We start from the raw sequence: 43,013 nt of genomic DNA on the forward strand, positions 1-43,013 counted from the left end.
CGAAGTCCGTACGGTTCTGCCCGTAGTCCACGGATAGGGACGCCCTGTTGCCGAAACGGTACCTGGCACCGACGCCGATGACGTTGGCGAGCGTGTCGAAGGAGGCAACGTCATTTCCGCCGCCGTTAGCGGCCAAATAATCATGCCTGTCGTCGTTAATAGAGCGCAGGTACCAGGCGGCAAGGCCGAGATTCGGCGTAAGTTCATGGCGCGCCTGCACGTAGAAAGCCTGCCGCAGTGCCGGGATCTGATCCTGTTCGAGGACGGTTCCCGTCGTCCTGACGATCTTCCCGACTACATTGCCCAGTCCTTCACGCGGCAATTCGGTACCGTCTTCGACCCCTTCCTGCAACGTCCACTTAATCGCATCCCAATAATACTCTACGAGATTGCTGACGCTCGGATTGATTTTCCCCGCTTCATGCCGAAACTTAGGATTAACTCCCTGATAATCGTCAGGCAGGGAATTGATCCACGCGCCGATCATATCGTAGGCATTTTGCCGATATTCGGCAAGAGGAGTAATCATTTCATTATTAAAACTACTATAAAGATGATATTGGCTGCGTATGGACTTGTTCAATGCCCCTTGCAGGTCATCATAGGCAACGGAGTCCTCAGTCCCATAGGTTTCGATCTGCTTTTTGAACCAATCCTTAAGATAAGCGGCATAAGACGGATAGTCCAACGCGGAACGTTCAAATGAACCGGTATTTAGTTGTATGTTCGTAGTATGTGTACGGATGTGCTCGCCAGTTATATCTTTATATTTATAGGTAATGGAAGGGCCCGCTATATTATTTTGCAACACCCCATTTATATAATCATCTCGAATTGTCACATCGGGATACGCACGTTTTACAATATCATACATACGCCCGACAACGGCCTGCTGTTCCGCCTGCGTCTGCGCACGTTTGAGCTGGTCATAGAAGCTGTCCGGATTGGCCGGGTCCATTCCGGGCGTTGTAATGAACTCATTCACCGTCGGCGCCCGGTAGAAGGCCTTCGTCGTCGCGTGCGTATACGCCGAGTCGGCAATGCTCGTACTGCGGCGGAAGTCGCCGTAACCCAGGCGCACCTGCGTGCGCCTGCCCGTCCAGACGGCGCGCCCGCCGTCGTATTCCTTGCCGAACCAGTAGCCCGTCACGCCCATAGGCTCGGTCAGCCGGCCGAGGGAAAAGTCCCAGTTCTTTGCATGGCGCGTAATATCCGCCGTGTCGAGCCGCACATGATTCAGCCCCTTGGTCTCGGACGCGTCCGTACGCGTGTCCACACCTGCCGTACTTGCGGCGCTCCCGAGTACGCGGATATTCGTATTCTCGCCGATCCTCGCATCGACGCCGACGCGCAGGCGCTGCTCGAAGCCGTGCTCCGCCTTTTCCAGGTAGTTCTTGTAGGCGCTGCCGATGGTTGAAGACGGGGTGGTACGCGCCTTAGCGGGTTTTATCTTTCCCGTGAAGCTGTTCCAGCGCCCCCGGTAGTCGCCCGTGACACGCACGCCCGGCTCCTTCTCTACATTAAAGGGCGGGACGATGAAGCGCTGTGCCTTTGCAAGTCGGGCATCGTTCGCCTCCGTGCGCGCCGCGCGTTCCTCCGCCGTCAATTCCCGCGTCTCTCTGTCCGCGCCGAATTTCAGATTCACGCCGAGACGGTAGACGCGCTCCTGGAAGGCCCGATCATCGTCGCGATGGTTGAAAATATTGTCGATGCCGATGTAGGCGCTCGAACCCTTGTCGAAGTCCTTCTGTACGAGGAAGTTCCAGATGCCGAACGTCTTTTTCTTGTACGTCTGCGTACCGCCCTCATGGAAGTTCGTCCGCCACTTATCCTGCACGCCGTCCCAGTCGAGATAGTTGCCGTTGTTGGCGACGCTGTTGCTGTCGAGCATGTGGAGGTAGTAGTTGCCCCAGAGGGTGGCGCGCCAGCCTTTATTCTCATAGGTGACGCCGAGGTCGATTTTATGCTGCGGGCGGTCGAGGAGCTGCCGCGGCATGTCCGGATCGCTCTTATTGATCGCGTGGAGGTAGGTGTAGCCGAGCTTTGCCGACCAGTGCCGGTCAAAGCGGCGGTTGTACTCGGCTTCAAATCCCGTGATCTGTGCCTTGCCGATATTTTTAAAGCTGTAGATCATATCGGGTGGGAAGATCCAGCGACTGCCGTCTACATCCGCCTCGGGATGGAAATCCATCAGATAGCCCGTGAAGTACGTCGTCATATAGTCGGTGATGCGGTTGTGGAAGGCGCTCACGCGGTAGCTGTCCCTGCCGTCCCGGCTCTCTCCTTCAAGCCCGATGTCGAAGTTCACGGACTTCTCCGGCTTCAGGTCGGAGTTGCCGACCCAGTAGTAGCCGAGACGGGAGCGATCGTCTCCCACCGGTGCGCCCGCGTACATCTCCCAGTTGTAGTAGAGCTCACCCATGCCCGGTTCGGTGTAGCCCGTGCCGCATTAGCCTTGAAGCGGCGGTTCGGTTTGCCGCCGAGGTGATGCGTCAGGCCGAGATTGAAGGTGGCGTGCGTGCCGAAGAGGCTGCTGTGGTCGAGGCGCAGGATCGGCGCAAGCAGGGTACGGTCACTCACCTGCAAGGTGTCCTGCAGGAAAACATACTGCTTCTTGATCTCCGCCATGCCGACTGTCTGCCGGTTCTGACGTGCATAGTATTCGTCGTTAAAGGCTCTGCCGTGCCAATTCATTGTATGACCCGTAGCTTTACGAATCTCCTCCGACCTGTAATAAAAATTGACTGCCATTTCCGGGCTGAGTGTCATGCCTGCCAAATAACTGTTTGCCGGATCCGCCAGCAGCTCATTGCCGAATGCCGCACGCCGCGCCGCAACGTCGGCAGGAGTGTCCGGGGATTGGTAATTGTACTTTAAGAATTCCTCGTAAGTGAACTGCGGTATTAAATTCTTGCCGCCCCCATCCTTGTGTCCGTACCATTCATACTCATTGTCGTACTTCGGCACACCCGCCGCATTGCGCGTCATGGCATAGTCATGCACAAGCGACAGCGGCGACGTTTTTCCGTTCGGCGTCCAGAGATTTTTGTCGTAGTCCCACGGGTCGACGGCGCGCGTATACGTACGGGGCGCGTTCTTGAGGCGGCTGCCCTCGCCCTTTTCCTGTATGAAGCCGACGCCGTACGAGAGAAGGTGCGCGTCGCCGAGCTGCGTATTGGCCGACGCCTTCAGGCTCCACTGTCTGTGCTTGATGTTGTCGACGTAGTTGAGGATGTTCGTGCCCATATAGGCGCGGTTGGCCACATAGGAGGTAAGCGTAATATCGTCCTCGTGCATCTTCGCGTAGTCGAAATCGACCTTCCAGTCCGATGCGCCGCCGCGCCCCGTGTACGACAGGCGGTACGTATCGCGATCGAGCGTGCGCTTGAAATGCTGCTGCGGCTCGAAGAAGGAGTTGGAATGCTTCACGTAGCGGTTCATGTCTTCGTCGACATGGTCGAGCCCCAAGGAAACGCTGTGGTTCCTGTCGATGTCGTAGGAGGCAAGAAGCCCGATGTTCTTGATGTCGCCGTAGTAGCGCAGCGAGTTACGTATGGCCGTATCGTCGCTCAGCGTAAAGTCCGTCTCGCCGTAGACGGGCAGGACATTGCGCCTGCCGCCGTAGGCCGCCACGCGCAGCTTGCCTACCTGCCCCGAGTCCGCCCGCAGGAAGAAGTTCGTATAGGGAAAGAGGTCGCCGTCCCCCTTTATGCGACGCCCTTCGAGGTTCACCTGCAGCCCCGCTTTCTTTGCCGCCGCTTTCGTGATGACGTTAATGACGCCGCCGATGGCGTCGGCGCCGTACTTCGCGCTCGCCGCACCGCGGATGATCTCGATGCGCTCCACGTTCTCCGTGCCGAGCCGCTGCAGCTCGTCACCTGCACCCGTGTATTTCGCAAAGTCGCCCATAACGGGCTGCCCGTCCACGAGGATCAGGGTGTGTCGCGGTTCGGCGCCGCGGATGGACACGCCGACGCGCCCCATGGCGTCGACGGTCCGCGTCATGCCCGTCTCGTCGAAGATGATGTCCTCCACGGACTTGGCCTGTTTCTTCGCAATGTCCTCTTTGGTGATAACCGTCGTAGACTGCGATTCGGACTTGGCCGCTTCTTTAGTCGCGTTGACCTTAACGACAATGTCCCCCGTTTCGACCCGATTGTCCCCCCCCTGCGGACTGTCCGCCGCACAGACGGGCAGGCTCAGCCAGGTAAAGACGGCACAGGCCAGCAGCGCATGCCGCCCGCACCGCCGTACAGACTCGTTCATAATTTTTTCCTCCCTCGTTTATGTTTTATATGTATGCAGATATGTACTAAATTATGAGTACTGTTATCATTATATATAATAAAAAAAGTTATCCTCTATTTTCCACTCCATTCGGACCGAAAATAATCCGTTTAGACAAAAATCAACGATATGCTATACGAATTATGCATTATATATCCATAAATAAGCGCAAAATATTATCTTACCGGCAGCATTCCGTGCACAAAAAAACACTTCCCGCCGGGGGAAGTGTTTTTTACCGGGTTTTAACGCTCTATTTTCCGAGAATACCCGCATTTTTCATCATTTTTTCCAGAAAAGCCATGACTTCATAGCTTGCGTTTACCATGGGCAGGCGGAAAACATTGTCGGAAATGAGGCCGAGCATCTTGCAGCATTCTTTTATCGGTATCGGATTCACGGTCGTAAAAATGCCGGTCATGACATCAATATACTGCTGATGCAGGGCCGTCGCTTCTTTCATATTTCCGTCCTTGCAGTTCTGGACGATGGCATTCATTTCTTTGCCGATAAGGTGGGAAACCACACTGATGACGCCCGTGCCGCCGACAGCCGTCATAGGCAGGGTCAGGGAATCGTCACCGCTGTAGACATGGAAATTCTCACCCGTATCGCGGGCGATGACGGCGGCCGCTTCGAGGTCGCCGCCGGCTTCTTTGATACCGACGATACGGGGAAATTCTTTTGCCAGCCGAATTACCGTTTCGGGCAGGATCTTACCGCCCGTCCTGCCCGGCACATTATAGATGATGACAGGCAGCCTGCACGCCTTGGCAACGGCTGCAAAGTGGGCATAGCAACCGTCCTGATTCGGCTTATTATAATACGGCACAATGGCGAGCAGGCAGTCGACGCCCGTTTCTTCGGCCTGTCTGGCAAATTCGACAGTCGTCGCCGTGTTATTGGAGCCGACGTTGGCTATGATGAGGGCTTTGTCCCCGTATTCTTCGGCGGCAAACCGGAAGAGCCTCAATTTTTCTTTTTCCGTAAGCGTAGCCCCTTCGCCGGTCGTACCGCCGATAAGAAGGCCGTCCGAACCGTTGGCGAGAAGGTGCCCGGCCAACGAATCAAAATCTTCGAAGTTGATGTTGCCGTCTGCATAAAAGGGCGTCACCATAGCAGTAATGACATTTCCGAACGTTAACATGAAATCACTCCTTTTTAACCAGCATGTCCAATTATATACTCGGCAATCTGCAGCGCGTTGAGCGCCGCGCCCTTGCGGATCTGATCGCCCGATACCCAAAGGTTCACGGCCCTGGGGTTAAACAAATCCTTACGGATACGTCCTACATATACATCGTATTTCTCCGCTGTGTATAAGGGCATGGGATATTCCATCGCGGCAAGGTCATCCTGTACCTGCGCGCCCGGGAACGCGGCGATGGCCCTGCGGATCTCATCAACGGATAATTCCCGTTCCGTTTCCGCATAAACGGCTTCGGCATGGCTGCGGAAGACAGGCACGCGAACGGTCGTCGGCGATACGGCAACGGTATCATTATGAAGGATTTTATGTGTCTCCTTAACCAGCTTCATTTCCTCTTTTGAATAGTCGTTATCAAGGAAGACGTCGATATGCGGCAAGAGGTTGAAGGCAATGGGATAATGTTTGTCAAGGCTTTTCGTCGGCAAGACTTCGGCAACCGGCTCTTCGCCGTTCATATACGCCTCGACCTGCTTCTTCAGTTCGTCAATCCCTTCTTTGCCGGCGCCCGACACGGCCTGGTACGTGCTGACGACGATCTTCGTAATCGGCGACAGGTCGTAAATCGGTTTCAGCGCCATGAGCATGATAATGGTAGAACAGTTCGGGTTGGCAATAATCCCCTTATGTCCGGCAATATCTTCCGGATTTACTTCGGGAATGACCAGGGGCACGTCCGGGTCCATGCGGAACGCACTGGAATTATCGATGACGACACAGCCGCGCTTAACCGCTTCGGGAGCAAGTTCCCTGCTGATCGAGCCGCCTGCAAACAAGCCGATGTCGACGCCTGCGAACGATTCCGGCCGGGCTTCTTCCACGGTGTATGCCTTGCCGTTTACGGTGAGCGTTTTGCCGGCCGAACGCCGGGAGGCGAGAAGCTTCAGCTCACGGTACGGAAAATCCCGTTCTTCCATCAACCTGATAAATTCCTGTCCGACCGCGCCTGTGGCGCCTAAAACGGCTACAACCGGTTTCTTTGCATGCATAATAAAAATCCCCTTTGAACTGATTTATAAGTAATTTTCCAACCCGAAGGTTAGCCCTTTGCGGGAAGAGACCTTTTTTACCGCCAGGATAACGCCGGGCATGAACGATTTCCTGTCGAGTGAATCGTGGCGTACCGTCAGAATTTCACCGTACCCGCCGAAGAGGACTTCCTGGTGGGCCACATAACCGGGCAGGCGCACGCTGTGTACGGGAACGGCCTGCACGGAGGCGCCGCGGGCACCCTCCAGGCTTTCACGGGTCCTGTCGGGGGCCGGTACGGCGCCGGCTTTTCTGCGGGCCGCCGCGATTTTATCGGCGGTCATGACGGCCGTACCGGACGGCGCGTCGAGTTTATTGTTGTGATGCAGCTCGATGATCTCCGCGTCGGGAAAATACGCGGCAATGTCCGCGGACACTTTCATCAGCAGGACGGCGCCGATAGAGAAATTCGGCGCGATGAAAAGGCTTGTATCCCCGCGTTTTGCTTCTTCACCCAATTCTTCGCGCTGTTTTTCCGTAAGACCCGTCGTGCCGACGACAATATCGACGCCGTGGGCAATACAGGTTTTTACATTGCCGTAAACGGCCTGCGGCGTCGTAAAATCAACGACGACATCGGGCTTCAGCTCATCGACGGCCGTCCCCAGCCCTGCACGGACGGCAAGTCCCAGGGCGCCGATGCCGGCAATTTCACCCAGGTCTTCGCCTATATGGGAAATACTGACGCCGCCGACGAGTTCCAGCTCGTTATCCGCCACGACGGCTTTGACGACCTGACTGCCCATTCTGCCGTCAGCGCCGTTTACGAGTACACGAATCATAGTAACACTCCTCCGCTGAATTGACTCTATATTTGTTTTTATGATATATTTTTATTTTTATGACGTCAAGGAAGAGAATTGTATACATAAATGACGGCATTTCAATTATCGGACTTAACTTTTTTTATCAGCTCTGCCGCCGCCCGGAGCCCCGCTTCGGTCGTGTCATTGCCGGAAAACATGCGGGCGATTTCAGCGACGTGGGCCGTTTTGTCGAGTTCACGCACGGCGGTGACGGTACGGCCGTCCCTTTCTTCCTTGCGAAGTGAGAAATGGCTGTCCGCAATGGCCGCCGTCTGCGGCAGATGGGTAATACAAAAGACCTGCCCCGTCCTGCCGAGTTTGCCGATGTGCGCGGCGACCTGCAACCCCGTCTGCCCGCTGACGCCGACATCGATTTCATCAAAAATAACGGTCCGATCCGTACCGCCTTCACGGAAAATCGTCTTTAACGCCAAGGCGATACGCGACACTTCACCGCCTGACGCGACTTCGGCCAGGGGCCGTTCCGCTTCGCCGCGGTTGGCGGAAAAGTAGAGTTCCGCCGAGGCCGCCCCGACAGGCGTAATGTCCGTCATCGGTTCAATACGAAACGAAATGCGGCTTTTTTCCAGGCCCAGGCGATGTAAGGCGGCCTCCGTCTCTTCCCGGAACCGGGCCGCCCCTTCGCAGCGGGCCCGGAAAAGTTCAGCCGCGCTGTCGCGGAGTTCCGTTTCCTTGCGGGCGATCTGCTTTTTTAACGCGGCCGCCGTCTTCCCCGAATCGCTCAGTTTATCCCGTTCGGCCCTGGCCTCGGCAAGAAACCGCAGTATATCCGCTACGGTGAAGCCGTACTTGCGCTTCAGCTTCTCAATGGCGGCCAGACGGGACTGCATCCGATCGAGGGCGGCCGCGTCGAAGTCCATCCCGTCGGCATACGTCAGAAGCTCATCGCGGAGCTCTTCCAACTCATAGGAAAGGGTTTCCGCCTTTTCGGCAAGGGCCGAAAACGTGTCGTCATATGCGGCGTTTTTCAGGAGACTGCGCCGGATCTCGCCTATGCCGTCAACCATACCGGCCCGGCGCTCACCGCCTTCCAATATGAAGAGAGCGGTTTTCAGACCGTCCGTAATGTGTTCGGCATGGGAGGCGCGGCGGATATGTTCTTCCAGTGCTTCATCTTCGCCGTCTTTCAGCTTCGCCTCCTCAATTTCTTTGATCTGGAAATCAAGAACATCAAGAAGACGCGCCTTGTCGCCTTCGTCTTTTTCTAAAGCCGCCGCTTCCTCACGCAAGGTTTTCCATTCGTTATAGAGCGCAGTATACCGGAGACGGCAGGCACGTGAACGGGCCGTGAAGTTGTCGAGGAGCCGTACATGGTACGCCTTGTCGAAGATAAGACGGCTGTCATACTGGCCGTGAATATCGAGCAGAAAAAGGCCCAGCCTGCGGACGACAGCCTGCGGCACAACAGCCCCGTTGACGAGGCTCGTGCCCCTGCCGTTTCGCCAGAAACGCCGCGAAACGACGATTTCCCCGTCTTCCGCCTCAATATGATGCGCTTCCAGAAACGCCTTCAGTTTTTCGTCGTGAACAGGCAAAAAAAACGCGCCTTCAACGAGAAACGCTTCCGCCCCTGTTCGGACAAAAGACGCTGATGCGCGTTTTCCTGCGAGCATACCGATGGCGTCGAGCAGGATGGACTTGCCCGCGCCCGTTTCACCGGTGAAAACGGTAACGCCGTCGGTGAAGGTCAGGTACAGCTCTTCTATTAAAGCGAAATTCTCAATGTGCAGTGATTGCAGCATGCGTTATTCCTTCATCAGCGAGACGATGAGCTTTACCAGACGCGGTACGCTGTCCGGATTATTCGTAATAATCAGAATCGTATCGTCGCCTGCCACAGTACCGATAACGTTCTCCCATTTCGCATGGTCCACCGCGGACGCGACCATGTTTGCCGAACCGGGGATGGTGTGAATGACGATTTGATTGAGGCACGAGTCCACACGCACGATAGAGTCTTGGAATAAGCGCGCCATACGGCTTTTGGACATCAGCATGTTCTGCTCCGGAGACAGGGCATAGCGATAATGCCCGTCACTGGTCGGCACCTTGATCAGCATTAATTCCTTAATGTCCCGCGACACGGTGGCCTGCGTAACTTCAATCCCTTCTTCCTGCAGGGCCTTCGCCAGCTCTTCCTGCGTCTCAATGGGCCGGGACTGAACAATTTCTTTGATCTTGGTGTAACGGAATCTTTTCATGACTACCCTCTCTTTTGAATAACAAACAGTACCGCCGGTTCATGAACCTGGTTGACAGGCTGCCAGCACGACACGTCGAAACATTGCTGCGGCAGTGTATGCAAAAACCGGGCGAGCTCATCTTTTTCTCTCGCACCGTCCGGGGTGCCCGGATATGCCGTTAACATAATTATCCCATTTGCAGAAATTTTATGCAAGCCCAAATCGACGGCTTTCAGTGTAGTTGCACTATCCGTATGTATAGCGCGGTTTCCGCCGGGAAGATAGCCTAAATTGAATACTATCAAATCGGGCGTTTCCTCTATTTCTTTTAATAAAATTTCATGCGAGCCCCTCTTTATAATTATATTTTTACGGCAAAGCCCCTGTTCGGCAAGAAGGGCCCTTGTCGCCGTCAGGGCGCGCTCCTGAATATCGAAGGCGTAGAGCACGGCGTCATTTCCCATATGAGAAGCGAGAAAGGCCGTATCGCGGCCGTTGCCGCAGGTCATATCGACGAGGACACGCGCCCGTTCCGCATAGGGCTGCGCCAGGGCATGCCCGACGAAGACGGCATTTCTGAGCGGATAAAGTTTCATTTTACTCGGCGCCCCGCATCTTCTTGAAAAGGTTGGCATAAAAATAGCCTTTATCGAAACGGATGAACCGCAGCGTTGCGGCGGACTTGCGGATACGCAGGGTCATATCCCCGACAAATTCGAAGTCCGTCATGCCGTCGACGGAAATGCGTACGACATTCCGGCTGTCTTGTACGGAAAAGCTCAGTTCATCGTCATCGCTGAGAACGACGGGGACTTTCAGCAGTAAATGGGGGCACAGCGGTGTAACCATCATGCCCTTGACATGGGGCGGCACAATGGGCCCGCCTGCCGAGAAGGTATACCCCGTACTGCCCGTCGGCGTCGCCACAACGATGCCGTCGCCGGGATATTGCTGGACGAAGTATCCGTTAATGCTCATATCGACGCGAACAAGCTTGCCCACATTGCCATGGCCGATGACGACATCGTTCAGGGCATCCGGCAGGGGCTGAACCATGCCGTCGGCATAGATGAGTTCACCGGAGAGCATGATCCGTTCTTCCTCAAAATACCGGCCGGCCATAATGTCCGCAAAGCGGGCCTCCACATCGTTTCCTTCCACTTCGTAGAGGAAGCCGAGCGATCCCAGATTAATGCCGCAAACGGGTATGCGGCGGGAGGCAAAGGCACGTGCCCCCTTCAAAACCGTCCCGTCGCCGCCGAGGACGAAGGCCATATCTATATGATCGTAAACGGTTTCATCGGAACAAAGGCGCGCCCCGGCGCCGTCCGCACGGTCTTCGCAGCAGGCTACGCAATACTCGCAGCCATAGTCATGACAACATTTTATAATTCGCGCCGCCAGCCGGGCGCTGTCTTTTTTTGCCGCATTGGGAAAAATACCGATCCGCATCTTTTCACCTACATTTCATGAGACCTGTCGACGACATCACTGATGATTTCATCTGTCACCTCGTTGTGGACAGGCGTGTCTTTACGACTGTAAAGAAGGTACTCCACATTGCCGTCCGCTCCCTTTACGGGTGAGAACGTCAGGCCCGACGGGGACAACCCGGCAGAGGCAACGCCCGCGACGACACGGGCCGCCACTTCTTTATGAACGCGTATATCGCGGACGATACCGCCTTTGCCGACAGCTTCCCGTCCCGCTTCAAACTGCGGTTTGATAAGCGTCACTATAGAACCGCCCTCGCGCAGGAGCGGTACGACCGCCTCCATAATTTTCAAAAGCGAAATAAACGATACGTCAACGGAAATAAAATCGGCCGGGCCGCCCGTATCGGCGGGCGTAACGTGCCGGATATTGGTCCGTTCCATATTGACGACCCGCTTGTCCGTGCGCAGTTTCCAGGCAAGCTGACCGTACCCGACGTCAACGGCCACGACCTCGGCCGCGCCGTTCTGCAGGGCGCAGTCTGTAAAGCCGCCCGTCGAAGCGCCGATGTCGATCATGCGGCAGCCGCGCAAATCGAGGGAAAAAGCGCGGAGCGCTTTTTCCAGCTTCAAGCCGCCGCGGCTCACATAGGGTACAGGATTCCCCCTGACCGTTATGTCTTCATGTATGTCTATTTTCGTACCCGCTTTATCCACGCGCTTCCCTTTAACAAAGACCGCCCCCGCCATAACGGCGGCCCTGGCCTTTTCACGGCTTTCAAAGAAGCCCCGTTCCGTCAGGAGAAGGTCGAGCCGTTCTTTTTCTTTCATATCTTCCTCATTGCGCCCTTTTTTCCAAATAGCCGACGAGATCACGCAGGATCCGCGCGTTCTCACCGAAACCGGCCAGGGCCAGCCGCGCCTTTTCCGCCGCCGCCGCCGCCTCTTTCTTCGCCCCCGCCGGGGACAGCAGGGTCACATACGTTGTTTTATGATTTTTCTCATCACTGCCGACGGGTTTTCCCAACACACTTTCATCGCCGGTCACGTCAAGAATATCGTCGGTAATTTGAAAGGCAAGCCCCAAATTATCGGCGTACGCCGCAAGAGCCGCCCTCACGCCGGCGGCGGCGGCGGCAAGAATGGCCGCCATATCGACGACGGCTGCAAAGATGATACCGGTCTTGCTCCTGTGCATCAGTTTCAGCTCGTCCAGGCCGATACGGGGAGCATCTGTAGACGCCAGGTCGAAGAACTGGCCGCCGACCATTCCGGCAGGCCCGGCAGCCCGCGCAAAAACATGGATCGCTTCCAGAAGTTTTGCCGGCTCCGGCTGTCTTTGCGCGGCCATGAGCTCAAAGGCATACGTTAAAAGGCCGTCTCCCGCCAAAATCGCCGTACCTTCACCGTAAACCCGGTGATTCGTCGGTTTGCCGCGGCGATAATCATCATCGTCCATGGCCGGCAAATCATCGTGAATCAGGGAATACGAATGAACGCATTCCAACGCACAGGCCAGATCGAGATAGCCGGCCGGATCTTTTCCGAGCGCTTCCAGGACGCTGAGAAAGAGAATCGGCCGGATACGTTTGCCGCCGGCATTCAGGCTGTAGTTCATCGCCTCGTAAAGGCCGGAAAACTGCGGTATTTCCGTACGGATCAGCTGTGCAAGGCGCCGGTCGACACGTTCTTTTTGGGACTGCAGATACGCTTCAACTGTCATAAGCCGAGCGTCCCTTCTTCCGGAACGGGGCCCGCTTCGCCTTCTTCGCTTTCTTTTTCCGCCGCGCCCTGTATTTCCGCCAGAGCCTGCGCGCGTTGGCGCGCGTATTCAAGCGCGCTTTCACAGTCCCGTGCCAGTTTGACCGACTTCTCGAAGATGTCGAGGGATTCTTTCAGGGTCAGACCGGAGTCATCCAGCGAGTTGACCAATTTTTCCAGTTTTTCATAATTTTCTTCAAAACTTTTCAACTTATCCGTTGTCTTTACCACGACGGGTCACCTCTTTCACCTCTGTCACAACCGTTCCGTCAACCATTTGGATCGACAAGGGCGCATCTGCCGCAATATCCTCGACGGAGGAGACAATACGGCCGCCCTGTTCCAGCTGCCCGTAGCCCTTGCGCAGCAACGCGGCGGGATCCATGCCGTCCAGGCGCGCTTTCAGCTTATCCAGCCCGCCGCTCTTTTGGAGCAGCACGTAATGCAGCCGCTGCCGCGCCGCCTGCAAAAGATAACGCAGGCTTTCGGTCCTGACGGCCAGAAACTCATCGTACCGGCGCAGCCGGATGTGCGCCTTTGTCCGGTCCAACCGGTACTGCAGCCGCTCGATCCGGGCCGTTACGGTTTCATAGGCGGTCCCGGCGAGGGACGCCACCTGCAATTGCATATCGGCAAAGCCGGGAAAAGCAATTTCCGCCGCGTGTGTCGGCGTCGCCGCGCGCCTGTCGGATGCGTAGTCGACGAGAGTCGTGTCCGTTTCATGCCCGACGGCCGTAATAATGGGTACTTCCGTCCGATAGACCGCTTCGACGACGCGCGGGTCGTTAAAGCACCATAAATCTTCCATCGAACCGCCGCCGCGCGCCAAAATGAGGACATCGAGCTCCGTATTGCTCCCGGCCTCCTGCAGGCCCCGGACAAGCGCGGGCACCGCCGCTTCCCCCTGTACCGGCACGGGATAGAGGACGAGTTCTATATAGGGATTGCGTTCGGAACGGATCTTTTGAATATCATGGAGCACGGCCCCGGTCCGGGAGGTCAATACGCCTACACGCCACGGGAAACGCGGCAGGTCTTTTTTGTGTGCCGCCGCAAAATACCCCTTGTCCGCGAGTTCGGCTTTATTTTTTTCATACTGCGCCTGTAAATTGCCGATTCCCTGCGAAAAGAGGCGTTCAATGAGAAAGGAAAGGGTACCTCCTTTTTCATAGACATTGACCGAACCGACAACGACGACATGATCTCCTTCTTTGACGTCTTTCATCATCGTCCCGGCGCGGCCGCGGAATAAAACGGCCCGGATCGACGCGTTATCATCACGGATATTCATATACCAATGCCCGTTCGACGCCTGTTTGAGACCGATAATATTCCCTTCCATAGCGATATTTTGTAATCTATAGTCCCGCTGCAGGTCTTCTTTGATGCGATTGACAACGGACGAAACGCTTTCACAATTCATACGGCACCGCCTTGTTTACTGCGCCACGCCGCCCAGAAAGCGGCGCCGCTCGCATTATCCGCACTGTATCCTTTTTCCGCCGGTATAAAGACAAATCCTTTTTTCTTCGCGTAATCAGCCAGGGTGCGGCGCAAAAACGAGTTTTCCATCACCCCGCCCGCCGCTAAAAGCGGTATGTTCCCGTCACGCCCGGACCAATCGACGAGCCGGCGAATACCCTGCCAGACAGTCTGCAGCGTTTCGGCGCACAAGGCTCCCGCCGACGTTTTATTCCGCGGCAATACGCCGCTGCAACTCCGCTTCGCGCCCGGAGAAGCTGATTTCACCGCCGGACGACCAAACCGCTCCGCCCGCGGCATCGGCCAGACAGCCGCGGCTCAACTCTTCAACCGCTTTTCCTGCGGGAAAAGGCAAGCCCAGGGCCACGCCGACGCGATCGATAAATTGGCCCGCACTGATGTCGGACGTGCCTCCCGTACGGGTAATATCCAATCCGTCCGCGTCAGGCCGCGCCAGCAGTAATTCCGTCGTGCCGCCGGAAAGATGCAGGGCACGGAACGCCGTGCCGTCGATATGGCCGGCCGTACGCAGGACGGCGAGCAAATGGTTTTCCTGGTGGCTGATCCGATACAGGGGTACACCCAGGACGGCCGCCAGGGCACGGGCACAGCCGAGGCCGCTTAAAAAAGCGGGCATATACGAATCCGCCCGGCGCCGCGGCTTGTCCGTTACGGCTACGGCACGTATCGTATTGCCCGTCAGATACGGGGCGAGGTTTTCCGTCAAGGCCGGCAGGTTCCGCACGTGCTGATATACCATTTCCGACTGCGACAGGCCCCGTCCGCCTGCACGGACGCTGAGTGCCTGCCGTTCATCGGCGACGACCCCATACTGACTGTCGACCAGACAAAGTGAAGTCGTATAACAGCTTGTATCGATGCCGAGAAATACATCCATTACGGTAAAGACCTCGCATAGGCACCCAAAATACCGTTGACGAATCTGGACGATTGAGGGCCGCCGTATTCTTTAGCCAGCCGGACGGCTTCATTGATGATGATGGCCGGCGCCAGTTCTTCTTTCGGATAGACAAATTCACAGAGGGCCAGCCGCATCGTCGTTTTATCGGCCATATTCATCTGGCGCAGATCCCAGCCTTTGGCAAACGCCCGAATGAGCCCGTCCAATTCGTCCGCATGAGCCGAAACGGTACCGATAAGATAGGCACAGTACGCTTCCGTATCCGCATCTCCGTTATCTTCCGCCGCATCGGTCGGAACTTCTTCAATGTCGTTTACGTTCACGGCGTTGGCGTCAAGCTCCGCCGCGTCGATTTCCGAAAAAGTTTTCTTTGCCGCAGCCGGCGTGCCCTCGTTATTCTCCAAAATTTCCGTTTCACTGTACTGTATGTCGTTTACATCATGAAATTCACGGGAAAATAAAATTTCCAGTGCCCGCCGCCGCGCTGTATGTCTGCTCACGCTGTCCTCCTCGCATCATGCCTCACGGGGCATGACAATGTCATCAATAGTTACATCAACAGTTAAGGCGTCAGGGCCGATCATATCCCGGACGGCCTGCGCCGTGTGGTGCTGCACCGCCAGCGCCAGCTCGCGCAAACGGCTGCCGTAAAGAGCCGCGATCTGTATTTGGACGGTAACGGCGCCGTCCTTTTGTTTCACTGTCAGACGCACCTTCTTATCCGGTGCGACGCCTGTCGTTCCCGACGCCGCGGTGCGCACTATTTTTTCCAGCGCCGCCTGCGAAACGACATAGTCCTTCCCTTCACCGCCGCTACTCATCAGCCGCACCCGCCCTTTCCGCGGCGGCGCCGTCTTCGTAAAGGATATCCTGCACTGTAATGTGCACCGCCGTAACGGCGCATTCGGTCAGGCTTTCAACGGCCTCCTTCACCGACTGCTGCACCTTGATGGCCACATCGGGGATACGGTACCCGTGCCGGGCGACAAGCCGCACGGTCAGTTCCACATCGGTCTTATCTGTTTTTACATCAATACCGCGGCCGCCGGCCGCCTTGCCGAATTTTTCCGTAAAAGTCGTCGCCAGAAAAGCTACGCCCGGTACGGCTAGGGCCGCTCCGGCGGCGATAACGGCGATGACCTTCCCGGCAATATGAACGGCACCGAGTTCATTATATTCCGTAGTTACCATACACGACACTCCATGAACAAAAAGCGATGAGAACCTCATCGCTTTTTTGCTTATGCACGACCCGTATACTGACCGGTTCTCGTATCAATCGTCAACAGTTCGCCTTCATTGATGAACAGGGGGACCTTTACGACATACCCCGTTTCCAGCGTGGCCGGCTTGCTGCCGCCCGTCGCCGTATCGCCGCGGATTCCCGGATCCGTTTCCACGACGCGAAGTTCCACGGTAGCGGGCAAATCGATACCGATGACCTTGCCTTTAAACATCATCACGGAAGCGTTCATTTCTTCTTTGAGGAAATTGACCGCGCTGCCGAGAGCTTCTTTATCCAATTCAATCTGTTCATACGATTCATTATCCATAAATACATACATCCCGTCCGATTCGTAGAGATACTGCATCTGACGACGATCCACGCGCCCTTCCTGGACTTTTTCGCCCGCATTCCAGGTGCGTTCGACAACGGCGCCCGTTTCAAGGTTTTTAATTTTCGCGCGCACAAAGGCCGCGCCCTTACCCGGCTTTACATGCTGGAACTCCACTACCTGCCAAACCTGACCGTCAATTTCGATCGTCACGCCCGGTCTGAAATCATTACTTGTAATCATACCCAATCTCCTCCTATATCAACTCCGTCAATTCTTTCGATGCTTCGGTCAAGATCTCACAGCCTTCCGCCGTCACGACAAGGGAATCTTCAATGCGGACCCCGTACTTGCCTTCTATGTACAGCCCCGGTTCTACCGTGACTATCATATTTTTCTTCAATACGCTTTGCGACGCGGCGATAAGACAGGCTGTTCATGGATCTCCAATCCCGTGCCGTGTCCCAGGGCGTGCGTAAAATATTGCGCTTTTTCGTGCTTTTCAAAGAATCTGCGCACGACGCCGTCCACTTCGCTGCAAACCGCGCCGGCCCTGACCGCGTCGATGCCGAGCCGCTGCCCTTCAAGCACGAGGTTATAAAACCGCTTTTGTTCGTCATCGGCCCTGCCGACCACGACGGTACGCGTCATGTCCGAATGATAGCCGTCACAGACCGCGCCGAAATCAAAGGTGATAAACTCGCCCGCCGCGACGGCCTTGTCCGTCGCCGTGCCGTGCGGCATGGCCGAGCGTTTGCCCGAGGCCACAATCGTGTCGAACGCCTTTTCTTCCGACCCGGCAAGAAGCATGTTGCTTTCCAGCCGCGCCGCAAGTTCCCGCTCCGTCACGCCCGGCTTTATGTACGCCAGGAGATCCGCAAAGGCCGCGGCGGCAATACGTCCGGCTTTACGCGTCGCCTCCACTTCATACGGTTCCTTAACGGCACGTATTCCCTGGAGAGAAACGCCTTCAAAACAGCACTCTCCCGTTTCGGCCAGCCTTTCAAAAAAAGTGTGGGGCATATAATCGGCTTCATAGGCGGCAGCACCGACATCATCTTCCGCCAATGTCGCCGCCGCGGCGGCGGCCGGGTGTCCCGCGTGGTTCACAACCTGAACCGTATGGCCGCATTCCTGCGCCGCCTGTTCCGTATAGCGCAGGTCCGTCCACAGGACGACCCGGTTCGGCGTGACGACAAGCACCCCTTCACCGCCCGTAAAGCCGCTGAAATAACGGAGGTTCTCAGGCTGCAGCAAAACGGCGGAAGCCAAAGCACGATTTTTGAGAAAACCGCGCAGCGCCTCTATTCGTTCTTTTGTCATTGTATCACCTGTTTTTTATTCAACTAACGTCAATAATACCATATTAAAACCCCTTTGAACAGGTTTTCACTCGGATATGAGCGGCAGGTCCCTCTCTGTTACCGTCAGCTCGCGGAACTCCCCGGGAGCGAGGGCTTCATCAAGGACCAACGCGCCGATCGAATGACGGTGCAGGGCCGTTACCGTAAGGCCGACGGCTTTGCACATGCGCTTTATCTGATGAAATTTCCCTTCACGGACGACGATGCGCAGCGAACGGTCTCCCGTTTGCCGCATCGCCGCGGGCAGGCAGCGGCAGCCGTCCGGCAAGACGATGCCCGCTGCAAAGCGGGCTGCCGCATCAGGCGGGACGGTACCGTCCACTTCGGCGAAATACGCCTTCGGGACGTTCTTCTTCGGCGAAATGACATTGTGCGCCCACGTGCCGTCGTTGGTCATGAGCAGGAGTCCTGTCGTATCCTTATCGAGCCGCCCGACAGGAAAGACCCGCGCCGCGCCGTAACGTGGCGGCAGCAGCCCGAGCACCGTCTCAAAACGGCTGTCCGCCGCAGCCGAGACGACACCGGCCGGCTTATGGAGCATGAGATAGTAAAATTCTTCATACTCTACCGCTTCACAGCCGACGGCAACGCAGTCCTTCGCCGTATCCACCTTATAGGCGCCGTCCTTGACGACAATGCCGTTAACGGTCACATCGCCGCGCCTGCAAAGGCTTTTTATCTCTCTGCGCGTACCGTACCCGCTGTGTCCGAGCAGCTTATCAAGGCGTATCATCAGGCCGCTTCCCTCCTTAAAGGCTTGTCATGGAGGACCACTGCCCCTGATGGCCTTCCGTCCCTTCGAGATGGCGCGTCGAGTTCATGACGGTCATGACGTTCTTCTCGCCGTAATACTCGATAATATTAAACGCCGTATTGAACTGCTGAAAACACCAGACCCGCGTCAACTGCAAGCCTAAAAGGCCGAACAGGAGACAGCGGATCGTCGCCCCGTGGGAAGCGATAAAGACGGTGTCCCCGTCTTTGTGGTCCGCCAGAATTTCACGTACTTTCTTCGTCGCCCGCTCTTCCACTTCCGCAAAGGACTCGCCGCCGCGGGCGCGCATTTTCCCTTCGGAGGCGTAGAAAGCCTCGATTTCACCGGGCCAGTTGGCAACGATTTCATTGTACGTATGCCCTTCCCAGGCGCCGAAGTTGATTTCCTGCAATTCTTTATACGTCGTGACGGGGACCCGATGAGGCGCCGCCACGATTTCAGCCGTTTCTCTGGCGCGCACGAGATCGCTGCTGTAAAACCCGTCAAAATGCACGTTCTTCAAAAATTCGCTCAAATATCCGGCCTGCACACGGCCGCGCCCATTCAGGGGGACATCCGTCGAGCCCTGGTACCATTGCTGCGCATTCCCGTCCGTTTCGCCGTGACGGGCAAGATATAACTTGATCATTCTATCCTCCGTTTATGTATACCGTCATCAGTTTCACCGCAAAAACCGCTCCGACGAGGAGCAGCATTTCCGTAAATTCAATGACGGCTCCGTATGTATCGCCCGTGACACCGCCGAGGCGGGCCGTAATATATGAATCCGCCAGTACGGTGATCACAACGGCGCCGACGAGCACCGGCACGTAAAGGATGCCGACGAGCACCGACGGCACGAGGGCCGCAACGCATCCCTTCATCAATACGCGGGACGGGCCGTGCGCCGCATACGCCCTGCCCAATCCCTCACTGCGCGCGTAGGGGAATTTGAAAATACTGACCAGGGCGGCGAAGCGAGCCGCCGCGGGAACGGCGATGAGCAGCGGCCAGGGCTGCAAAAGTTCCGCCAGCGACACGATCTTTAAGGCCGCCAAAAAGAAAAAGGCAATCACACCGTTTGCACCGACGCGGCTGTCCTTCATGATTTCCAGCATCCGCTCGCGGCCGCGCCCGGAAAACAGGCCGTCCGCCGTATCCATATACCCATCCGCATGCAGGCCGCCGGTAATAAAGAACCAGACGGCAACCGTCAGCACCGCAGTGAAAAGGGGTGAAAAAAAGAGACCGAAGGCGCCGTTTATACACGCTAAAATGACGCCGATAAGCAATCCGACAAGGGGGAAATACACCACGGCCCGGCCGAAATCTTCATCTGTCCAAACGCGCTGTTCGGTTAAATGAATCCGCGTCAGGAACTGCAATGCTGTAAGAAAGGACTTCATGACCTACTCTCCTTTCATCACGGCGCGGCTCTTTATTTCCACGGCAAGGCCGGAAACGGAAAGATACACTTCATCGGCCTCGGCCGCCGCAAGCCGGTTGACCCGTCCGGCCACATCACGGAAAAGGCGGCTTACGGCGTCCGGCGGCACGATACCGCTGCCCACTTCGTTCGTCACTAGAATGACGCTCTTGCCGGACTGTCTCAGCAGGCGCAGGATTTCGCGCATCTCTTCTCCGGCCCTGTCTTCAATGACCCGGGGCAGGCATTCTCTGTAATCATACAGCAGTGTAGCCACATAGACGGTAAGACAATCAATAAGTATCACATCCGCCTTTATAAACAGCTGCGGCAGCGCGTCGGGCAGATGCCGCGGCACTTCGGCGGTTATCCAGTCCGCCGGGCGCCGTTTCTTATGATCGCTGACGCGGCGGGCCATTTCTTCATCCGTTACTTCGGCCGTCGCTATATAGGTTTTTTGTCCGTCCAGAGACGCCGCCAGCGATTCGGCAAAATCACTTTTACCGCTGCGCGCGCCGCCTGTAACGAGAATTATCCGTCCTGCCATGGGGCCCTCTCCTTTGTGTAACGCATTTATTATATCACAGACGGGAAGAGGGGACGACCGGGCATAAAAAACCTGTCATGACAATGCGGCCATGACAGGTCCTTTTATTTTCGCCTGAACGGTATGATATTGTCGCCCCGCTCGGCCCGTTCAAGCCGTTCTAACACGGCCTGCGTTTCTTCGACGGCGCTCTTTAAAAGCCGGTAGTATATGGCTGCCTCATCAGGCCGTCCGCCTTCCTTATAGACGATAAAGTTATCCGCCATGCCGTACACTTTCGTAAGCGCCGACATGAGCTTTTCACTGTCCTGCCGCTTCGTTGCCATCAGGATTTACTCATTTCCGCTTTAATATGATGGACTTCGGGGATGATCAACTGCTCCATACCGACCTTGATAACGCCGGTCTGTCCGGGCAAGCAAAACACGGGACATTGACGGATAATGCCGGCAGCGCCGCGATAAGCGAGAGCTTCAATACCGCAGGCGCGGCGATAAGCGAAAAAGGTGAGCATACCGTTAAATTCGGGGATTACCTTATCAAAGGAGAGGCTCCAGCGTTTCCAGCGTCACATCACGCCGTGCCAGGCCCGTACCGCCGCTCGTGACGACCATATCGACACTGCAGACCCATTCATGAATATGATTTAAAATAGCCTCACCGTCATCCTTGACAATGGCATAGTCCACCACCTGATGCCCCGCCTTCGTCAGGATCGATTGAATCATCAGTCCGTTCGTATCGTCCGAATAGGTGCGGCTGTTGCTGACCGTCAGTATGGCGGCACGCAAAGGACGGGCTTCTTTTTCTTTGCGACTCAAAACTATCGCCTCCTATATAAATAAAGTTGCTCTTTTCGTTTTCTTTGTATCCTTATGTATATTATACGATAAAATTACAGGTTGTCATACTAAAATTCATAGTGCAATCCACCGTAAGTTTGTTATAATAAATTAACGTCTGTATTATACGGGCATTACCCAACACTTCCGGGAAAGGGCTGTAACCTCATGGACTCATTACTGCATACGGGCGGCGCCGTTTTAACGGCAATTTTCGTCCTGGCCGTCCTGTATTCTCTTTATACGACAATCAAAAAAAAAGCGCGGCAGGAAAAACGGGACAACTCCTTATCCGGGCGGAAACATATGCACGTCGAAAACCTGCATAAATACGACGTGCAGCCGCGAAACGGCTACATTTGCTACCCCGTCGACATAAAGGGCTATACGCACCGCTTCCCCGCACGATTTGTCGCCGTCTCTCTGTCACAGGCAACAAAGCAGCCTTATTCCGTCTATAAAATCGGCTATGCCGAATTCGAAAAGGGCGAAATCACGGACCGCAACTATTTCTACATCCAACCGCCCGAAAACGATCTTGCCTGCGTAACGGATCCGGACGTTTCGTGGCAGGTACTGGCCAAGGCCGATACTTTCGGTGAATATTGGCAGGCCGGTATGAACAGGGTCTTTGAAGACACGATTATCGTCGCTCATAACGCGCCGTACGTCATCGGCTGTATCCTTCATTCCCTGGCCGTTTACGGCATTCATCCCGAATCCCTCCGTTATGTGGATCTCCTGGAAACGGCAAAGGAGCTTTATGATTTCAATTCGAATTCCCTCGCCGGCATCTGTACGGAAGCGGGCTTTGAAACGGAGGCGGAAAACGAACTCAGCCAGGCTGTCGCACTGGGACAATTCTTTCTTCTTTCCCGTAAAGATTACCCTACGGCCCTGCCGCGCATCTACGCTGTCGGCAAGGCGCCAGCAAGAGAAGAAATCATGGCGGCGGCCATTGCCGCAGTAGAGCGGGAAGAAGACACGGCGGCAGAGATGTTTGCACCGGCTGCCGCGGACGAAGCGCTCCTGCGCGAAATGCTCGAAAACGGCTATATAGAAAAAGGGGAAAAGCCCGCAACCTACTATGCCACCGATAAGGGGCTGGATTTCGCGGCAGCGACGGATCTATAACAAAATATAAAGCTGTATTTCCATGTGAAGTGAACATGGAAATACAGCTTTTTTCATATGTGCCGGTCCAACCACGCGACGGCGTCGCCCATCATGTTGGTGGTGACAAAGTGCCCCAACCCGTCGTAAACGATATGCTCCGCATCAATGTGTTCGGAGCTCAGGCGGTCGGCATACATGGCCTGGGCCGCATTGTCGACGACATCATCGGCGCCGCCGTTCAATAAAAGGACGGATTTGCGGCGCAACGCTTCGGGCCGGTTATACGGGTCGGCACGATTAATGCGTCCGATCATTTCTGCAAAAAAGGGCCGCCACGAGATTTTCCACGCCGCCCGGAAACGGCGGTCCGACTCGTTCCACCAACCGGAACCGTTCATAGACACGGCGCCGGCAATATCTTCCTCCGCCGTGACGACGCCGAGCGCCGTGATGCCGCCCATGGAGTGTCCGGCTGCAAACCGTTTAACACCGGGCCACTTCGTTTGAGCGTATGCCGCGAGCTGCGACGCTTCGGCAAGGCTTGTGAGGACGGCTTCCCAAAAAAGAGCGTACGACAACTCATCAGTATAATCGGCATGGCCCCGCTCTCCGTGCCGAAGCGCGTCGGGGACAATGACGGCATAACCGCAGGCTGCCAGGATACGCGCCCGCAAAGACTGGGCTTCTTTTGACGACGACCAGCCGTGATAAAAGAGTATGACGGCCTTTACTGTATCGGACGGCGTGACGGCGAGGCACGGTATATGCCCGATTTTTATACTTGTTTCCGTTATCATCTATCGTCTTCTCTTTCTATACGCCAACGGCGGCTGCCACAGTTCGGACCAGATGAGGCCTGCTTGTAAACGGCGCTGCCGCAACGTAAGCCCGGCCCGGCCCTTAGCCGGTACGCCCGGCCGGGCGGCGTATCCGGCAGGAGCAACAGGCGTTGCCTGCTGCACAGGCGGCGCATCGGGGATCTCCCGTTCCATCTGGGGCTGCACTTCGATCCGGCCGAGCGGCACTTTATCATATGAATTTTCACCCGTCCCGTTCCGGCCCTGCCCGCCGGGCGTCACCGGATACTCATCACGGCGAGGTTGCGGCCGCCTGTTCCGATAATTCCGCCGTTTACGGGAGACCTCGCTGAATACGGATATGGCCAGTATGATCAGTATAGGTATAACTTTTTCCATAAAGGCACCTACTTGTCATCCGCATCCGTCGGCTTCACTTCATTATCTTCAATGCCGACGGCATCCGGCATGCCGGCTGCCGCAACGGCTTTGCGCATTTTCGTATCGGCCTGGATATTGCTCATGTTGTAGTAATCCATAACCCCCAGATTGCCGTCGCGGAAAGCCTGGGCCATAGCCAGCGGGACTTCCGCCTGCGCTTCGACAACCTTCGCCTGCATCTCCTGCGTGTACGCATGCATTTCCTGTTCCTTGGCCACCGCCATGGCACGGCGTTCTTCCGCCTTGGCCTGGGCGATGCGCTTGTCCGCTTCGGCCTGATCCGTCTGAAGACGGGCGCCGATGTTACGGCCTACGTCGACATCGGCAATATCGATGGAGAGAATTTCAAAGGCCGTACCCGCGTCAAGGCCTTTGTTCAGGACCGTCTTGGAAATTTCATCAGGATTTTCCAGCACCTGCGAATGGTCGCCGGCAGAACCGACACTCGTGACAATCCCTTCACCGACGCGGGCGATAACCGTCGCCTCCCCGGCGCCGCCGACGAGGCGGTCAATATTGGCCCGCACGGTAACGCGGGCACGCACCTTCAATTCAATGCCGTTCTGCGCGACAGCGGAAATAAAGGGCGTTTCAATTACCTTGGGATTGACGCTCATCTGCACGGCTTCAAGAACGTCGCGGCCGGCAAGATCGATGGCGGCGGCCCGTTCAAAGGTGAGGGACATCGTCGCGCGGTGCGCCGCAATGAGAGCGTCGACAACGCGGTCAACGTCGCCGCCGGCAAGATAATGCGCTTCCAGCTGGTTGGCATTGACGTCCAAACCCGCCTTATTGGCTTTGACCAGAGGCAAAATGATCTTCGACGGGACAACACGGCGAAGCCGCATGCCGATGAGATTAAAAATACCGACATTTACGCCTGCCGCCCTGGCGGAAATCCAGAGTCCGACGGGCACAAAATGCAGGAACAGAGAAACGATCACGATGGCCGCAATAATAAAGACGACCGGTACTATTACTAAACTTACCATACTTTCAACCTCCCGGAGTTTTATTCTTTGATAACGGGCTCAACGATAACCCGTGTACCTTCCACCTGAACCACACGGATGTCCGTGTCTTTGTCAATAAAATCGCCGTGCGAAACGGCGTCGACCCTTTCCCGTCCGATACGGACCGTACCGGACGGACGGAGAATCGTAATCGTCCTGCCCCGCCGGCCCACATACTCCGACTTGTCTTCCTGCGACGAATATCCCCGTTCCCGCGTCGACCTGTCCTTCAAGGTGACTCCGGCAAGAAACCGGCTCTTCGGCAGGCGTTTGCCGAGGACGGCGAAAAGGACGGCCGCAACGGCGATGCCGCCCGCAAGAATATAGACGGCCTGCACATCGGCGCCCAGCATAAAAAAGAGACTGCCGAAGACCATGACCACCCCGGCCAGCCCGAAAACGCCCACTGCCGGAGTAACCAGTTCAATACCGATGAAGACGGCCCCGAGGACAAAGAGAGCTAAAAGCTTCAGCGAATCAAGCCACGATTCGTCGCCGCCGCCAAGGAGCAGAAGGCCCATGAGGACAGCCACGCCGAGACCGGCGCCGATGCCGCCCATCTTGATTTCAACGACGAGAGCGCTGAAGATGAGCGCCACCAAGAGAACGCGAACGACCCGGCTCTGCAGGATCCCCATAAACATATCGCGCGCTTCCAATTCATCGCTGACGATAACCGCATCGCCGAGGCTGTAAAGGCCGAGAACCGCTTCTTCCGAAGCGGCCGTACCGTCGGAAAGATTGACCGTCTTCGCCTGTACATCGGAGAGGGCCAGGATCTGTCCCTCATCGGCATAGCCGTAATAGCCCATCGTCTTATCGACCATCGCTTCGGCAAGACGCGGGTTCTTTCCCGTTGCCGTCGCCGCGGCACTGAATTCCGCTTTTAAAGCGGCTATATTTTTCTCCGTTGCCGGTATCGGCTCGGCCGCGCCGATGCTGCTGCCCGGCGCCATGACGAGATGGCGGCACGACAGCGCAATGAGCGCCCCCGCCGACCAGGCGCGGGACGTAACATAGGCAATAGTAGGTATATTCGTCTGTTGTAACATATCACGAATCTTTAAGGCGCTGTCCACTTCACCGCCGAGCGTATTGATTTCGACTATAAAGGCCGTATTGCCGGCATCTTCGGCCGCCTGCAGGCTGCGCCGCACAAGGGCGGTCCCGGCGGCGTCGATTTCACTGGAAATGCGGACAACGCGCACCGTATCGGCCGCGTTAACCGGCAGGGCGGCACAGAAAAAGACAACGGCGTACAGGAGGACCGCCGCTATACCTGCCTTCCATATCCTGTTCATAGTTCACCTCATTTTCGTCATCAGGCGTATATAAAAGCAAGGGAGCTGTATAAATACGACTCCCTTTTTTTCTATATTATACACTATTCCCTATAACCGGGTCGATTCCCGTTTATACACAATATTGTCAGAAATCCATTTCATCCAGTGATAAAAGGAAAGCCGGCGCATACTCCTCCATAAAGACATCCACTTCGGGCATGTGCAGATCACGAAGTTTTTTCCCGATAGTCCCGTAGGCTTTATCGAACTCCGTATTGCCGGCATGTTTTTCCTGGAGGCATTTCAGGTAGGCACTGAGCGTGTCGGCCGCTTTGACGAAAGGCCAGACGGGATCATCTTCGCCGGCCAGGATGAGCGGCGCATAGGCGGACTGCAGATCCTCCGGCAGGGATGCGACTAGCCGTTCACCGGCGAGGCGTTCCGCCCGGCCGTACGTTTCTCTCATAAGGGGCGTAAAATACTTAACCGGCGTCGGCATATCACCCGTAAATATTTCCGTCACATCATGGTACATGGCAAGGACCGCCGCCCGCTGCGGATCGACCGTACCGCCGAAGCGGACGTTGCGGAGGACGCAGAGATGGTAGGCAATCATGGCCGTCTGCAAGGTGTGCTCCTGAATATTTTCTTCCTGCGTGTTGCGCATGAGCCCCCATCTGCGAATGTATTTCATGCGGCTGAGCATGGCAAAAAAATGACTCATAATCAGACTCCTCAACGATACAGGCCCATGGCGCGAATAACTTTTTCGTACGTTTTACCCGCTTCGGCATGCGCCTTTTCGGCGCCCTTCGTGAGAATATCATCCAGTTCGGGCGCGCCGATCAATTCTTCATACCGTTGCTGAATCGGCTCCAATACGGAAATAACGGCTTCAGCAACAGCTTTTTTGAAGCTGCCGTAGCCTTGCCCGGCAAATTCCCGTTCAATATCCTCATGGCGTTTCTCCGTTACGGCGGCATATATGTCCATGAGGTTGGAAATGCCCGGTTTTGCGGCCGCATCATACCGAACGGCGTTATCACTGCCGTCTGGGCACGTTTAATTTTCTTTTCAATGTCCTTCGGCGTATCGAGCAGATAGACCGTCGCAGTCTGATTATCATCAGACTTGCTCATCTTTTTCGTCGGTTCCTGCAGACTCATAACACGCGTGCCGTCCGTACCCAGAAGGATTTCGGGAACGGTGAAAATATCTTCGCCGTAAACACGGTTAAACCGCTGTGCCAGATCGCGGGTAATTTCCAAATGCTGCTTCTGATCGTCGCCGACGGGTACGAGGTCGGTCTGATATAAGAGAATGTCCGCAGCCATGAGAGGCGGATAGGTCAGAAGGCCCGCCGGAACGGAATCACCCTGTTTCGCCGCCTTGTCCTTATACTGCGTCATCCGTTCCAGCTCGCCCACATAGGACATGGTCGTCATAATCCAGCCGAGCTGCACGTGTTCCGGTACTTCCGACTGCACAAAAAGGGTCGATTTATCCGGATCCAGGCCGGCTGCCAAATAAATAGCCGCCAACTGCCGCGTCCGTTCGTGCAGGAGTTTCGGCTCCTGCGGCACCGTAACGGCGTGCTGATTGACGATGCAGTAATAGCATTCGTTGCCGTCCTGCACCTTCGTGAAGTTGCGCAATGCGCCCAAATAATTCCCCAATGTAAGATTACCGCTCGGCTGAATGCCTGAAAAAATAGTTGCCATACCGGTCTACCTCCTGAAAAATCATAAAAAAACCTTTCATCCCTGCAACAGGGACGAAAGGAAAAGTTCCGCGGTACCACCCGAATTGGCTGAAAGCCCGTCTCATACAGTAGCCTGTATTCTCCGATAACGGCGGATGCCGGCGACGCCTACTTTTTTCGGGCCGCATCTCCCGGGTCCATTCGTCATAACCGCTTCGGCCGGACTCCCACCGTCTCCGACTCGCTGAAACCGCAATATTACAAGTACTTACACCCGTTCACGGATAGTATCTGTATGATATGATTTTAGCCGCTTTAAAACTTACTGTCAAGCAGAAAGCGGAAAGGTTGACAGGCCTGACATCGTGTCATATGATACAAGTATTTCATAGTGTCATTTTATGGAAAGAGGAATCTATTTGAAACAGTTGACCCGCAGGCATTTTTTAAAAGCAGCAGGCGCGGCCGTTATCGCCGCCGCCTGCGGCGTATATGAATTTATTCCCGGCACAAAATCCCTCGTCGGGCAGGCCGTAAAAACAACCAAAGCGACGGCGGCGCACTATAACCTGACAAGTGCCGTCGACGCCGCCAAATATCCGCCAAATCATCACGGCGGACAGCAGTACATCACGCACGATCATGTGGCAGTCCGCATACGCTGAAAAAGGAGCGGCCGTCGAATATCGTGCGGCAGGAGCGGAAGATACGCTTACAATCCCCGCAGCCGACACGGAACTCAACGATGACGGCACGATGACATACATCTACAGCGCCGCCATAACCGGCTTAACGCCCGGCGGTTCCTATGAATATCGCGTCGGCTACACGGACAGGCGGAGCGAATGGTTCCCCCTGAAAACCGCGGCCGGCAGCACCTTTAAAGCCCTCATTTTTCCCGATTCCCAGTCTGCCGATTACGGCGTCTGGAAAAATACGGCCATGCCCGCATGGGAACGCAACAAGGATGCACAATTCTTTATCAACATCGGCGATCTCGTCGACAACGGCCAGTCCGGTTATCAGTGGAACGCCCCTGGTTCGAAGGCTGCGAGGATATGATCCGGCAGATTCCCCTCGTCCCGTTGGACGGCAATCACGAAATGTATGATCTGAACTGGCAGATGCACTTGCCCGTTTCCTACACGGCCCTCTTTGACCTGCCGAAAAACGGCTTGCCCGAATACCCCGATCAATTCTATTCCTTCGACTACGGCGATATTCACTTCACCGTTTTGGATACGCAGTTTACGGAACTGAAGGATTTTGAACCCGACCTTCTGAAAGACGAAGTCGCATGGGTTAAAGAAGATCTGGAAAAGACGGAAAAGAAATGGAAAATCGTCCTCATGCACAAAGACGTGCTCCAGTACGGATTCAACCCGGAAACGCGGCCTGAAACGCGGGAAGAAGGCTTTTCGGAAGAAGGGAAAATTTTTATGCCCCTCTTTGACCGCTACGGCGTGGATATTGTCCTTTCGGGGCATCTGCATACATACCGCAACCGCGGCCGCATCAAAAACTTCCGGCGCGACGAAACGGGAACGCTCTACCTCCTCACGGGCGTCGCCGGCGACGTCCGTTACCCGAGCCTGTGGAAAAGGCACGCTCTTGACGTGTACGTACCGCCGCAGCCGGAAACGGACAACTATATGACCATGGAAGCCACTACCGATACCATCCGCTTCCAATGCTTTTTACCTGACGGCACTCTCCTCGATACGGCGGAAATACAGAAGTAGGGTATGGGGATTTAAATAGAAAGAGGAGGAAAGGACGTATGCATGAGCATGCGTCCTTTCCTGTATTGCGGGTTTAAGTAAGTATATCTCCCCGACCTGATAAATCATTTTTTATAACGTATACAACTCTCTACTAAATCGGGAAACTTTGCAAACTTTCAATAATATAATTATTCAAGCTATCATATGTCCATACCATATTCTTTTTATAAATATCCTTATACACCTTATACAAAACCCTCAAGATCCCTGCAGAATTCAGCGGCTCTAATAACTGTTTTTTCGTATCAGCCTCTAATCGCTCTTCAGTCATATTGCAAATATTATGTGCTATCGGGTTTCGCGTCGTTTCTTCTACAGTTCTCAATTTACTAAAAGCGGTCGTTACTTCATTATGAAGAGTATCAGATTTTAAAGTTGTTTCTTTGTAATATTGGCAAATTAATACAATAGTTTGAAAATATAAAGGTCCATCTTTCATTCCATCACGAAATTCTTTATCTAAGTAGTTCTGCAATTCAGGCTTATAACGTCTCGCCTTATTGCAATCCCATCTAAATACGCGATCACCGCTTTTAATCCGCTCCCGGCCACATTTTGCTAAATCGAAGTCTTTTATACATTTTAAATATTTAAATCCCAGCCCCATTAAGACAGGGGACAATTTAACAATAAACTCAGACAGCTGGCCTTTGCGTTGACGCAATTCCATTAATTGAAAGTACTCCGAAAAGTCACCGGGACTCTGCATAAGTATTTTCCCTTTATATTCAGAAATAATTTTATTCGCCTCGCGCCAATTCAACATAGTCCGACACACACTGTGTCGCAATAATTTTTCAGTGGTATCAGAAAACAGTCTTCTATTTTGTTCTACAAGTTGCAGTGCCCCTCCGTACTCATAGTTACGAACCAAAGACTCTATTTGAAGTCTAATTCCATGCCTTCTAACCATTAACAAAGGTGGCTCCGTACACCGCTTGCGACTATTCGGATTATCATCTTCATTACACTCCAGCATTTGGACATATTCTTCTTTTTCGCAATGCTCCGCAACCTTATCTCTATCAACATGAGGATTCGAAACTTGTACAGCAGTACACGACGGATAATCAACAGATAAAAAAGACATTATTGTTTTCATCTGCGGCGTACCCGAGCTAATATTTAAAACCCACTTAACATTCGGAAATTTACCAAATAATTCGTCAAACTTTTCTTGTAAATAAAGCAATTTTTCATAATTCTGCGGTTCCGTTATACCGCTTTTAATAAATTCAATCTCACACTGCGGGGCCACTTTCTTCACGCCGAGAGAATAACACTTCCACTGTTGCTCTTTCTCCTCCATATCTGCCGTTAAAAATATAAATACCTTATCTATTTTATAATGTCTTAAGATGTGTAGCATGCCCCCATCGTGATAGTCTCGAACTGGATCTGTATTTCCAACCGGTGTAAATAAGTACTGCATAACATCCTACTCCTTATACAAGAATTCACATGAACAGCCGCCCATGCCTAAGGCTGTTTTTATACCGATACCGGTGAATGACGCCCACATCAGCAGCAACATTACGATTCTTCTCGTCATCTCATTTCCTCGGAAGTACAGCTGCATCATACCTTCATATCCGCCCACTCGAGCCCCCTCCAATGAAAACAAGGCTGACCGTAATTCATACTTACCTATTTTACAAGCATTCCCTAAAATAGTTTCCAACCCCTCTTGTTCTAAACGAAGATCTTCCGAAAAGGCATTCCATTTATTATTAAGTCCGTAAAAAATTCGACTAAGGTCGGGAAATACATCATAAGATCCGTCGTGTTTACAGGTTGTCGGCGTATGTAATGTCAGCCTACATCCGTAAGGTAAGCATTCAGTCGTAAATGCCTGTGCAGCCAATTTATCAAAGGTGGTCTCATCAAGAATTGTAGGACCACTTAAGCATAGGTCACACTCATGTTTTTTTATATATAGTTTTCGAGACTGTAGTATTTCCGACAAGGCTTCAAACAGACCGTCGTCTATAACACCCATACGCCATATGAATATTTTTCGCTTTCTGTCAAAAAACAAATATTGCTGAAAGGGCCGCACCGCCATTTCATGCAGTGCCGTACCCCATTCGTTGCCCAGTTGTTCCATGAGGACTCCGTGAATTACGGAGCCCATGGATGTATGCAAGCGAATTCCCGTTGACGCCGACACTTCATATTCCAACAAGTGTAACATACCTAAACCTCTTTTACCCGGCAAAGCCCCATTAACTGATACCCTTGCCCTTGGTTGGTCAGTTTGACAGTGCGCGGCGATATATCCTTGTCCTTAATTTTGTGTTTATGCTTAGGAAAAACCACATCTAAATACTTCGTAATAACGGCACGCCCCTTTTCCTCATCAGGTGCCAAGTCATACAAGACAGTCTTATATTGGAAGCCTTGTCCCGCCTCCGAGAAATAAATCTGCATACTTTGCTTCATTAAAAGATTGTACTGCAAAAAACTGTTTTCCGAAAACACGTGTAAAAGCAAGTTCTTGAAATTTCAAGTTTCTTTCAATATATTTACGCGTTGCCGAAAAAACCTCGTCAATACTCTCTATACCGATTTCTTTCAGCATACTCAAATCAGCAGTAACGGAAAAACGCAGACGAGTACCTGCAGGAATACATTCTCGGAATAGGGGTAGTCTGCAAGGATTCATGCTCTCCGATTTAGCCAAAGAGCCGTCAAGTTTTTGTACAATGACCGTATTGCGCACGGGCTCTACGCAGGTTGCATCGCTTACAATTAATCCTCGTAATACATCGTTTACTGCACCTTGACAAGATTTTCCGTGTTCATCTCGTAAATCTAATCGGTGAAATACCATTTTTTCCAATTTATCTCGTATAGGGCCCAATTGATCTGTATCTTTCCGCGTTCTTGCATTAAATATAATGCGTTCAACACACCGCCACTGATCTGAATACGTCCCCTTATGTTTGAACACAATGTCACTAAGAATACCCGTGCGAAAAGCCCCCTTTATAGAACTACCGGGAACATACACGGATCCGAAAGCATCCGTAACATTTCTGGCAATATCATTAACCGAACGCCGGTCTATTAACGGGTTATTTGTATGGACATGACCGATTGTACCGGCAAGATTACGAATTTCATCAGGCCTGATACCTTTTTGCGTAAGCCACTCCCATAATAGTTGCCCTCGAAAAGGACCCTTCCTCCCCAATAATCCGGCAGTCTGTTCAATATATCGCGAGAATTCATCAGTAAGCTTTTTCCTGTATAAAAATTGTATCCATCGAGCCTGGTCAACAAAATAAACTTGACGGGCCTTTTCATCAAAAATATATTCTGCCGCTGTCAATTTGTCGCCACTTCCTACATGAACAGGTGACAAACACTCTATTTCGAAATTCTTAGTTATTCTTTGTCGTACTGTCATGCATTCACCCCCAGATACAAGGCCTTTCCGTTTCGATAAACTTCATGCCCCTTATCATTTTTCATAGAAGCTATTTTACCGGCAGGACGATTTTTAAAACACGAACCTGACACAATACCGTATATATCATGACGTTTACGCGTATATCCGGAACTCAAAGACGATACAAAACCGCTTCTCTTTTTTAATGAATAAAATCCTTTCTGAATATCATCTATTTCACTTATATCGGGAATAAGGAGAGACATATTCATATGCCACTGTGCATTTTTATTATCTATTCTTTTTCCCAATTCTACGGCATCATCATACGGCGGATCTTCGTCCAGTATAAAAGGAGCATCATGGAAATGGAATTTTCCATAGCCACTGCTTCTTTTACCGCCAATGCCGCTAAGGCCTAACTGCTCAAGTATATCCAAGCTCCGTTGCACCGTCTTTTCTTCGCCCTGAATGATTCCGTAAAGCCCTGCGTTTTCGGCAAATACAAACGTCCCTACATAATAAGGCAAAGGCTTGTCTCCTCGACAATTAACCTGTTCCGCCAACCAGTTTGTGCCGAAATCAACGCCTCCTGTAAAGGCTTGGGCTGTCTTTAATGCCTGTATATAATCATCTAGTTCAGACACACGAATAAATTCCAACTTTTTATTCATTTTCTTTGCAGCCGATGCACGGCAAGCCTCTGTATAGGACCATTTTTTATCCTCTTCACGACGTTCTACAGGCAAAACCGGCTTAGGGACATACAATCGGCAATCTCCGTCCACTTCAGTAAAGGGCAATAAATCAGAGAATATCAACTTTCCCGCATTTGCCGCTTCAACCAAGTGTAAAATATCCTTATCTTCGCCGCCTTCGGCTAACTCACAACATAAACTGCTGAACAAGCGGTCTGATCCGTATGTATACGCAACCGCTTCCAGCCCGCCACCTGCTTCAACTATCCCGAAATGAACAGATGTATCGAATTTTAATTGATACAGATATGATATCATCATTATCTACATCCCTTTAACCAATTTTCACACTCACTACAATCAACGGCTTCCTTATTTTTAACAAACTTATCCTGAACCGTAAGATTCTCAAAGGCTACCTTACCGTATCCGCGTGACCCGTGTCCTCCCAAATAATCATCTGACAATAATTGCAATGCCGTTCCGAGCTGCTGTATGTCCTCTTTAAGTTCATCTTCTTTCTCGATGTTATACACAAGCTTAAAATCAAATATCGCTCCTGCCGGGACTCTCTCAATTTGTCTCGGATTAGCCACAGCCGTTAATCGGCTAATCGTATTTTCAAATTTAATCTCGCCAATATAGGTATCCAAATCGAGAGAATTAAACTTCTCAACACTCTCTTCAGCCATTTTCAAATCATAAAACTGCAATCTTGACGGCCTGGCACTGTCTTTCCCTGCACTTCCAAAGAGTCGTTTAAGCAAATCCGAATCATCATCTATTTTATTTAGCACATATCCCGTCGCTTCCGCCTTGGCAAGCAAGGTACGCAGTTTACCTTTCAAGGAGCTGCCGGGAATGACCGGTTCTTTAGTCAACGGATCCCGGACAAACGGGCTGTCCACGGCCCCTATGGGAGCAAAGTCCTTGGCCGCTCCAATATGAAGGCCCGTCAATAATTTTAATGTTCCCGTTATGATTAATTTTCCACGCAATACGCCCTGTTCACTCATTAATCTTTACCTCCATAATATTTATGGTATGCTACCAAAGCCTCTACATATCTGGCAAAGTTCATGTACTTATTGAAATCCTTACCGATACCGCTTATTTCCTTCAATAATTCTGCTTTCTTTTCAAATGCTTTAACCGAAGGCTCACGTCCTGATTGATAAGCCAGCTTTACCTTTAAATATTTGACTTCTGCTGCCAAATCGGTCGATAATTCAAGCATTGGCTCTCCCCCCTTAAGATGTTTTACTTTGTAACGTTCTACCTTATCCGTCAAAGAATTCACAGCCGTTAAAAATTTACGAATTTGACTGACTGTAATCATCTTTACAGGATGGTTCGCACCGCCTTGATATTGGCCACTTCGACCGTCACTTTCATTTTTTAATGCTTTCATAACTTTTTCAGCTCTTTCCACTACATCTTCCACTCTGTTCACCTCAATTATTATGCTCGTAATGAATATACCAACAGTTGAATAGCTGTTATCAATGCGCTTCGATCACTTTCATTCAAGCTCCATTTATAAATATTTTCCCGTACTTCCTTATAGGCCGTCATCTTTCGGTGGTCCTTCGGTTCCATTCGCCCCAATGTGTAGGCAATACGGGCAATATTAATGCATTTTGCTTCACAATCGGCCATCAATTGCATAAGCCGGTACAAGCCCCCCTTACCGATGAATAACTTATGCTCTTCCGGCTTCTTTTCATCAAAATAAAAACATCTTTGTAGAAACTCCAGTTTTGACCGCAAACATTTTCTGTAAAAACATCCCATTTATAAGCGACGGGGCGACTGTACGGTCCGTCATCTGCAGCGGCACCGAATAAGGTTATACTGTCTTTTCCTTCATTCTTTTTCGAATGACTTTCCAAATCCCCCGCAATCCTCGCCATTTGAGAGACGGGAAACGCACTCTTAAATAGGCCGATGCCTGCCGAAAAAGTCAGTTTATCATTCGTAAAGCGCCGAAAAGTCCGCCTGATATCTACGGCCAACTCAATTAAATCATCCCAAGCACCGACAATAAACATATCGTCCCCACCGGAATAGACAATATGGACATTTCTTTTTTTATTTTTTTCTCGATTAAACAAGCTGAACTGCGTATATTCTTTTTCGTTAATACCGTTAACTTTTCCCGCACAAAGTTCATTAATATATCGCTTAAAAAATACAGACAGTTGATGCGATAATACGGCAGTTCTCGTTACAGTCATAAAATCTCGGGAAATACCGGCAACAAAAGCAGCTCCCAAATTATCAACATCAGCTCTTAAAACACCGATGCGTTCAATTCCCGTATCGTCTTTCCCGCCACCGCTCAATTCGGCGAGCTCGGAAAATTCCAGGCAACCCGTTCCGTCTTCTTTTCTTACACTATAATCGCCTACCCATAGGCGAGTCGCCATTTTTTCACCGGTCCAAACCTCATTCTTTACATATATTCGAGCAAGGTCGTCGCGCCGTTCCGCCTCTGCAGGAGTCACTGCCTCTAAGTACCGCTTCTCTCCGAATCCGGGAAGCTCTATACCCGCTTCCGTTGCGTCCGTAATAATAAAAACATCCTTATTTAAAACTTCTTGTCCCAACTGAGCCAAGGCGTTGCAAGAGTTACAAGCTAACGCACCGTCATCTCCCAATACATACGGTCGCAACAATTCGGAGTTGGAAGAAGTATGGCAAACGCTGCATTCCCGAGTCCCGTCGCCTACAGAATTCAATTCACTGTTCCAATCAAACATGGCCGTCAGTTGTTCTTTTGAATAGCGTCGCAATTTTCGTTCCGAAAGGACCTTACCGACACGTCTGTAGACCTCTCCGATTCCCGGACCGGTGGCAGCAATCTCATGTGCCGAAAACGCACTCCAGCCTAAGGCGATGTATAAGCGATTTCCGAAATGATGCAAAAACCATTCATTTAATAAATTTTCAAACGTTTTCAAGTGATTTATAAGGTCTTCCGTATTGGGAAGCAATAAGTAAAAATGTCCACCTCCCGTATATAAAAGGTTAGCTCTGCTAAGACCGATTCTTTCCAACAGTTCATCAACAACATGCTCCGTCAATATCTCCAGATAAAAAGAGCGTCCACGCAGACTCTTGAGAGCTCCTTTGGAAGGAATAGTATAAATAAAGTTCTGAATCCCCGATATATCTCCGGAAACAAGTAGATACATCTCCTGCTCTCTGATTTCCTTCTGCTTACCTTCCAAACAATATTTCTTATAATCTACAATACCTTCAGCTTTAAACCAACGATACATGGCCCCTGCAAAAGCAGCGGTAAGCTTCATGTGGTCGTAAAGAGAAATATCTGCCGGTTGGTTCACGGCCGTACTGGACGGAATATAGGTCATTGTCGCTTCCAAAATTTGCAGAAGTTCGTTCACTTCCATATCGGCAGGACTGCGCCTGTCAAAATTATCTTTTATATCCGCGACGATTTCTTTATATAAACTTGCCGGTGCCTGTATATCTTCTTTATTTCGCGGATATAGCATGCCCTCTTCCTTCATGAGGCCGCGTAAATAGTAGGCAGTCTTCGTCTTATCAGTATCTCCGAAAACATTGAAGACCGATTCTAAATTAGCAACGCGGTCAAACCCCTTAGTATCATTTTTCACATCACGTCGATCTGTACCGGCAGCTAAATTATCTGCTTCATAAACGATATACGAAATGTCGCTATCGTCATAAACAGATTTTATATCACCAGAGTGATGGTGCCCGACAGCTCGCAAAACCGCATCTCCCCGTTTTGCAAAATAAGGTTTTAAAAATTCTACACCTGCCTTAGAGTGATTGCCTAAGCCCGGATCGGCTCGTAAGCAAACTTTGCCAATATCATGCAGTAAGGCAGCCTTTTGAATTATTTTTTCCAATTCTTCCATACACTTCATCTCCATTATTAATTTCTATCCAGCCTATAAAATAATGACATCCTCTTCTTTACAACAGCCGATTCCCCAAGTGCGCACAGCCGTACGATTATACAGAAAATATATTCGTAATGAATCTGTTGCTTTATCAATAATCCCGGCAGCTTCAATTTCCAGACGTTCATATTTTTTCTTAGATATATAGACTTCAAACGCCGATTTTTGTACACGAATTCCATACTTTTCCAAACAGCGAACCATATTCAATCTCCGTTTATTATCAACAATATCATAAATAATCAAAATAACATATCGCCGATTGTCATAGTTCTCCATATAATAGGTCATCTGTGACTCACCTCAATCGCACAGGAGTATACAGTTCCATATTATCTTCCATCAAAACACGTGAAAAAGACTCCGCCTGAAAAACAATAGATTGTCTGAAAGATTGTTCTCTGTCCAGATATTTATTCGTCGAACGAAGGCGCTTTTCATAAGCCGTTAAAAAAATAAATCGTCCTTCTCGGTTTAAGTATACTGCTGCTTCTTCACGCTCAAAATGCTCAGGCAATAATTGATGATGGTTGACCAGAGACATAGCCAGACTGTCAATAAGCGCGGGACGCCACTCTTCCATTAAGTCGGAAGCTAATGCCGGGTGGTGCTGCTTTAAGGCATGTAAAAAACCGAAATACGGGTGAAGTCCGACATTTGTTAACGCCGTATACACTTCATAAAATAACAAGGTATATCCGAAGCTAATAATCGCGTTAAACGGATCTAACGGCGGCTGTTTTGTTCGTCCGAAAAACAGAAAGTATTGCGGCACAAGACGACTTAATACCCTAAAGTAAATCCTCGCTGCCAGCCCTTCATTTCCCATCAAGGTATAGCGGTCAGGAGCTTCAGAGGCTTTTTTCTTTAACCTTGAAAGCTGCTCCGCCGCTTCCTGTACCTCTTTTGAGCCGACTTCCCTATTATAGCGCCGCAACAATACCTGTTGATTGTGAATCTTCGCCTCTATAATTACTCTTCCCAGTTGCAAAGCCGTTTCAGTTCCTTGCAACAATACCTGTTTAGCCTGTTTAATCGCATTACAGTGATTTGTAGATTCCAAGCGTCCAAAAAATCGGCCCGTTTTAGATAACCAAGTAACCGGAATCCCTTTATATAATAAATGCTCCGTAACTGCAGGTGACATATTCACTCTACCGATCAACACAAGGCTTTCCAGCGTCTCCTCCGGAATTTCAAAAAGGACTTCTGTATTGCGGCTAACTAAGAAGCGTCCTCCCTTTTTTAAAAGTTTTGCACCATCTTCCGTAATATATACATGACTCACAACAACTCCTCCTTTATATATTTAACAGGATGAATGGTATTTTTTGTGTGTTCGATGTCATATATAACGATTTTATAGATATTATAGCACTTAATCATAATAAGAAAAACATTAATACATAAATTAGTTGCGAAAATATATCAAAAGGACCTTCTCAGATATATTCGGGAAGGCCCTTTTAACAAAGGATTCACTTACACAGATTACAAGAAACTATATTTTATAAAGTATTTGTTTTCTAACAATGAGCCACATATTTAAACCATTCAGAGTACCGGAACATTATGATATTTACACTGATGAAGTAATTTTCCAGCCGACCGCTCGTTTGCGCGCCGCAATAAAATCCGCATAAATACCTGTTTCACAAAGCAGTTCTTCGTGTGTCCCGCACTGGACGATTTCTCCGTCCGCCACAACAAGAATTCGGGCGGCGTTTCGAACGGTGTTTAAGCGATGCGCGATCATGATAACGGTCTTGTCCTTCGTCAGCGCTTCCATTGCCTGCTGCAAGCGATCCTCGTTTTCAGGATCGACATTTGCCGTCGCTTCGTCGAAGATGATGATCGGCACATCTTTAAGGATGGCACGGGCAATCGAAATACGCTGTTTTTCTCCACCCGAGAGGGTTGCACCGCCTTCGCCGACAACCGTATTGTAACCGTCCGGCAGCTGCATGATGAAGTCATGGCAGGCAGCTTTCCGCGCGCCGCTTCAATTACTTCCGCATGCGAAGCCGTCGGACGGCCGAAACGTATATTGTTCTCAATTGTATCCCTGAAAAGATAGACGCGTTGGAAGACAATGCTGATCATACTCATCAGTGATGCAAGGGTATACTCCCTGATATCCCGCCCGCCGATGGAGATCGTACCGGCATCAACATCCCAAAAACGTGCAATCAGATGGCACATGGTGGTCTTTCCGGACCCGCTCGGGCCGACGATTGCAGTCAGGCTGCGCTGCGGGATCCGTACGGAGATATCACGCAGAACATGGTTGGTACCGTAAGAGAATGTCACATGATCAAATACAATGTCATGATTTGCGGGAGAAATATCCTGCCCGTCTTCATCAAGCTGCGGTACCGCATCTATTTCATTCGCCTCGTCGATGGAAGCGCAGACCACGCGCAGCAGTGCGAGTGCACTTCCCGCAGATTCCAGCTGCGTATAAGCGATAAAGGAGAACACAATGCACATGAGCGTATCCGGTAGTATCATCGTCCCGTTCAGATAAGCATATAAGGACGCGGCAATAATAAGGATGCTGAACAGGCGCAGTGTCACTTCCTGCGCGATGACATATGGCGTAAAGAGCCGCTCCATGGCAAGATTGGCCCGCTCACTCTCGGCCAGTGCCGCATACATCCGCCCGTCACTCCTGCCGGTGAGATGGAACGCCTTGATAACCGGCATCCCCTGCAGCTGTTCGAGTACGGCTGCGACGAGGTCAGCCTGTGCACGCTGACGTTCGGGCGAAAGCCGACGGGATTTTTGCTCCATAACGGTTGTAATGAACAGATAGACCGCGATGCCTGCCATAAAGATCATACCGATATGCCACTCAAAGATGAGCAGCATCGGTATAAGGATAAGTGTGTTCAAAAATCCGGTCAATGTCAGGACAAGCACCATGGACGCCGTAGCTTCCACATCACCGAGCACGGTTGTCGCAATCCCCGTAATGCGGCCGAGGCTCGTATCGTTAAGATACCCCATAGGTACGTGTTTCAGGCGATCGCCGATGGCAATGCGCTTATTTGCCGCCATAAAGTAGCCCGCGTGTACACGCTGTAATTGCGAAACATATTCGACGACAGCTCTGCCTGCAATACTGACCGCAAGAATAATGAGTACCTGTTCCGCAACCTCAAGCCCGTCCGTATTTTCAACCAGTCCTTTGAGGACGACATAGATGGCCGCTATTTGCAGGGCATGAAATACGGCATAGAGAACACCGAGAAGAACGGATCGATTGAGATTCTTCCTCTCCGTCCCGGCAAATGCCCATATATTACGCAAGGCGTCAATCATGTCGTTTCACCGTCCTTTACACCGATGTGCGCCCGCCACATGGCGAGGTAATCCGCATTCCCGGCAAGAAGCTGCGCATGCGTGCCGCATGCTGCGACCGTACCGCCCTTGAGGAGAAAAATATTGTCCGCGTCAACAATCGTCGAGAGCCGGTGTGCAATGACAATCACGGTCTTTCCTTCGGTCAGCCGCGAAACGGCACGTTGAATAACGGCCTCGTTTTCCGGGTCGATATAGGCCGTTGCCTCGTCAAGAACAACGATAGGCGCATCTTTCAACATGGCACGCGCGATGGCGATACGTTGGCGCTCGCCGCCCGAGAGACGGCTTCCGCCGCTGCTGACAACCGTATCGTAGCCGCCTTGAAGGCGACGGATAAAATCGTCGCAGCCTGCCTGTTTCGCAACACGCTCGACTTCCTCGTCGGAGACACCCGGCTTACCGAGCCGGATATTTTCACGGACAGTCTCATCGAAAAGATAAGTATCCTGTGCAACAAAAGAAACCATATCATAAAGCTGAGAAAGAGGGATATCTTTCACATCATGTCCGCCGATGCGGATCGTACCGTTCCGAACATCCCAGTATCCGGCAATCAGGCGTGCGAGTGTGGACTTCCCGCTGCCGCTCTCCCCGACAAAGGCATTCAACGTACCCGCGCGGATTTTCAGATTTACATCGGTCAATACGTCGATCTTCCCGTCGTAAGCAAAGGATACATTTTCCACACTGATAACCGTCGTGTGAACAGGTACCGGTTCGGCTGCATGCTGTTGCTCCTCGGCGCATAAAAAAGCGGCCACGGCACCGACAGTCGTGCCCACCTTTGCCAGAGAGTCAACGAAAGTGAGCGAATTAAGCAACGGGCCAGCGATCCCGAGGGAGAGGATAATTGCCTGAATGAATACGTCCATAGATAAACTGCCGTTCCGATAGAGTATCCATCCTACGGGCAAAATCGTGATGAGCGTTGTAGGCGCAATTACCTTGGAGATGGACATCGGCAGCTGGCAATGCAGCATCCAATGATAATAGTAAGATGCATTTGCAAGTACCTTCGCCGCAAATTTTTCATAAGACCTTACGCCCTGATTAAACGTCTTGATGACCTCAATGCCGCCGTTATATTCGACAATGGCGGCATTCATTTCATCGGTTGCCGCTACAGCGCCCGCATATTTTTCCTCATAATCCCGCATAACAAACGCCATAAAAAACAGGCCGACAGGAATGGAAACAAGCGCAAGCAGAGCCATACGCCAATCGAGGAGGAACAGATAAATAAAGATACACAACGGTCCGAGCGTATTGGCCGTCATTTCCGGCCACAGATGTGCAATCGTATGTTCCATACCTTCAACCTGATCAACGATCGTATACTTCATGGTGCCGCTTGGCGTATCAATGACAACACCGAGCGGCAGCTTCGGCAGTTTCTCGAACACTTGTGTACGGATACTGCGCAGTACGGCAAATGCCGCACGGTGGGACACGGCAAGCGCCGATGCATAGAAAAGACTGCGCAGCGTATAGCCTGCAAATGCCGCGAAACACATGAAAATATAAAAGCGCGGCCCCGCCGCTGTGCGGGAAAGCAGGGTCGTGACAAGCTTTGCCACGACGAAGTAGGGAAGCATACCCGCGAGTACACCGAGCGCCGCAAGCACAATCGCAAGGCGCAGGCGCCCGTGCTCCGCCTCGGCAAACCGCCACATCCGTCTCATAGGATTTTTTTCCTGCATAGAATCCCCTTCTTTCGGATAACAAAGCTGCCGGAAATGAAAAAAAATTAGGTGAATAATAAATTAGCCAAGTATATCGAAAAAGACAATCGAAAAAATTTTAAGGATTCGTCCCCTCTCGGGGTTTAGGTAATTAATTTAAA

The 43,013-nt window shown here is 52.1% G+C and carries 49 protein-coding genes and 3 pseudogenes; 4 read left to right on the forward strand and 48 right to left on the reverse strand.

The features are described from left to right. The 28 genes from HMPREF0080_RS10315 to HMPREF0080_RS11110 form a co-directional block, all read right to left on the reverse strand. A partial coding sequence (locus HMPREF0080_RS10315; RefSeq protein ID WP_342610089.1) for a TonB-dependent receptor domain-containing protein occupies positions 1–2,422 on the reverse strand: 2,422 nt, incomplete at its 3' end. After that, entirely contained in the window at positions 2,323–4,266 is a 1,944-nt protein-coding gene (locus HMPREF0080_RS10320; protein ID WP_006791052.1) for a TonB-dependent receptor plug domain-containing protein, read from the reverse strand. The genes HMPREF0080_RS10315 and HMPREF0080_RS10320, both read right to left, overlap by 100 nt. A 274-nt stretch (positions 4,267–4,540) precedes the next feature. Next, entirely contained in the window at positions 4,541–5,434 is an 894-nt protein-coding gene (gene dapA, locus HMPREF0080_RS08490; RefSeq protein ID WP_006791054.1) for a 4-hydroxy-tetrahydrodipicolinate synthase, read from the reverse strand. A 14-nt stretch (positions 5,435–5,448) separates the two neighbouring features. Next, positions 5,449–6,483: an aspartate-semialdehyde dehydrogenase gene (locus tag HMPREF0080_RS08495; protein WP_006791055.1), complete on the reverse strand. Its 1,035-nt coding sequence runs from the start codon at positions 6,481–6,483 to the stop codon at positions 5,449–5,451. A gap of 24 nt (positions 6,484–6,507) precedes the next feature. Next, the gene (dapB, locus tag HMPREF0080_RS08500; protein ID WP_006791056.1) at positions 6,508–7,305 is read right to left on the reverse strand and encodes a 4-hydroxy-tetrahydrodipicolinate reductase; all 798 of its coding nucleotides are present in this window, start codon (positions 7,303–7,305) and stop codon (positions 6,508–6,510) included. A gap of 101 nt (positions 7,306–7,406) precedes the next feature. Next, entirely contained in the window at positions 7,407–9,092 is a 1,686-nt protein-coding gene (gene recN / locus HMPREF0080_RS08505) for a DNA repair protein RecN (protein WP_006791058.1), read from the reverse strand. Positions 9,093–9,095: 3 nt separating this feature from the next. Next, a complete protein-coding gene (gene argR, locus HMPREF0080_RS08510) occupies positions 9,096–9,551 on the reverse strand; it encodes an arginine repressor (RefSeq protein ID WP_006791059.1) in 456 nt (151 codons plus the stop codon). Between the two features lie 2 nt (positions 9,552–9,553). Further along, positions 9,554–10,129, reverse strand: a complete 576-nt coding sequence (gene mnmM / locus HMPREF0080_RS08515; protein ID WP_006791060.1) for a tRNA 5-(aminomethyl)-2-thiouridylate-methyltransferase MnmM — start codon at positions 10,127–10,129, stop codon at positions 9,554–9,556. A gap of 1 nt (position 10,130) precedes the next feature. Next, positions 10,131–10,985, reverse strand: coding sequence for an NAD(+)/NADH kinase (locus tag HMPREF0080_RS08520; RefSeq protein WP_006791061.1), 855 nt, complete (start codon positions 10,983–10,985; stop codon positions 10,131–10,133). 8 nt (positions 10,986–10,993) lie between these two features. Then, the gene (locus HMPREF0080_RS08525; RefSeq protein ID WP_006791062.1) at positions 10,994–11,797 is read right to left on the reverse strand and encodes a TlyA family RNA methyltransferase; all 804 of its coding nucleotides are present in this window, start codon (positions 11,795–11,797) and stop codon (positions 10,994–10,996) included. 7 nt (positions 11,798–11,804) lie between these two features. Next, positions 11,805–12,689, reverse strand: a complete 885-nt coding sequence (locus tag HMPREF0080_RS08530; protein ID WP_006791063.1) for a polyprenyl synthetase family protein — start codon at positions 12,687–12,689, stop codon at positions 11,805–11,807. Further along, positions 12,686–12,958: an exodeoxyribonuclease VII small subunit gene (gene xseB, locus HMPREF0080_RS08535; protein WP_006791065.1), complete on the reverse strand. Its 273-nt coding sequence runs from the start codon at positions 12,956–12,958 to the stop codon at positions 12,686–12,688. The genes HMPREF0080_RS08530 and xseB overlap by 4 nt, the downstream gene beginning before the upstream one ends. Then, positions 12,939–14,150, reverse strand: a complete 1,212-nt coding sequence (gene xseA / locus HMPREF0080_RS08540) for an exodeoxyribonuclease VII large subunit (protein WP_006791066.1) — start codon at positions 14,148–14,150, stop codon at positions 12,939–12,941. Before xseA ends, xseB begins: the two co-directional genes overlap by 20 nt. Then, entirely contained in the window at positions 14,147–14,431 is a 285-nt protein-coding gene (locus tag HMPREF0080_RS11100; protein WP_006791067.1) for a tRNA (adenosine(37)-N6)-threonylcarbamoyltransferase complex transferase subunit TsaD, read from the reverse strand. Before HMPREF0080_RS11100 ends, xseA begins: the two co-directional genes overlap by 4 nt. Next, complete coding sequence (locus HMPREF0080_RS08545) at positions 14,418–15,107, reverse strand: tRNA (adenosine(37)-N6)-threonylcarbamoyltransferase complex transferase subunit TsaD (RefSeq protein ID WP_006791068.1); 690 nt, start codon at positions 15,105–15,107, stop codon at positions 14,418–14,420. Before HMPREF0080_RS08545 ends, HMPREF0080_RS11100 begins: the two co-directional genes overlap by 14 nt. Further along, on the reverse strand, positions 15,107–15,631 hold the full coding sequence (nusB, locus tag HMPREF0080_RS08550) for a transcription antitermination factor NusB (RefSeq protein ID WP_006791069.1): 525 nt from the start codon (positions 15,629–15,631) through the stop codon (positions 15,107–15,109). Before nusB ends, HMPREF0080_RS08545 begins: the two co-directional genes overlap by 1 nt. 15 nt (positions 15,632–15,646) lie before the next feature. Further along, positions 15,647–15,952, reverse strand: coding sequence for an Asp23/Gls24 family envelope stress response protein (locus HMPREF0080_RS08555; RefSeq protein WP_006791070.1), 306 nt, complete (start codon positions 15,950–15,952; stop codon positions 15,647–15,649). Beyond that, the gene (locus HMPREF0080_RS08560; RefSeq protein WP_006791071.1) at positions 15,945–16,322 is read right to left on the reverse strand and encodes an Asp23/Gls24 family envelope stress response protein; all 378 of its coding nucleotides are present in this window, start codon (positions 16,320–16,322) and stop codon (positions 15,945–15,947) included. The genes HMPREF0080_RS08555 and HMPREF0080_RS08560 overlap by 8 nt, the downstream gene beginning before the upstream one ends. Positions 16,323–16,372: 50 nt before the next feature. Beyond that, the gene (efp, locus tag HMPREF0080_RS08565; protein WP_006791072.1) at positions 16,373–16,930 is read right to left on the reverse strand and encodes an elongation factor P; all 558 of its coding nucleotides are present in this window, start codon (positions 16,928–16,930) and stop codon (positions 16,373–16,375) included. 13 nt (positions 16,931–16,943) lie between these two features. Further along, positions 16,944–17,078 carry a M24 family metallopeptidase gene (locus HMPREF0080_RS11470; protein ID WP_280959853.1) on the reverse strand — a complete coding sequence of 45 codons (135 nt, stop codon included), beginning with the start codon at positions 17,076–17,078 and terminating at the stop codon, positions 16,944–16,946. An 8-nt stretch (positions 17,079–17,086) separates the two neighbouring features. Next, on the reverse strand, positions 17,087–18,010 hold the full coding sequence (locus HMPREF0080_RS08570; RefSeq protein WP_006791074.1) for a M24 family metallopeptidase: 924 nt from the start codon (positions 18,008–18,010) through the stop codon (positions 17,087–17,089). A 66-nt stretch (positions 18,011–18,076) separates the two neighbouring features. Beyond that, on the reverse strand, positions 18,077–18,784 hold the full coding sequence (locus HMPREF0080_RS08575; RefSeq protein WP_006791075.1) for a pseudouridine synthase: 708 nt from the start codon (positions 18,782–18,784) through the stop codon (positions 18,077–18,079). Between the two features lie 16 nt (positions 18,785–18,800). Beyond that, positions 18,801–19,454, reverse strand: a complete 654-nt coding sequence (locus tag HMPREF0080_RS08580) for a histidine phosphatase family protein (RefSeq protein ID WP_006791076.1) — start codon at positions 19,452–19,454, stop codon at positions 18,801–18,803. Position 19,455: 1 nt separating this feature from the next. After that, positions 19,456–20,211 (reverse strand): adenosylcobinamide-GDP ribazoletransferase, encoded by a 756-nt coding sequence (cobS, locus tag HMPREF0080_RS08585; protein ID WP_006791077.1) that lies wholly within the window; start codon positions 20,209–20,211, stop codon positions 19,456–19,458. Positions 20,212–20,214: 3 nt separating this feature from the next. Continuing rightward, positions 20,215–20,778 carry a bifunctional adenosylcobinamide kinase/adenosylcobinamide-phosphate guanylyltransferase gene (cobU, locus tag HMPREF0080_RS08590; RefSeq protein ID WP_006791078.1) on the reverse strand — a complete coding sequence of 188 codons (564 nt, stop codon included), beginning with the start codon at positions 20,776–20,778 and terminating at the stop codon, positions 20,215–20,217. Between the two features lie 104 nt (positions 20,779–20,882). Continuing rightward, entirely contained in the window at positions 20,883–21,104 is a 222-nt protein-coding gene (locus tag HMPREF0080_RS08595) for a hypothetical protein (RefSeq protein ID WP_006791079.1), read from the reverse strand. Beyond that, positions 21,104–21,292, reverse strand: a complete 189-nt coding sequence (locus tag HMPREF0080_RS11105) for a hypothetical protein (RefSeq protein ID WP_006791080.1) — start codon at positions 21,290–21,292, stop codon at positions 21,104–21,106. The genes HMPREF0080_RS08595 and HMPREF0080_RS11105 overlap by 1 nt, the downstream gene beginning before the upstream one ends. Positions 21,293–21,317: 25 nt before the next feature. Next, positions 21,318–21,599: a MogA/MoaB family molybdenum cofactor biosynthesis protein gene (locus HMPREF0080_RS11110; protein ID WP_245527269.1), complete on the reverse strand. Its 282-nt coding sequence runs from the start codon at positions 21,597–21,599 to the stop codon at positions 21,318–21,320. A gap of 189 nt (positions 21,600–21,788) precedes the next feature. Between HMPREF0080_RS11110 and HMPREF0080_RS08605 the strand changes: the two genes are divergently transcribed. Continuing rightward, a complete protein-coding gene (locus HMPREF0080_RS08605) occupies positions 21,789–22,754 on the forward strand; it encodes a 3'-5' exonuclease family protein (protein WP_006791083.1) in 966 nt (321 codons plus the stop codon). 53 nt (positions 22,755–22,807) lie between these two features. On the opposite strand, the gene HMPREF0080_RS08610 is transcribed toward HMPREF0080_RS08605, so the two are convergent. The 6 genes and pseudogenes from HMPREF0080_RS08610 to trpS form a co-directional block, all read right to left on the reverse strand. Then, the gene (locus HMPREF0080_RS08610) at positions 22,808–23,533 is read right to left on the reverse strand and encodes an alpha/beta fold hydrolase (RefSeq protein ID WP_006791084.1); all 726 of its coding nucleotides are present in this window, start codon (positions 23,531–23,533) and stop codon (positions 22,808–22,810) included. After that, positions 23,534–23,932 carry a hypothetical protein gene (locus tag HMPREF0080_RS08615; protein WP_006791085.1) on the reverse strand — a complete coding sequence of 133 codons (399 nt, stop codon included), beginning with the start codon at positions 23,930–23,932 and terminating at the stop codon, positions 23,534–23,536. It abuts the gene before it with no gap. 8 nt (positions 23,933–23,940) lie between these two features. Then, entirely contained in the window at positions 23,941–24,966 is a 1,026-nt protein-coding gene (gene floA / locus HMPREF0080_RS08620) for a flotillin-like protein FloA (protein ID WP_006791086.1), read from the reverse strand. A 20-nt stretch (positions 24,967–24,986) separates the two neighbouring features. Next, on the reverse strand, positions 24,987–26,288 hold the full coding sequence (locus HMPREF0080_RS08625; RefSeq protein WP_006791087.1) for an NfeD family protein: 1,302 nt from the start codon (positions 26,286–26,288) through the stop codon (positions 24,987–24,989). A 127-nt stretch (positions 26,289–26,415) separates the two neighbouring features. Further along, the gene (gene yfbR / locus HMPREF0080_RS08630) at positions 26,416–26,994 is read right to left on the reverse strand and encodes a 5'-deoxynucleotidase (protein ID WP_006791088.1); all 579 of its coding nucleotides are present in this window, start codon (positions 26,992–26,994) and stop codon (positions 26,416–26,418) included. An 11-nt stretch (positions 26,995–27,005) separates the two neighbouring features. Beyond that, positions 27,006–27,991: pseudogene (trpS, locus tag HMPREF0080_RS08635) on the reverse strand (tryptophan--tRNA ligase). Positions 27,992–28,391: 400 nt separating this feature from the next. On the opposite strand from trpS, the gene HMPREF0080_RS11115 reads away from it, so the two are divergent. The 3 genes from HMPREF0080_RS11115 to HMPREF0080_RS11125 are packed head-to-tail and all read left to right on the forward strand — an operon-like array spanning position 28,392 to position 29,714. Continuing rightward, a complete protein-coding gene (locus tag HMPREF0080_RS11115; RefSeq protein ID WP_050808860.1) occupies positions 28,392–28,637 on the forward strand; it encodes a twin-arginine translocation signal domain-containing protein in 246 nt (81 codons plus the stop codon). After that, positions 28,615–29,034: a fibronectin type III domain-containing protein gene (locus HMPREF0080_RS11120; RefSeq protein ID WP_006791093.1), complete on the forward strand. Its 420-nt coding sequence runs from the start codon at positions 28,615–28,617 to the stop codon at positions 29,032–29,034. The genes HMPREF0080_RS11115 and HMPREF0080_RS11120 overlap by 23 nt, the downstream gene beginning before the upstream one ends. Next, positions 29,031–29,714 (forward strand): metallophosphoesterase family protein, encoded by a 684-nt coding sequence (locus HMPREF0080_RS11125; RefSeq protein ID WP_006791094.1) that lies wholly within the window; start codon positions 29,031–29,033, stop codon positions 29,712–29,714. Before HMPREF0080_RS11120 ends, HMPREF0080_RS11125 begins: the two co-directional genes overlap by 4 nt. A 133-nt stretch (positions 29,715–29,847) precedes the next feature. Here the strand turns inward: HMPREF0080_RS11125 and csm6 are convergent, their stop codons facing one another. The 14 genes and pseudogenes from csm6 to HMPREF0080_RS08705 all read right to left on the reverse strand — a co-directional run bounded on the left by csm6 (position 29,848) and on the right by HMPREF0080_RS08705 (position 42,870). Next, complete coding sequence (gene csm6 / locus HMPREF0080_RS08645; RefSeq protein WP_006791095.1) at positions 29,848–31,188, reverse strand: type III-A CRISPR-associated CARF protein Csm6; 1,341 nt, start codon at positions 31,186–31,188, stop codon at positions 29,848–29,850. Positions 31,189–31,194: 6 nt separating this feature from the next. After that, on the reverse strand, positions 31,195–31,863 hold the full coding sequence (gene cas6, locus HMPREF0080_RS08650) for a CRISPR system precrRNA processing endoribonuclease RAMP protein Cas6 (protein ID WP_245527270.1): 669 nt from the start codon (positions 31,861–31,863) through the stop codon (positions 31,195–31,197). A gap of 279 nt (positions 31,864–32,142) precedes the next feature. Further along, positions 32,143–33,168 (reverse strand): type III-A CRISPR-associated RAMP protein Csm5, encoded by a 1,026-nt coding sequence (gene csm5, locus HMPREF0080_RS08660; protein ID WP_006791098.1) that lies wholly within the window; start codon positions 33,166–33,168, stop codon positions 32,143–32,145. Further along, positions 33,165–34,169, reverse strand: a complete 1,005-nt coding sequence (gene csm4 / locus HMPREF0080_RS08665; RefSeq protein WP_006791099.1) for a type III-A CRISPR-associated RAMP protein Csm4 — start codon at positions 34,167–34,169, stop codon at positions 33,165–33,167. Before csm4 ends, csm5 begins: the two co-directional genes overlap by 4 nt. After that, entirely contained in the window at positions 34,169–34,864 is a 696-nt protein-coding gene (gene csm3 / locus HMPREF0080_RS08670; protein WP_006791100.1) for a type III-A CRISPR-associated RAMP protein Csm3, read from the reverse strand. The genes csm4 and csm3 overlap by 1 nt, the downstream gene beginning before the upstream one ends. Beyond that, on the reverse strand, positions 34,864–35,292 hold the full coding sequence (gene csm2 / locus HMPREF0080_RS08675; protein ID WP_006791101.1) for a type III-A CRISPR-associated protein Csm2: 429 nt from the start codon (positions 35,290–35,292) through the stop codon (positions 34,864–34,866). Before csm2 ends, csm3 begins: the two co-directional genes overlap by 1 nt. 17 nt (positions 35,293–35,309) lie before the next feature. After that, on the reverse strand, positions 35,310–35,516 hold the full coding sequence (locus tag HMPREF0080_RS11555) for a hypothetical protein (protein ID WP_006791102.1): 207 nt from the start codon (positions 35,514–35,516) through the stop codon (positions 35,310–35,312). After that, positions 35,507–37,759 carry a type III-A CRISPR-associated protein Cas10/Csm1 gene (gene cas10, locus HMPREF0080_RS08685; RefSeq protein ID WP_216436724.1) on the reverse strand — a complete coding sequence of 751 codons (2,253 nt, stop codon included), beginning with the start codon at positions 37,757–37,759 and terminating at the stop codon, positions 35,507–35,509. The genes HMPREF0080_RS11555 and cas10 overlap by 10 nt, the downstream gene beginning before the upstream one ends. A 33-nt stretch (positions 37,760–37,792) precedes the next feature. Then, the gene (gene cas2 / locus HMPREF0080_RS08690; RefSeq protein ID WP_006791104.1) at positions 37,793–38,095 is read right to left on the reverse strand and encodes a CRISPR-associated endonuclease Cas2; all 303 of its coding nucleotides are present in this window, start codon (positions 38,093–38,095) and stop codon (positions 37,793–37,795) included. 7 nt (positions 38,096–38,102) lie between these two features. Beyond that, positions 38,103–39,092, reverse strand: coding sequence for a CRISPR-associated endonuclease Cas1 (gene cas1, locus HMPREF0080_RS08695; RefSeq protein WP_006791105.1), 990 nt, complete (start codon positions 39,090–39,092; stop codon positions 38,103–38,105). A 291-nt stretch (positions 39,093–39,383) separates the two neighbouring features. Beyond that, positions 39,384–39,605 (reverse strand): hypothetical protein, encoded by a 222-nt coding sequence (locus HMPREF0080_RS11130; protein ID WP_245527271.1) that lies wholly within the window; start codon positions 39,603–39,605, stop codon positions 39,384–39,386. Positions 39,606–39,692: 87 nt separating this feature from the next. After that, a pseudogene (locus HMPREF0080_RS11475) lies at positions 39,693–39,770 on the reverse strand (hypothetical protein); the annotation flags it as partial. Positions 39,771–39,868: 98 nt separating this feature from the next. Continuing rightward, a pseudogene (locus HMPREF0080_RS08700) lies at positions 39,869–41,128 on the reverse strand (ATP-binding cassette domain-containing protein); the annotation flags it as partial. Beyond that, positions 41,125–42,870, reverse strand: a complete 1,746-nt coding sequence (locus HMPREF0080_RS08705; protein ID WP_006791108.1) for an ABC transporter ATP-binding protein — start codon at positions 42,868–42,870, stop codon at positions 41,125–41,127. The gene HMPREF0080_RS08705 and the pseudogene HMPREF0080_RS08700, both read right to left, overlap by 4 nt. Positions 42,871–43,013: the final 143 nt, after the last annotated feature.

This window comes from Megasphaera geminata F0357 (assembly GCF_000239275.1).
GTDB classification, from domain to species: Bacteria; Bacillota; Negativicutes; order Veillonellales; family Megasphaeraceae; genus Megasphaera; species Megasphaera geminata.

Coding starts and splice junctions, on each gene's coding strand:
- HMPREF0080_RS10320 (WP_006791052.1), bottom strand. CDS start 4,266: ATGAACGAGTCTGTACGGCGGTGCGGGCGGCATGCGCTGCTGGCCTGT.
- dapA (WP_006791054.1), bottom strand. CDS start 5,434: ATGTTAACGTTCGGAAATGTCATTACTGCTATGGTGACGCCCTTTTAT.
- HMPREF0080_RS08495 (WP_006791055.1), bottom strand. CDS start 6,483: ATGCATGCAAAGAAACCGGTTGTAGCCGTTTTAGGCGCCACAGGCGCG.
- dapB (WP_006791056.1), bottom strand. CDS start 7,305: ATGATTCGTGTACTCGTAAACGGCGCTGACGGCAGAATGGGCAGTCAG.
- recN (WP_006791058.1), bottom strand. CDS start 9,092: ATGCTGCAATCACTGCACATTGAGAATTTCGCTTTAATAGAAGAGCTG.
- argR (WP_006791059.1), bottom strand. CDS start 9,551: ATGAAAAGATTCCGTTACACCAAGATCAAAGAAATTGTTCAGTCCCGG.
- mnmM (WP_006791060.1), bottom strand. CDS start 10,129: ATGAAACTTTATCCGCTCAGAAATGCCGTCTTCGTCGGGCATGCCCTG.
- HMPREF0080_RS08520 (WP_006791061.1), bottom strand. CDS start 10,985: ATGCGGATCGGTATTTTTCCCAATGCGGCAAAAAAAGACAGCGCCCGG.
- HMPREF0080_RS08525 (WP_006791062.1), bottom strand. CDS start 11,797: ATGAAAGAAAAAGAACGGCTCGACCTTCTCCTGACGGAACGGGGCTTC.
- HMPREF0080_RS08530 (WP_006791063.1), bottom strand. CDS start 12,689: ATGACAGTTGAAGCGTATCTGCAGTCCCAAAAAGAACGTGTCGACCGG.
- xseA (WP_006791066.1), bottom strand. CDS start 14,150: ATGAATTGTGAAAGCGTTTCGTCCGTTGTCAATCGCATCAAAGAAGAC.
- HMPREF0080_RS08545 (WP_006791068.1), bottom strand. CDS start 15,107: ATGGATGTATTTCTCGGCATCGATACAAGCTGTTATACGACTTCACTT.
- HMPREF0080_RS08555 (WP_006791070.1), bottom strand. CDS start 15,952: ATGAGTAGCGGCGGTGAAGGGAAGGACTATGTCGTTTCGCAGGCGGCG.
- HMPREF0080_RS08560 (WP_006791071.1), bottom strand. CDS start 16,322: ATGGTAACTACGGAATATAATGAACTCGGTGCCGTTCATATTGCCGGG.
- efp (WP_006791072.1), bottom strand. CDS start 16,930: ATGATTACAAGTAATGATTTCAGACCGGGCGTGACGATCGAAATTGAC.
- HMPREF0080_RS11470 (WP_280959853.1), bottom strand. CDS start 17,078: ATGATAGTCACGGTAGAACCGGGGCTGTACATAGAAGGCAAGTACGGG.
- HMPREF0080_RS08570 (WP_006791074.1), bottom strand. CDS start 18,010: ATGACAAAAGAACGAATAGAGGCGCTGCGCGGTTTTCTCAAAAATCGT.
- HMPREF0080_RS08575 (WP_006791075.1), bottom strand. CDS start 18,784: ATGATACGCCTTGATAAGCTGCTCGGACACAGCGGGTACGGTACGCGC.
- HMPREF0080_RS08580 (WP_006791076.1), bottom strand. CDS start 19,454: ATGATCAAGTTATATCTTGCCCGTCACGGCGAAACGGACGGGAATGCG.
- cobS (WP_006791077.1), bottom strand. CDS start 20,211: ATGAAGTCCTTTCTTACAGCATTGCAGTTCCTGACGCGGATTCATTTA.
- cobU (WP_006791078.1), bottom strand. CDS start 20,778: ATGGCAGGACGGATAATTCTCGTTACAGGCGGCGCGCGCAGCGGTAAA.
- HMPREF0080_RS08595 (WP_006791079.1), bottom strand. CDS start 21,104: ATGGCAACGAAGCGGCAGGACAGTGAAAAGCTCATGTCGGCGCTTACG.
- HMPREF0080_RS11105 (WP_006791080.1), bottom strand. CDS start 21,292: ATGCTCACCTTTTTCGCTTATCGCCGCGCCTGCGGTATTGAAGCTCTC.
- HMPREF0080_RS08605 (WP_006791083.1), top strand. CDS start 21,789: ATGGACTCATTACTGCATACGGGCGGCGCCGTTTTAACGGCAATTTTC.
- HMPREF0080_RS08610 (WP_006791084.1), bottom strand. CDS start 23,533: ATGATAACGGAAACAAGTATAAAAATCGGGCATATACCGTGCCTCGCC.
- HMPREF0080_RS08615 (WP_006791085.1), bottom strand. CDS start 23,932: ATGGAAAAAGTTATACCTATACTGATCATACTGGCCATATCCGTATTC.
- floA (WP_006791086.1), bottom strand. CDS start 24,966: ATGGTAAGTTTAGTAATAGTACCGGTCGTCTTTATTATTGCGGCCATC.
- HMPREF0080_RS08625 (WP_006791087.1), bottom strand. CDS start 26,288: ATGAACAGGATATGGAAGGCAGGTATAGCGGCGGTCCTCCTGTACGCC.
- yfbR (WP_006791088.1), bottom strand. CDS start 26,994: ATGAGTCATTTTTTTGCCATGCTCAGCCGCATGAAATACATTCGCAGA.
- HMPREF0080_RS11120 (WP_006791093.1), top strand. CDS start 28,615: ATGTGGCAGTCCGCATACGCTGAAAAAGGAGCGGCCGTCGAATATCGT.
- HMPREF0080_RS11125 (WP_006791094.1), top strand. CDS start 29,031: ATGATCCGGCAGATTCCCCTCGTCCCGTTGGACGGCAATCACGAAATG.
- csm6 (WP_006791095.1), bottom strand. CDS start 31,188: ATGCAGTACTTATTTACACCGGTTGGAAATACAGATCCAGTTCGAGAC.
- cas6 (WP_245527270.1), bottom strand. CDS start 31,863: ATGGAACAACTGGGCAACGAATGGGGTACGGCACTGCATGAAATGGCG.
- csm5 (WP_006791098.1), bottom strand. CDS start 33,168: ATGACAGTACGACAAAGAATAACTAAGAATTTCGAAATAGAGTGTTTG.
- csm4 (WP_006791099.1), bottom strand. CDS start 34,169: ATGATGATATCATATCTGTATCAATTAAAATTCGATACATCTGTTCAT.
- csm3 (WP_006791100.1), bottom strand. CDS start 34,864: ATGAGTGAACAGGGCGTATTGCGTGGAAAATTAATCATAACGGGAACA.
- HMPREF0080_RS11555 (WP_006791102.1), bottom strand. CDS start 35,516: ATGCAATTGATGGCCGATTGTGAAGCAAAATGCATTAATATTGCCCGT.
- cas10 (WP_216436724.1), bottom strand. CDS start 37,759: ATGGAAGAATTGGAAAAAATAATTCAAAAGGCTGCCTTACTGCATGAT.
- cas2 (WP_006791104.1), bottom strand. CDS start 38,095: ATGACCTATTATATGGAGAACTATGACAATCGGCGATATGTTATTTTG.
- HMPREF0080_RS08705 (WP_006791108.1), bottom strand. CDS start 42,870: ATGCAGGAAAAAAATCCTATGAGACGGATGTGGCGGTTTGCCGAGGCG.